The sequence below is a fragment of the Microbacterium aureliae genome, from assembly GCF_054780155.1.
This window is the reverse complement of sequence record NZ_BAAGWW010000002.1, coordinates 1,079,142-1,135,638: the sequence shown is the minus strand read 5'-3', so window position 1 is coordinate 1,135,638 and position 56,497 is coordinate 1,079,142. Positions and strand designations below refer to the sequence as shown.

50 protein-coding genes (2 of these 50 only partly in view) are annotated in these 56,497 nt (G+C 73.1%); 21 read left to right on the top strand and 29 right to left on the bottom strand.

The features are described 5' to 3' along the window. Window positions 1-1,164 carry the 3' portion of a homoserine O-acetyltransferase MetX gene (gene metX, locus ACYVF4_RS11305; protein ID WP_460722717.1) on the top strand. The gene continues 42 nt to the left of window position 1, outside the view, so 1,164 of the gene's 1,206 nt are visible here — the last part of the coding sequence; the start codon falls outside the window, past its left edge; the stop codon is at window positions 1,162-1,164. A gap of 1 nt (window position 1,165) precedes the next feature. On the opposite strand, the gene ACYVF4_RS11300 is transcribed toward metX, so the two are convergent. The 5 genes from ACYVF4_RS11300 to ACYVF4_RS11280 form a co-directional block, all read right to left on the bottom strand. Then, window positions 1,166-1,903, bottom strand: a complete 738-nt coding sequence (locus ACYVF4_RS11300; protein WP_460722715.1) for an NUDIX domain-containing protein — start codon at window positions 1,901-1,903, stop codon at window positions 1,166-1,168. 9 nt (window positions 1,904-1,912) lie between these two features. Further along, complete coding sequence (locus ACYVF4_RS11295; protein WP_460723134.1) at window positions 1,913-3,130, bottom strand: MFS transporter; 1,218 nt, start codon at window positions 3,128-3,130, stop codon at window positions 1,913-1,915. A gap of 111 nt (window positions 3,131-3,241) precedes the next feature. Further along, window positions 3,242-3,556: a thiamine-binding protein gene (locus tag ACYVF4_RS11290; RefSeq protein ID WP_460722713.1), complete on the bottom strand. Its 315-nt coding sequence runs from the start codon at window positions 3,554-3,556 to the stop codon at window positions 3,242-3,244. A 39-nt stretch (window positions 3,557-3,595) separates the two neighbouring features. Continuing rightward, complete coding sequence (locus tag ACYVF4_RS11285) at window positions 3,596-4,834, bottom strand: hypothetical protein (RefSeq protein ID WP_460722711.1); 1,239 nt, start codon at window positions 4,832-4,834, stop codon at window positions 3,596-3,598. 51 nt (window positions 4,835-4,885) lie between these two features. Next, on the bottom strand, window positions 4,886-5,731 hold the full coding sequence (locus tag ACYVF4_RS11280; RefSeq protein WP_460722709.1) for an ADP-dependent NAD(P)H-hydrate dehydratase: 846 nt from the start codon (window positions 5,729-5,731) through the stop codon (window positions 4,886-4,888). A gap of 33 nt (window positions 5,732-5,764) precedes the next feature. On the opposite strand from ACYVF4_RS11280, the gene ACYVF4_RS11275 reads away from it, so the two are divergent. Next, window positions 5,765-6,838: an NADH:flavin oxidoreductase/NADH oxidase gene (locus ACYVF4_RS11275; RefSeq protein WP_460722707.1), complete on the top strand. Its 1,074-nt coding sequence runs from the start codon at window positions 5,765-5,767 to the stop codon at window positions 6,836-6,838. 25 nt (window positions 6,839-6,863) lie between these two features. Here the strand turns inward: ACYVF4_RS11275 and ACYVF4_RS11270 are convergent, their stop codons facing one another. From ACYVF4_RS11270 to guaB1, 3 genes are all read right to left on the bottom strand, one after another. Then, the gene (locus ACYVF4_RS11270; protein ID WP_460722706.1) at window positions 6,864-7,955 is read right to left on the bottom strand and encodes a hemolysin family protein; all 1,092 of its coding nucleotides are present in this window, start codon (window positions 7,953-7,955) and stop codon (window positions 6,864-6,866) included. Then, window positions 7,952-9,286: a hemolysin family protein gene (locus ACYVF4_RS11265; protein ID WP_460722704.1), complete on the bottom strand. Its 1,335-nt coding sequence runs from the start codon at window positions 9,284-9,286 to the stop codon at window positions 7,952-7,954. Before ACYVF4_RS11265 ends, ACYVF4_RS11270 begins: the two co-directional genes overlap by 4 nt. A gap of 319 nt (window positions 9,287-9,605) precedes the next feature. Then, the gene (guaB1, locus tag ACYVF4_RS11260) at window positions 9,606-11,075 is read right to left on the bottom strand and encodes a GMP reductase (protein ID WP_460722702.1); all 1,470 of its coding nucleotides are present in this window, start codon (window positions 11,073-11,075) and stop codon (window positions 9,606-9,608) included. Window positions 11,076-11,247: 172 nt separating this feature from the next. Here guaB1 and ACYVF4_RS11255 point away from each other — a divergent pair, with 172 nt between their 5' ends. Together ACYVF4_RS11255 and ACYVF4_RS11250 are read left to right on the top strand one after the other, a co-directional pair. Next, window positions 11,248-15,042 carry a multifunctional oxoglutarate decarboxylase/oxoglutarate dehydrogenase thiamine pyrophosphate-binding subunit/dihydrolipoyllysine-residue succinyltransferase subunit gene (locus tag ACYVF4_RS11255; protein WP_460723132.1) on the top strand — a complete coding sequence of 1,265 codons (3,795 nt, stop codon included), beginning with the start codon at window positions 11,248-11,250 and terminating at the stop codon, window positions 15,040-15,042. Window positions 15,043-15,064: 22 nt separating this feature from the next. Then, window positions 15,065-15,967, top strand: a complete 903-nt coding sequence (locus ACYVF4_RS11250) for a diacylglycerol kinase family protein (protein ID WP_460722700.1) — start codon at window positions 15,065-15,067, stop codon at window positions 15,965-15,967. A 35-nt stretch (window positions 15,968-16,002) separates the two neighbouring features. On the opposite strand, the gene ACYVF4_RS11245 is transcribed toward ACYVF4_RS11250, so the two are convergent. Next, window positions 16,003-16,245, bottom strand: coding sequence for a zf-HC2 domain-containing protein (locus tag ACYVF4_RS11245; protein ID WP_460722698.1), 243 nt, complete (start codon window positions 16,243-16,245; stop codon window positions 16,003-16,005). Continuing rightward, window positions 16,242-16,850, bottom strand: a complete 609-nt coding sequence (locus tag ACYVF4_RS11240; protein WP_460723130.1) for a sigma-70 family RNA polymerase sigma factor — start codon at window positions 16,848-16,850, stop codon at window positions 16,242-16,244. The genes ACYVF4_RS11245 and ACYVF4_RS11240 overlap by 4 nt, the downstream gene beginning before the upstream one ends. A gap of 154 nt (window positions 16,851-17,004) precedes the next feature. Here ACYVF4_RS11240 and aroA point away from each other — a divergent pair, with 154 nt between their 5' ends. The 3 genes from aroA to bcp are packed head-to-tail and all read left to right on the top strand — an operon-like array spanning window position 17,005 to window position 19,970. Beyond that, window positions 17,005-18,387, top strand: coding sequence for a 3-phosphoshikimate 1-carboxyvinyltransferase (aroA, locus tag ACYVF4_RS11235; protein ID WP_460722696.1), 1,383 nt, complete (start codon window positions 17,005-17,007; stop codon window positions 18,385-18,387). A 24-nt stretch (window positions 18,388-18,411) separates the two neighbouring features. After that, window positions 18,412-19,455, top strand: a complete 1,044-nt coding sequence (rsgA, locus tag ACYVF4_RS11230; RefSeq protein WP_460722694.1) for a ribosome small subunit-dependent GTPase A — start codon at window positions 18,412-18,414, stop codon at window positions 19,453-19,455. Window positions 19,456-19,496: 41 nt separating this feature from the next. Beyond that, window positions 19,497-19,970, top strand: a complete 474-nt coding sequence (bcp, locus tag ACYVF4_RS11225; RefSeq protein WP_460722692.1) for a thioredoxin-dependent thiol peroxidase — start codon at window positions 19,497-19,499, stop codon at window positions 19,968-19,970. Here bcp and ACYVF4_RS11220 read toward each other — a convergent pair. Further along, window positions 19,967-20,347, bottom strand: a complete 381-nt coding sequence (locus tag ACYVF4_RS11220) for a histidine kinase (RefSeq protein WP_460722690.1) — start codon at window positions 20,345-20,347, stop codon at window positions 19,967-19,969. The genes bcp and ACYVF4_RS11220 overlap by 4 nt on opposite strands. Window positions 20,348-20,530: 183 nt before the next feature. Here ACYVF4_RS11220 and ACYVF4_RS11215 point away from each other — a divergent pair, with 183 nt between their 5' ends. Continuing rightward, window positions 20,531-20,779, top strand: coding sequence for a WhiB family transcriptional regulator (locus tag ACYVF4_RS11215; protein ID WP_184750492.1), 249 nt, complete (start codon window positions 20,531-20,533; stop codon window positions 20,777-20,779). A 10-nt stretch (window positions 20,780-20,789) separates the two neighbouring features. On the opposite strand, the gene ACYVF4_RS11210 is transcribed toward ACYVF4_RS11215, so the two are convergent. From ACYVF4_RS11210 to ACYVF4_RS11200, 3 genes are read right to left on the bottom strand one after another with little or no spacing between them, the layout of a single operon-like run. Then, on the bottom strand, window positions 20,790-22,277 hold the full coding sequence (locus ACYVF4_RS11210; RefSeq protein ID WP_460722688.1) for a sensor histidine kinase: 1,488 nt from the start codon (window positions 22,275-22,277) through the stop codon (window positions 20,790-20,792). 9 nt (window positions 22,278-22,286) lie between these two features. Then, window positions 22,287-23,498 (bottom strand): AAA family ATPase, encoded by a 1,212-nt coding sequence (locus tag ACYVF4_RS11205; RefSeq protein WP_460722686.1) that lies wholly within the window; start codon window positions 23,496-23,498, stop codon window positions 22,287-22,289. Further along, window positions 23,495-24,118, bottom strand: a complete 624-nt coding sequence (locus ACYVF4_RS11200) for an SAF domain-containing protein (protein WP_460722684.1) — start codon at window positions 24,116-24,118, stop codon at window positions 23,495-23,497. Before ACYVF4_RS11200 ends, ACYVF4_RS11205 begins: the two co-directional genes overlap by 4 nt. 100 nt (window positions 24,119-24,218) lie before the next feature. Between ACYVF4_RS11200 and ACYVF4_RS11195 the strand changes: the two genes are divergently transcribed. After that, window positions 24,219-24,500, top strand: coding sequence for a helix-turn-helix domain-containing protein (locus ACYVF4_RS11195; protein WP_460722682.1), 282 nt, complete (start codon window positions 24,219-24,221; stop codon window positions 24,498-24,500). A gap of 10 nt (window positions 24,501-24,510) precedes the next feature. Here the strand turns inward: ACYVF4_RS11195 and ACYVF4_RS11190 are convergent, their stop codons facing one another. Then, on the bottom strand, window positions 24,511-25,116 hold the full coding sequence (locus tag ACYVF4_RS11190) for a hypothetical protein (protein WP_460722680.1): 606 nt from the start codon (window positions 25,114-25,116) through the stop codon (window positions 24,511-24,513). A gap of 131 nt (window positions 25,117-25,247) precedes the next feature. Between ACYVF4_RS11190 and ACYVF4_RS11185 the strand changes: the two genes are divergently transcribed. Beyond that, window positions 25,248-25,691 (top strand): Rv3235 family protein, encoded by a 444-nt coding sequence (locus tag ACYVF4_RS11185; RefSeq protein WP_460722678.1) that lies wholly within the window; start codon window positions 25,248-25,250, stop codon window positions 25,689-25,691. A gap of 3 nt (window positions 25,692-25,694) precedes the next feature. On the opposite strand, the gene ACYVF4_RS11180 is transcribed toward ACYVF4_RS11185, so the two are convergent. After that, window positions 25,695-26,921 (bottom strand): pyridoxal phosphate-dependent aminotransferase, encoded by a 1,227-nt coding sequence (locus ACYVF4_RS11180; protein ID WP_460722676.1) that lies wholly within the window; start codon window positions 26,919-26,921, stop codon window positions 25,695-25,697. A gap of 88 nt (window positions 26,922-27,009) precedes the next feature. Further along, complete coding sequence (gene secA / locus ACYVF4_RS11175; protein ID WP_460722674.1) at window positions 27,010-29,811, bottom strand: preprotein translocase subunit SecA; 2,802 nt, start codon at window positions 29,809-29,811, stop codon at window positions 27,010-27,012. Window positions 29,812-29,989: 178 nt separating this feature from the next. On the opposite strand from secA, the gene ACYVF4_RS11170 reads away from it, so the two are divergent. Genes ACYVF4_RS11170 through ACYVF4_RS11160 form a run of 3 tightly spaced genes read left to right on the top strand, consistent with a single transcriptional unit; the run spans window position 29,990 to window position 33,797 of the window. After that, a complete protein-coding gene (locus ACYVF4_RS11170) occupies window positions 29,990-30,580 on the top strand; it encodes a PadR family transcriptional regulator (protein WP_460722672.1) in 591 nt (196 codons plus the stop codon). A gap of 43 nt (window positions 30,581-30,623) precedes the next feature. Then, window positions 30,624-32,423: a DEAD/DEAH box helicase gene (locus ACYVF4_RS11165; RefSeq protein ID WP_460722670.1), complete on the top strand. Its 1,800-nt coding sequence runs from the start codon at window positions 30,624-30,626 to the stop codon at window positions 32,421-32,423. Between the two features lie 9 nt (window positions 32,424-32,432). Further along, entirely contained in the window at window positions 32,433-33,797 is a 1,365-nt protein-coding gene (locus ACYVF4_RS11160) for a hypothetical protein (RefSeq protein ID WP_460722668.1), read from the top strand. Between the two features lie 79 nt (window positions 33,798-33,876). Here ACYVF4_RS11160 and hpf read toward each other — a convergent pair whose 3' ends face one another. From hpf to mtrA, 5 genes are all read right to left on the bottom strand, one after another. Next, the gene (gene hpf / locus ACYVF4_RS11155; protein WP_460722666.1) at window positions 33,877-34,536 is read right to left on the bottom strand and encodes a ribosome hibernation-promoting factor, HPF/YfiA family; all 660 of its coding nucleotides are present in this window, start codon (window positions 34,534-34,536) and stop codon (window positions 33,877-33,879) included. A 66-nt stretch (window positions 34,537-34,602) separates the two neighbouring features. Next, window positions 34,603-35,346: a ComF family protein gene (locus ACYVF4_RS11150; RefSeq protein ID WP_460722664.1), complete on the bottom strand. Its 744-nt coding sequence runs from the start codon at window positions 35,344-35,346 to the stop codon at window positions 34,603-34,605. A 96-nt stretch (window positions 35,347-35,442) separates the two neighbouring features. After that, complete coding sequence (locus ACYVF4_RS11145) at window positions 35,443-37,116, bottom strand: LpqB family beta-propeller domain-containing protein (RefSeq protein WP_460722662.1); 1,674 nt, start codon at window positions 37,114-37,116, stop codon at window positions 35,443-35,445. Continuing rightward, window positions 37,113-38,822: an MtrAB system histidine kinase MtrB gene (gene mtrB, locus ACYVF4_RS11140; RefSeq protein ID WP_460722660.1), complete on the bottom strand. Its 1,710-nt coding sequence runs from the start codon at window positions 38,820-38,822 to the stop codon at window positions 37,113-37,115. The genes ACYVF4_RS11145 and mtrB overlap by 4 nt, the downstream gene beginning before the upstream one ends. An 8-nt stretch (window positions 38,823-38,830) precedes the next feature. Next, window positions 38,831-39,511, bottom strand: a complete 681-nt coding sequence (gene mtrA / locus ACYVF4_RS11135; protein ID WP_460722658.1) for an MtrAB system response regulator MtrA — start codon at window positions 39,509-39,511, stop codon at window positions 38,831-38,833. 225 nt (window positions 39,512-39,736) lie between these two features. Here mtrA and ACYVF4_RS11130 point away from each other — a divergent pair, with 225 nt between their 5' ends. The 6 genes from ACYVF4_RS11130 to ACYVF4_RS11105 are packed head-to-tail and all read left to right on the top strand — an operon-like array spanning window position 39,737 to window position 46,119. Continuing rightward, entirely contained in the window at window positions 39,737-41,152 is a 1,416-nt protein-coding gene (locus ACYVF4_RS11130; protein WP_460722656.1) for a glycerophosphoryl diester phosphodiesterase membrane domain-containing protein, read from the top strand. Further along, on the top strand, window positions 41,149-41,808 hold the full coding sequence (locus ACYVF4_RS11125) for a DUF4129 domain-containing protein (protein WP_460722654.1): 660 nt from the start codon (window positions 41,149-41,151) through the stop codon (window positions 41,806-41,808). Before ACYVF4_RS11130 ends, ACYVF4_RS11125 begins: the two co-directional genes overlap by 4 nt. Continuing rightward, a complete protein-coding gene (locus tag ACYVF4_RS11120; RefSeq protein WP_460722652.1) occupies window positions 41,805-42,995 on the top strand; it encodes a DUF4350 domain-containing protein in 1,191 nt (396 codons plus the stop codon). Before ACYVF4_RS11125 ends, ACYVF4_RS11120 begins: the two co-directional genes overlap by 4 nt. Continuing rightward, complete coding sequence (locus ACYVF4_RS11115; RefSeq protein ID WP_460722650.1) at window positions 42,992-43,978, top strand: AAA family ATPase; 987 nt, start codon at window positions 42,992-42,994, stop codon at window positions 43,976-43,978. Before ACYVF4_RS11120 ends, ACYVF4_RS11115 begins: the two co-directional genes overlap by 4 nt. Before the next feature lie 10 nt (window positions 43,979-43,988). Next, complete coding sequence (locus ACYVF4_RS11110; RefSeq protein ID WP_460722648.1) at window positions 43,989-45,290, top strand: DUF58 domain-containing protein; 1,302 nt, start codon at window positions 43,989-43,991, stop codon at window positions 45,288-45,290. A gap of 43 nt (window positions 45,291-45,333) precedes the next feature. Further along, window positions 45,334-46,119, top strand: a complete 786-nt coding sequence (locus ACYVF4_RS11105) for an aquaporin (RefSeq protein ID WP_460722646.1) — start codon at window positions 45,334-45,336, stop codon at window positions 46,117-46,119. 53 nt (window positions 46,120-46,172) lie between these two features. On the opposite strand, the gene katG is transcribed toward ACYVF4_RS11105, so the two are convergent. From katG to ACYVF4_RS11090, 3 genes are read right to left on the bottom strand one after another with little or no spacing between them, the layout of a single operon-like run. Beyond that, complete coding sequence (katG, locus tag ACYVF4_RS11100) at window positions 46,173-48,521, bottom strand: catalase/peroxidase HPI (RefSeq protein WP_460722644.1); 2,349 nt, start codon at window positions 48,519-48,521, stop codon at window positions 46,173-46,175. A gap of 40 nt (window positions 48,522-48,561) precedes the next feature. Next, a complete protein-coding gene (locus tag ACYVF4_RS11095) occupies window positions 48,562-48,999 on the bottom strand; it encodes a Fur family transcriptional regulator (protein WP_460722642.1) in 438 nt (145 codons plus the stop codon). A 53-nt stretch (window positions 49,000-49,052) separates the two neighbouring features. Further along, complete coding sequence (locus ACYVF4_RS11090; RefSeq protein ID WP_460722640.1) at window positions 49,053-50,048, bottom strand: stage II sporulation protein M; 996 nt, start codon at window positions 50,046-50,048, stop codon at window positions 49,053-49,055. A gap of 16 nt (window positions 50,049-50,064) precedes the next feature. On the opposite strand from ACYVF4_RS11090, the gene ACYVF4_RS11085 reads away from it, so the two are divergent. Then, window positions 50,065-50,925, top strand: coding sequence for an RDD family protein (locus tag ACYVF4_RS11085; RefSeq protein WP_460722638.1), 861 nt, complete (start codon window positions 50,065-50,067; stop codon window positions 50,923-50,925). A 24-nt stretch (window positions 50,926-50,949) separates the two neighbouring features. On the opposite strand, the gene ahcY is transcribed toward ACYVF4_RS11085, so the two are convergent. Together ahcY and ACYVF4_RS11075 are read right to left on the bottom strand one after the other, a co-directional pair. Next, window positions 50,950-52,419: an adenosylhomocysteinase gene (gene ahcY / locus ACYVF4_RS11080; RefSeq protein ID WP_460722636.1), complete on the bottom strand. Its 1,470-nt coding sequence runs from the start codon at window positions 52,417-52,419 to the stop codon at window positions 50,950-50,952. A 45-nt stretch (window positions 52,420-52,464) separates the two neighbouring features. Further along, window positions 52,465-52,671, bottom strand: a complete 207-nt coding sequence (locus tag ACYVF4_RS11075; protein ID WP_460722634.1) for a DUF3499 family protein — start codon at window positions 52,669-52,671, stop codon at window positions 52,465-52,467. 200 nt (window positions 52,672-52,871) lie between these two features. Here ACYVF4_RS11075 and ACYVF4_RS11070 point away from each other — a divergent pair, with 200 nt between their 5' ends. Continuing rightward, on the top strand, window positions 52,872-53,189 hold the full coding sequence (locus ACYVF4_RS11070) for a metallopeptidase family protein (protein ID WP_460722632.1): 318 nt from the start codon (window positions 52,872-52,874) through the stop codon (window positions 53,187-53,189). 18 nt (window positions 53,190-53,207) lie between these two features. On the opposite strand, the gene ACYVF4_RS11065 is transcribed toward ACYVF4_RS11070, so the two are convergent. Together ACYVF4_RS11065 and ACYVF4_RS11060 are read right to left on the bottom strand one after the other, a co-directional pair. Next, window positions 53,208-54,620: a DUF5719 family protein gene (locus tag ACYVF4_RS11065; RefSeq protein ID WP_460722630.1), complete on the bottom strand. Its 1,413-nt coding sequence runs from the start codon at window positions 54,618-54,620 to the stop codon at window positions 53,208-53,210. Beyond that, window positions 54,617-56,497 carry the 3' portion of a glycosyltransferase gene (locus tag ACYVF4_RS11060; RefSeq protein ID WP_460722628.1) on the bottom strand. It continues 966 nt past the right edge of the window, so 1,881 of the gene's 2,847 nt are visible here — the last part of the coding sequence; the start codon falls outside the window, past its right edge — the gene reads right to left on this strand; the stop codon is at window positions 54,617-54,619. Before ACYVF4_RS11060 ends, ACYVF4_RS11065 begins: the two co-directional genes overlap by 4 nt.

Genomic DNA, 56,497 nt, shown 5'->3' with positions numbered 1-56,497 from the left:
GTGACGGAGGCGGACGCGCGCCTGCTGCTGGGTCGTCCCCCCGCCACGGGGGCGTGGCGCGACGGCGATCCGGTCGGCGAGCGCCACTTCGCCGCCTTCGGCGCCTTCCACACCGAGGGCGGGCGCGAGCTCCCCGGCTACCGGCTGGCGTACGAGACGTGGGGCGAGCTGAACGCCGCGCGTGACAACGCGGTGCTGGTCCTCCACGCGCTCACCGGCGACAGCCATGTGCGCGGCCCCGCCGGGCCGGGCCATCCCACGTCCGGCTGGTGGGACGACATCGTCGGTCCCGGCGGGCCGATCGACACCGACCGCTGGTTCGTCGTCGCGCCCAACATGCTCGGCGGATGCCAGGGGTCGACGGGTCCGGCCAGCATCGGCCCCGACGGCTACGAGTGGGCCTCCCGCTTCCCCTACCTCACCATCCGCGACCAGGTGGCCGCGCAGGTCCGCCTCGCCGACGCCCTCGGCATCGACGTGTGGGCGGCGGTCATCGGCGGCTCGATGGGCGGCATGCACGCCCTGGAATGGGCCGTGGGCCTGCCCGACCGCGTCCGGCGCCTCGGGGTGCTGTCCTCGCCGCCGGTGAACACCGCCGACCAGATCGCCCTCAACTCCGTCCAGATCGAGGCCATCCGCATCGATCCCCGCTTCTCGGGCGGCGAGTACTACGACGCCGGGGACGGCGACGGCCCCACGCGCGGCCTCGCCCTCGCCCGGCGCATGGCGCTGCTGAACTACCGCTCCCCCACCGAGCTGAACCAGCGCTTCCAGCGCTCGTGGCAGTCGGGCGTGAGCCCCCTCGGGCGCGGCGGACGGTTCGCCGTGGAGAGCTACCTCGACTTCCACGGCAACAAGTTCACGCGCCGCTTCGACGCCAACAGCTACATCGTGCTGGTCGAGGCGATGAACTCCCACGACGTCGGCCGCGATCGCGGCGGCGTCGAGGACGCGCTCGCCCGCGTGAGCGCCACGGCGCTCGTGCTCGGCATCGACAGCGACCGGCTGTTCCCCATCGACGGGCAGCACCGCATCGCCCGGGGCCTGCCGCACGCGCTCGACGGCGACCGCGCGGTGGTGCTCTCGAGCGACTTCGGCCACGACGGCTTCCTCATCGAGACCACGGCCGTCGGCGGCCACGTGCGGCGCCTGCTCGAGAGCTGACTCAGAAGTCGCGTTCGTAGACCCACGGCAGCGAGCCGATGCGCAGGCGGTGCCGCGGCCGGTGATCGCCGGATGCCGGTGGCGCGGCATCCGGGTCGTACTCGCCGTCCTCGCGCCACAGCATCATGGCGCCGTCCTCGGCCGGTCGCTGCCGGGTCTCGAAGCGGCGGACGCCCGCGCGCCGCGCCCGGGCGAGCAGCGCGTCGGCGCCCGCCGCGCCGCGCAGGTCGTAGAGGGTCACCCACGTCGGCGGGTAGAGGGTGAGCCGGCCCCGCGCATGCCGCGACAGCGCCTCGTCGGGTGTCAGCCACGCCGCGTCGACGGCCTCGTCCGGTGCCAGCGAGAGCTCGCCCGCCGGGGCGGGGCCGAGGAAGAACCACGTGCGGATGCGCAGGGGGATGCCGGTCGGCGGGTGCCACCGCGACAGCGTCACCAGCGCCGCGGGATCCAGGATCAGGCCCGCCTCTTCCCACGTCTCGCGAACCGCCGCGCGTCGCGCGGCCGCCTCGACGTCGGCGGGCGCCGCGGGGTCCTCGTCGGCGGCCTCGAGGCGCCCGCCCGGGAACACCCACCCGCCCGGAAACGACCCGCGATCGGGACGGCGCAGCAGCAGCACCTCGGCGCCGGCGCGCCCGTCGCGGGCGAGGACGAGCGTCGCCGCGACCGGCAGGGACTCGTCGTCCGGGAGGGCGTGGCCGGCGGCGTGGGCGGCGGCGTCATCGGCGGCGGGTGGGCTCACCCGCCCAGACTACGACCGGGCGAGGACCGGCTCCCGCTCCGCGGCGGGCGGCGCGGGGACGGCGCGGCGCTCGGCGGCGAGGCTGATGACGGCGATCGCCAGGCCCGCGACAGCCAGCACGACGCCCGCCCACGCGGGGGCGACGAAGCCCCAGCCGGCCGCGATCACGGCGCCGCCGAGGAGCGCGCCGAGGCTGTTGCCGATGTTGAGCGCGGAGTGGTTCAGCGCCGCCGCGATCGACTGGTTGTCGCCGGCGACGTCCATCAGCCGGGTCTGGATGGTGGGGCTCAGCACCGCCGAGACGAACCCGGTGGCGAAGACGAGCGGCACGAGCGCCCACAGCGACGAGGCCGTCACGGCGAGCAGCGCCAGGATCAGCGCGAGGGCGGCGAGCCCCCCGACGAGCGATCGCCGCAGGTCGCGGTCGGCGAGGAAGCCGCCGGCGATGTTGCCGATCGTCATCCCGACGCCCATGACGACGAGGACGAGGGGCACGACCCACGCCGAGGCCAGCGCCACGTCGGTGATCATCGGGGCGACGTAGCTGTAGACGGCGAAGAAGCCGCCGAACCCCACGGCGCCCACGCCGAGGGTCAGCCACACCTGACCGATGCGGAAGACGCGCAGTTCGGCGCGCAGGGTTCGACCCGGCTCCCCCGCGTGCGCCGGCACCGACAGCGCGATCGCCACGGCGGCCAGCGCGAAGAGGGCGGTCACCACGATGAAGGCGGCCCGCCAGCCGAACTGCTGGCCGAGGAAGGTGCCCGCCGGAACCCCCACGACGTTGGCGAGGGTGAGTCCGGTCAGGACGAACGCCACCCCCTTGGCGCGCATGCCGGGCCCCAGGACGTCCGCGGCGACGAGGGCGCCGATGCCGAAGTAGGCCCCGTGCGGGAGCCCCGCCAGCAGGCGGGATGCGGCGACGGTCTCGAACGTCGGCATCACGAGGGTGAGGGCGTTGAAGACGGTGAGCGCGACGGCGAGGGCGACCATCACGCGGTGCCGGGGGAACCGTGCCACGACGCCCGCGATGGTCGGCGCGCCGATGACCACGCCCAGCGCATAGAGGCTCACGAGGGTGCCGGCCTGGGCGATGGCGTCCTCGGGGCGCGTCGCCCAGGCGCCCGGCAGCAGATCCCGCGCGATGTCGGGCAGCAGGCCCATGACGACGAACTCGGTCATGCCGATGCCGAAGCTGCCGATGGCGAGCGAGAGGAGCGCCCTCATCGCCGCACCCCTCGACGGGGTCGAGGTGGTCACCGCTTCATGCTAGCCCGCGGGACGGCATCCGTCGAATCGATTCGGCTCAAGACGACGAGCGGATGCCGACGGCCCCGGCTACCGGTCGGCGTCGCCGTCGAGGGCGGTGCGCAGCCGCTGGATCTTGGCGTCGATCTCGCCGCTGTAGCCGGGGCGGATGTCGGCCTTCAGCACGAGGGACACACGGGAGCCGAAGGGCAGCACGGCCTCGGTGGCGCGCTTGACGACGTCGAAGACGTCGTCCCACTCCCCCTCGATCTCGGTGAACATCGAGGTGGTGCGGTGCGGCAGACCGCTGTCCTCGACGATGCGCACGGCCGCCGCGACGGCGTCGTGGACGGATCCGTCGGCACGGCCGGTGCCGCTGGGGGCGACCGAGAATGCGACCAGCATGGGTTCTCCTTCGGGGGGGGTGCTGCGCGGACGGGGCGTTCAGGCAGCGGGTTCGGACGGGGCCGGGACCACGGGTGCGGGCCTGGAGCGCCCGCGCGTCTCGCGCAGCACCCGGACCAGGTGGGCGATCACGAGAGCCAGCAGAGCGACCAGCGCGAGGTTGCGCGCGGTGAGCACGACGACCATGCCGGGAGAGACCTGCAGGAGCGCGTCGTACAGCCACGGGAAGATCAGCTGCGTCAGGGCGAGCACCCCGATCAGGAAGACGGCGGTGCGCCGCCAGCGGCGCCGGTCCAGGACGAGCCCGATGACGACGGGGGCGATGAGCCACGCCATGTACTGGGGCGAGCCGACCTTGTTGAAGACGATGAACGCCAGCACGAGCGCGAGGCCGAGCGGCGGGAACAGCCGCACGAAGGTCGCGCCGCGCCACGCCGCCGCCGCACCCAGGCCGGCGATGGCCGCCATCGCGAGCGCCATGAGCGGTGTCATGAGCGCGATGACGACGTCGACGTTCGGGCCGGTCACCTGGAAGGTCACCATCTGCGCGTCGTAGTAGACCCACGCGCCCGGATCCCCGGCGACCGCCCCCCAGAGGTACACGGTGCTCACCGGCGCCTCGAGCTGCAGGCCGCGCTCGGTCTGGTCGCCGACGAAGCTGAAGACGTGCGCGATGCCGCCGAGCGCCACGACCGCGATGACCACGGCGGCCGAGAAGATCGCGGCTCCGCCGAGAAGCGGCATCCGTCGTCGTGCGGCGATCACCGCCGCGCCGAGGACCGCCGCCGGCCACACCTTCAGCCACGTCGCCGCCGCCAGCAGCACCGACGCCGCCCAGGGCCGCCTGACCGCCCACAGACCGCCGGCGATCGCCAGCGGGACGGTGAGGGCGTCCAGGCGGAACATGCCGACGCCGCCCAGTGCCGTCGCCGCGAGCAGCCAGAACCACGCCGCCGCCCTCCGCCCGCGCGAGCGCGCGGAGCCGACGAGCATCGCGAAGACGGCCGCGTCGGCCGCCGTCACCACCAGGCCCCACGCGAGGGTGTAGTCCACGACGGCGAGGGCCTGGGCCAGCAGCATCGGCACCAGCGCGAACGCGGGGTACACCCAGTCCTCGGTGATGCCGGGGATGCCGGCACCGGCCACGACGGTGCCCGCCCACCACCGGTAGAGCTGGTCAACGTCCCACGACGCGGCCTTGCCGAAGGCGAACTCCACGCCGATGAGCACCGCGTGGACCACGCCGAAGGCCGTCCACAACGCCGCTCGCCTCGACACGCTCCCATGCTACGGAAGGCATGGGCGCCGGCAGCGGAAGTGACGCCGCGTTCAGCCCCGCGCGCCGGCGACCACCTCGGCCACCGCCGCCGGCAGGCGAGCGGCGACGTCGGTCGCCGTGATCGGGCCGCCTTCGGGACCCAGGGCCGCGGCGGCGAGCTCGGCGGCGCGGGCGTGCAGCCACGCGCCCGTGGCGACGGCGTCCCGCAGCGACACGCCGTGCTCGCTCGTCGCGGCCACGATCGAGCCCACGCACCCCGCGAGGACGTCGCCGGTGCCCGCCGTGGCCAGCCACGCCGTCCGCACCGGCACGAGGGCCGCGTCGCCGCGCTCGTCGACCACGATCGTGCGCGAGCCCTTCAGCAGCACCGTGCCGCCGAGCGCCCGCGCCGTCTCGCCCGCGTGCGCGGCCCGGCCGTCGTCGTCGGCCGCCTGCGCCTGCTCGCGGAGTCCGAGAAGGCGCCGCAGGCGCTCGTGCTCGCGGGCGTGCGGGGTCACCACCCGCGGCGCCGCCGCGCCGACGGCCAGGTCCAGCGCGCCGGCGTCGACCACCACGGGCACCGGCCCGTCGAGGATCTGCCGGAGCGCGCGGGTCTCGGCATCCGTTCGCTCCTCGGGGTCCGTGCCCGAGCCGATCACCCAGGCCTGCACGCGCCCCGGCGCGCACACCGTCTCGGGGCGCGCGGCCAGCACGAGCGAGGCCGGGCGGTCGCCGCCGAGATAGCGGACCATGCCGATCCCGGTCCGCCACGCCGCCTCGACGCCGAGCACCGCCGCACCCGGATACCGGTCGGACCCGGTTCGCAGTCCCACGACGCCGCGGGAATACTTGTCGTCGTCCGCCGTTGGCACCCGCAGGACCCGCGCGGCATCCGCCGCCGTCCATGTCACCGACATGGCGACACCCTACCCACCGGGAGCGACTCCACCATGAGCATGCTGTTCCAGCCGCTGACGATCCGGGGCGTCACCGCCCGCAACCGGCTGTGGGTCGCGCCCATGTGCCAGTACAGCGCGGTGGGCGGGATGCCGCAGGAGTGGCATCAGGTGCATCTGGCCCAGTTCGCCTCGGGCGGCGCCGGCCTCGTGGTCGCCGAGGCCACCGCCGTCGCCCCCGACGGGCGGATCTCGCCCGAGGACACCGGGCTGTGGTCGGACACGCAGGCGGACGTGTGGCGACCGATCGTCGCCGCCGTCCGCGCCCGCGGCGCGCTGGCCGGCGTGCAGCTCGCCCACGCGGGCCGCAAGGCCTCGACGTGGTCGCCGCTGACCGGCAAGAGGGGCACCGTGCCCGCGGCCGACGGCGGCTGGCAGACCGTGGCCCCGTCGGCGATCGCGTTCGAGGGGTTCGACGCGCCCGTCGCGCTAGACCACGCCGGCATCGACCGGGTCGTCGAGGCGTTCGGCGAGGCCGCCGCGCGCGCGACGGCCGCGGGCTTCGACGTCCTCGAGATCCACGCGGCGCACGGCTACCTGCTGCACGAGTTCCTCTCGCCGCTGTCGAACCGGCGGGACGACCGCTACGGCGGGTCGCTCGAGGATCGCGCACGGCTGCTGCTGCGCGTGGTCGACGCGATCCGGGATGCCGCGCCCGCCGCCCCGCTGCTCGTGCGCTTCTCGGCGACCGACTGGGCCGACGGCGGGCTCACCGTCGACGAGGTCGCCGTCGTCGCCGGGTGGGCCGCCGAGCGCGGTGCGGACCTGTTCGACATCTCCAGCGGCGGGCTCGTCGCCCACCAGCGGATCGAGGTGGGCCCCGGATACCAGGTGCCGCTGGCGAGGACCGTGCGGGAGCGCACCGGCCTGCCCGTCGCCGCCGTCGGGATGATCGACGACGCCGCACAGGCCGAGTCCGTGCTGGCCGACGGCGCCGCCGACGCGGTGATGTCCGGGCGCGAGTGGCTGCGCGACCCGCACTACGCCCTGCGCGCCGCCGTCGAGCTCGGCGTCGACGTGCCCTACTGGCCCGTCCAGTACGAGCGGGCCCGCCCGCGGCCGCGCTGACCCGCGGTCAGCGCGGGCCCCGGGGTCAGCGCAGGCCCCGGCGGGTGGCGTCCTGCACCTCGCCGACGAGCTCCTCGATGATGTCCTCGAGGAACAGCACCGCCGTGACCTCGCCCGTCTCGTTCCGCACCTGCGCCAGGTGACGACCGGCCCGGCGCATGAGCGCGAGGGCGTCCTCGAGGTCGGTGGTCTCCTGCAGCGGCACCATGTGATGGATCCGCTTGGGCGGGATCGGGCGGGCGACGTCGGCCGCCGCCCCGCCGGACGAGGAGCCGCCGGCGGCCGCGGCGTCCGGGTCCTCCGCCGCGCGCAGGACGTCCTTGAGGTGGACGTAGCCGACGGGAGCGCCCGCGTCGTCGACGATCACGTACCGCGAGAAGCCGTGCTTGGCCACGGCTCGCTCGATGCGGTGCGGCGTCGTCGTCGCCGGCAGGGTCACGAGGTCGGCGAGGGGCACCGCGATGTCCCCGGCCTTCTTGTCGGTGAACTCCACCACCGCCGCCACCGTCCCCGCGGTGTCGTCGAGGACGCCCTCGATGCGCGACTGGTTGACGATCGTCGCCACCTCTTCGAGCGTGAAGGTCGAGGCGGCCTCGTCCTTGGGCTCGACGCGGAACAGCCGGACGATGTGGTTCGCGATCCAGTTGAGGGTGACGATGACCGGGTGGAAGAGCTTGGACACCCACACCAGGGGCGTCGCGAGCATCAGCACGGCGCGGTCGGGCAGCGAGAAGGCCAGGTTCTTCGGCACCATCTCGCCGAACACCACATGCAGGTACGACACCAGCAGCAGCGCGATGACGAACGCGATCGTGTCCACGGCACCCTCGGCCAGCCCCGTGAGCTTCAGCGGCTCGGCGAGCAGGTGATGGATCGCCGGTTCCGAGACGTTCAGGATCAGCAGGGAGCAGATGGTGATGCCGAGCTGGCTGGTCGCGAGCATGAGCGTGGCGTGCTCCATCGCGTACAGCGCGGTCTTGGCCGAGCGCATGCCCTTCTCGGCGAGGGGCTCGATCTGCGACCGGCGCGCCGAGATGACGGCGAACTCGGCGCCGACGAAGAAGGCGTTCGCGATCAGCAGCACGAACAGCCAGGCAAGTCCTGCCCAGTCGCTCATCGGACGCCTCCCTTCTCGGTCGCCGAGACATCGGTCTGATGCACCGGGGCGGGCCGGAAGCGCACCCGGTCGACGCGGCGGCCGTCCATGCGCTGCACCTCGAGGGTGCCGTCCTCGATGTCGACCGTGTCGCCGACGACCGGGATGCGCTCGAGCACGCTCATGACGAAGCCGCCGACGGTGTCGTACACCTCGTCCTCGGGGATGCGGATGCCGGTGCGGTCGAGCACCTCGTCGGGCCGCAGCTCACCGGGGAACAGCACGCTGTCCTGCGCGCGGACGATGCCCGCGCGGCGGCGGTCGTGCTCGTCGAGCACCTCGCCGACGATCTCTTCGACGAGGTCCTCGAGGGTGACCACGCCCGCCGTCCCGCCGTACTCGTCGACGACGACGGCCATCTGGTAGCCGCGCGAGCGCAGCTCGGCCATGAGGGCGTCCAGGTGCACCGCCTCGGGGAAGCGCAGTGGCTCGGTCGCCAGCGCTCCGGCCGGGACGTCGGCGCGCCGGTTGCGCGGCACGCTGATGGCCGCCTTGAGGTGCACGATGCCGGTGATGTCGTCCATCGACTCGTCATAGACGGGGAAGCGGCTGTGGCCGGTGCGACGGGCGAGCTGGATGACGTCCTCGGCGCTGTCGGCGGCGGGCAGGGCGTGCACGCTCGGCCGCGGCGTCATCACGTCGGCGGCGGTCAGGCGAGAGAAGGTGAGGCTGCGGTCCAGTAGCGAGGCGGTGTCCTTCTCCAGGACGCCGGCGCTGGCCGAGCGCCGCACGAGGCTCGACAGCTCCTCGGCGGTGCGGGCGCCCGAGAGCTCCTCCTTCGGCTCGACGCCCATGGCGCGGAGCACGCCGTTGGCGCTGCCGTTGAGCATCGAGATCGCGGGGCGGAACACGGTGGTGAACGCCACCTGGAACGGCATGACGAGCTTCGCCGTCTGCCGCGGCACCGCCAGGGCGAAGTTCTTCGGCACGAGCTCGCCGAGGATCATCGAGAAGATCGTGGCGACGGTGATGCCGATGACCGCGGCGATGGGGGTCACCAGGCCCTCCGGCATCCCCCACGTGGTGAACACCGGACGCAGCAGGTTCGAGATCGCCGGCTCCATCGTGTAGCCGGTGAGCAGCGTCGTCAGCGTGATGCCCAGCTGCGCGCTGGACAGGTGCGTCGAGGTGATGCGCAGGGCGCTGATCGTCAGCGCGAGCCGGGACTCACCGGCGGCCATCCGCGATTCGAGGTCGGCGCGGTCGAGGTTCACCAGCGCGAACTCGCTGGCGACGAACAGGCCGGTGCCGATCGTGAGCAGGAGCCCCACGCCCAACATGACGTAATCCATCACACGTCACCCCCGATCCGACGGGAGAAGGGACAGTGGGGCGAGCGTCTGCAACTAGGAGGGTCGTCCATCGTCCGTCCAGTTTACGTCAGCCGCCCCCCGCCCCGTCCGCGTCCCCGCCCCGCCTCCCGCGCCTCCCGCGCCGCCCGCGCCCGGCGCCCCGCCCCGCCTACCTTCTGCGACCAGATCACGTGATGCGCACGACATCACCCGTTGCGGACCGTCCCTTGCGGGTGATCTCGTGCCGATCACGTGATCTGGTCGCGAGGAAGGAGGAGCGAGGAGTGACGTGAAGGTGGGGCGGGGGGCCGGGGGCGGGCTACCAGCTGACGGGGAGCGCCTTGCCCTCGTCGTACCCGGCGGCGGACTGCAGCCCGACGCGCGCACGCTCGTGGAACTCCGCCACCGTCGCCGCGCCGGCGTAGGTGAACGAGGACCGCACTCCCGAGGTGATCATGTCGACGAGGTCCTCCACGCCGGGTCGCAGCGGGTCGAGGTAGATGCGCGAGGACGAGATCCCCTCGGCGAACAGCTCCTTGCGCGCGAGCTCGTAGGGGTTCAGCCGCCCGAAGCGCTCGTGCACGGCCTTCGTCGACGCCATCCCCCACGATTCCTTGTACGCGCGCCCGTCGGCGTCGGTGCGCAGCTCGCCGGGCGCCTCGATGGTGCCGGCGAACCACGAGCCGATCATGACGGATGCCGCGCCCGCCGCGAGCGCCAGCGCGACGTCCCGGGGGTAGCGCACTCCCCCGTCGGCCCACACGTGCGCGCCGTGGCGGCGCGCCGCCTCGGCCGTCTCGAGGACCGCCGAGAACTGCGGCCGCCCGACGGCGGTCATCATGCGCGTCGTGCACATCGCCCCCGGGCCGACGCCGACCTTCAGGATCGTCGCGCCCGCCGCGACGAGGTCCTCGACGCCCTCGGCCGTGACGATGTTGCCCGCGGCGATCGGGATGCCGAGGTCCAGCGCCGCGACCTCGTGCAGCGCCCGGAGCATCTGCTCCTGGTGGCCGTGGGCGGTGTCGACGACCAGCACGTCCACGCCCGCGGCGGCCAGCGCCCGGGCCTTGGCGGCGACGTCGCCGTTGATCCCCAGCGCGGCCGCGACGATCAGCCGGCCGTCGGAGTCCAGCGCGGGCCGGTACAGGGTCGAGCGCAGCGCGCTGCGGCGGGACAGGGTGCCGGCCAGGCGGCCGTGCTGCAGGACGCAGACGGTGTCCGCGCCGGTCGCGGCGATCACGTCGAACGCCTGCCGCGCACCGCCGACCTCGTCCGCGTCGATGGCCGCCGACCGGCCGCGCGCGAGGTCCCCGAGCCGCGCGTCCGCGAGCGCGGTCCCGAGCCGCACGGCGGGGACGACGCCGAGGATGTCATCGGCGTGGATGCCGTCGGCCGGGCCGGTGGCGGCGGACTGGGCGACGACGATCCCGTGGCCCTCGGTCGCCGGCAGCAGACGGCGCGCGTCGGCGACCGTCGCATCGGGCGGCAGGACCAGCGCGGTGTCCCACGTGACCGGCTGCGCCTTCACCCACCGGATCGCCGCGTCCAGCTCCTGCAGCGGCATGTCCTGCGGGAGCACGCCGAGACCTCCGCGGCGCGCCAGCGTGGCGGCCAGACGGGCGCCGGTGACGGAGTTCATGTTCGCCGAGACCAGCGGTATCGTCGCGGCCGTGCCGTCGCGGGGAGCGAGATCCACGTCGAGCCTGCTGGCGATCCCCGACCTCCGCGGGACGAGGAAGACGTCGGAGTAGGTCAGGTCGATGTCGGGACGCGCGCCGATGAACTCCACGCGTCAAGGGTAGTGATTCCTCCCCCAGCGAGAGGAATGCCGTTTTCTGCCTGTCGCGGGAGGTCTCAGCGAAACCGCGGGGACGAGTCTGGGCTACGCTTAACGTTCGTGCGTGCCGGCGTCGTACGCCCCGCACGGTCAGGACTTCACCGATGAAAGCAGGCGATCGAGCGTGTCGAGCCAGGTGACGGGCGTCGGGGTTTCGAACGAAGGCGAGTTCGGAGCGAACGAGTGGCTCGTCGACGAGCTGTACGAGCAGTTCAAGAACGACAAGAACTCCGTGGACAAGGCCTGGTGGCCGATCCTGGAGGCCTACAAACCCGTCGATGCCGCGACCGCCCGCGTGCCCTCTGCTCCGACGCAGCCGGTCTCGGAGGCCGCCAAGCCGAGCGCACCCGCACCCGCACCCGCGGCCCCCGCTCCCGCACCCGCACCCGCACCCGCGGCCCCCGCTCCCGCACCCGCCGCGGCTCCCGCCGCCGCCCCCGCGCAGAAGGACGCCGACGCGGACAAGCCGGCCCCGAACGGCTCGCAGCCCGTCGCGCGCACCACCGCGCGCCCGGCCGCCCCGCAGCCGATCCCGGCGCAGGCGCCCAGCGTCGCCCCCTCCTCGTCCGAGGCGGTCGCCGAGGACAAGGTGACGACCCTCAAGGGGATGCCGAAGACCCTCGCGGCGAACATGGACGAGTCCCTGACCGTCCCCACCGCGACGAGCGTGCGCACGGTGCCGGCCAAGCTCATGATCGACAACCGGATCGTGATCAACAACCACATGTCCCGCACCCGCGGCGGCAAGGTCAGCTTCACGCACCTCATCGGCTGGGCGATCATCCAGACGCTCAAAGAGTTCCCGAGCCAGAACGTCTTCTATGCCGAGATCGAGGGCAAGCCGTCGGTCGTCGCCCCCGCGCACATCAACCTGGGCATCGCGATCGACCTGCCCAAGCCCGACGGCACGCGCGCGCTCATGGTGCCGAGCATCAAGCGCGCCGACCAGCTCACCTTCAACGAGTACCTCACCACCTACGAGGACCTCGTCACGCGGGCGCGCAACGGCAAGCTCACCGCCGCCGACTTCCAGGGCACGACCATCTCGCTGACCAACCCCGGCGGCATCGGCACGGTCCACTCCGTCCCGCGCCTGATGAAGGGCCAGGGCTGCATCGTCGGCGCCGGCGCGCTGGAGTACCCGGCGCAGTTCCAGGGCGCGAGCGAGAAGACCCTCAACGAGCTCGCCATCGGCAAGACGATCACGCTCACCAGCACCTACGACCACCGCGTCATCCAGGGCGCCGGGTCGGGCGAGTTCCTCAAGAAGGTGCACGAGCTGCTGATCGGCGCGCGCGGCTTCTACGACGACATCTTCGCCGCGCTGCGCATCCCCTACGCCCCCATCCACTGGGCCAGCGACATCAACGTCGACCTCGCCGAGCGCGTCGACAAGACCGCCCGCGTGCAGGAGCTCATCAACTCCTTCCGCGTGCGCGGCCACCTGATGGCCGACACCGACCCGCTGGAGTACGTCCAGCGCACCCACCCCGACCTCGAGATCGAGAACCACGGGCTGACCTTCTGGGACCTGGACCGCGAGTTCGTCACCGGCGGCTTCGGCGGCAAGCGGATCATGAAGCTGCGCGACATCCTCGGGGTCCTGCGCGATTCGTACTGCCGGACCATCGGCCTGGAGTACATGCACATCCAGGATCCCGAGCAGCGCGCGTGGTTCCAGCAGAACGTCGAGGTGAAGTACCAGAAGCCCAGCCACGACGAGCAGCTGCGCATCCTCGAGAAGCTCAACCAGGCGGAGGCCTTCGAGACGTTCCTGCAGACGAAGTACGTCGGGCAGAAGCGGTTCAGCCTCGAGGGCGGCGAGTCCCTCATCCCCCTCCTCGACGAGATCCTCCAGGGTGCGGCCGAGGCGGGCCTGGACGGCGCGGCGATCGGCATGGCCCACCGCGGCCGCCTGAACGTGCTCACCAACATCGCCGGCAAGACCTACGGCCAGGTGTTCCGCGAGTTCGAGGGCTCGGTGGCCGTCGGCTCCAAGAGCGGCTCGGGCGATGTGAAGTACCACCTCGGCACCGAGGGCACCTTCGTCGCCGACGGCGGCGAGGAGCTGCCGGTGTACCTGGCGGCCAACCCGTCGCATCTCGAGACCGTCGACGGCGTCCTCGAGGGGATCGTCCGCGCCAAGCAGGACCGGATGCCCATCGGCTCGTTCTCGTGGCTGCCGGTCCTCGTCCACGGCGACGCCGCGTTCGCCGGGCAGGGCGTGGTCGTCGAGACGCTGCAGATGTCGCAGCTGCGCGGCTACCGCACCGGCGGCACGGTCCACGTCGTGGTGAACAACCAGGTCGGCTTCACCACCACTCCGCAGGACGCGCGCACCTCGGTGTACGCCACGGATGTCGCCAAGACGATCCAGGCGCCGATCTTCCACGTCAACGGCGATGACCCCGAAGCGGTCACGCGGGTCGCGCAGCTGGCCTTCGCCTACCGCGAGAAGTTCCACCGCGACGTCGTGATCGACCTCATCTGCTACCGCCGCCGCGGGCACAACGAGGGCGACGACCCGTCGATGACGCAGCCCCTCATGACCAACCTCATCGAGGCCAAGCGCTCGGTGCGCCGCCTGTACACCGAGGCCCTCGTCGGCCGCGGCGACATCACCGAAGAGGAATACGAGCAGGCCAAGCGCGACTTCCAGGACCGCCTCGAGATCGCGTTCGCCGAGACGCATGCCGCAGAGACCGGCGCCTCGGCCGTCGTCGAGCCCGACGCCGAGCCGGAGCCCGCCGCCGGCGAGCCGGAGTCGACCGGGGTGTCCCGCGAGGTCGTCGAGGCCATCGGCGACGCGTTCGTCAACAAGCCCGAGGGCTTCACCGTCCACACCAAGCTCCAGCAGCTGCTGGACCGCCGTCTGGACATGAGCCGCAAGGGCGGCATCGACTGGGCCTTCGGCGAGCTTCTGGCCTTCGGGTCGCTGCTGATCGAGAAGCAGAACGTGCGCCTGGCCGGTCAGGACTCCCGTCGCGGCACGTTCGTCCAGCGCCACTCGGTCCTCCACGACCGCGCGAACGGGCAGGAGTGGATCCCGCTGACCAACCTCAGCGAAGACCAGGGTCGCTTCTGGGTGTACGACTCGCTGCTGAGCGAGTACGCCGCGATGGCGTTCGAGTACGGCTACTCCGTCGAGCGTCCCGACGCCCTCGTGCTGTGGGAGGCGCAGTTCGGCGACTTCGCCAACGGTGCGCAGTCCGTCGTGGACGAGTTCATCTCGTCGGCCGACCAGAAGTGGAGCCAGCAGTCCAGCGTCACGCTGCTGCTCCCCCACGGCTACGAGGGTCAGGGACCGGATCACTCCTCGGCCCGCATCGAGCGCTACCTGCAGATGTGCGCACAGGACAACATGACCGTCGCGCGCCCCTCGACGCCGGCCTCGTACTTCCACCTGCTGCGGCGCCAGGCCTACCAGCGCCCGCGACGGCCGCTCGTGGTCTTCACCCCCAAGGCCATGCTACGCCTGCGCGGCGCGACCAGCCCCGTCGAGGACTTCCTCAGCGGGCGGTTCGAGCCGGTGATCGACGACCAGCGTCCGCTGGACAAGAACGCCGTCAAGCGCGTCCTGCTGCACTCGGGCAAGATCCACTGGGATCTCAAGGCCGAGCTCGAGAAGAAGCCGAACCCCGAGATCGCGCTGGTGCGGGTCGAGCAGTTCTACCCGGCCCCGATCGACGAGCTCAACGCGATCATCGACGGCTACCCGAACGCCCACCTGGTGTGGGTGCAGGATGAGCCCGAGAACCAGGGAGCGTGGCCCTTCATCGCCCTCGAGATCGTCAAGCACCTGCACGGCCGCACCATCCGGCGCGTCTCGCGCCCGTCGGCGGCCTCGACGGCGACCGGGTCGCCGAAGGTGCACGCGCTGGAGCAGGCGACGATCATGCAGAAGGCCCTCACGCTGTAGCGGGACGCTGCAGCCTCGCCCGATGGACCTCGTGCTGCTGGCGAACCCGGCTGCGCGCGCGGGGACGGCCGGACGCACGGCCGACGAGGCCGCCGGGCTCCTGCGTGCACGCGGGATGCGTGTGACGCAGGTGTCGGGCGGCAGCGCCACCGAGTCCCGCGCGCTGGTGGCGGCCGCGGTCGACGCCGGCGTCGACGCCGTCGCGGTGTGCGGCGGCGACGGCACCGTCGCGCTGACCCTGCCCCTGCTGGCGGGCACCGGCATCCCGCTGGGGATCATTCCCGCCGGGACCGGCAACGACATCGCCGCGTCGGCCGGTGTCAGAGCCCGGGATGCCGCGTCCGCCGTGGCCGCCATCGCCGGCGGCCGGACCCGGCGCCTCGACCTCGCCGTGGTCACCACCGCCGACGGCGACGAGGTCCCGTTCGCCACCGTGCTGGCGTGCGGGTTCGACGCGCGCGTCAACGACCGCGCGAACGCGATGCGGTGGCCGCGGGGCAACTCCCGCTACACCCTCGCGATCCTGCGGGAGTTCCTCACCCTCGCCGCCACGGACTTCGACCTGGGCATCGAGCACCCCGACGGCACGCGCGAGCACCGCCGGGAGCGGCTCATCATGGCGACCGTGGCGAACGGGTCGACCTACGGCGGCGGCATCCCGATCTGCCCCGTCGCCGACGACGCCGACGGGATGCTGGACCTCGTGCTCGTCTCGGAGCTCGGGCGACTGCGGCTGCTGCGGCTGCTGCCGCGCCTCTATGCCGGAACCCACCTGAGCGTCCCCGAGGTGCGCACGCAGCGCGTGCGCTCGGTCACCATCACGACCACCGGCGCGCGGGGCTACGCGGACGGGGACCCCGTCGGCGTGCCGCCGTTCGAGGTCACGGTGCGACCGGGCGCGCTCGAGTTGTTCGTCGCGCCGTAGGCGACGGGCTCAGCCGGCCGGCCCGGCGGGCGGACTCAGTGGGCGGGGTGGGCCTCGCGCAAGCGGGCCAGCACCTGGGCGCGCAGCTCTTCGGGCGCGGTCTCTTTGCAGGCCCGCGCGATCACATCGGTCAGGGTCCGGGCGACCAGGGCCTCGTCACGGCATCCCGGGCAGTTGTCCAGGTGCTCGGTGATGTCGGAGTGCTTGGTCTTGCAGACCTCGTCGCGCAGGTACTCTTCGAGGTCGCGGCGCGCCTTCTCACAGCCGCAGTCGGTCATTTCGTGCTCCTCGTGGCGGCGGTGATGCCGCGCTCAGTGGCGTAATCGGCGAGCAGTTCGCGAAGCATCCGTCTGCCACGGTGCAGACGGCTCATCACGGTGCCGATGGGGGTCTTCATGATGTCGGCGATCTCCTGGTAGGCGAATCCCTCGACGTCGGCGAGGTACACCGCCAGGCGGAAGTCCTCGGGGATGGCCTGCAGGGCGTCCTTGACCGCCGACGCGGGCATGTGGTCGATCGCCTCGGCCTCGGCCGACCGGCTGCTGGTGGCGGTCGTCGACTCCGCGCCGCCGAGCTGCCAGTCCTCGAGCTCGTCGATCGTGCCCTGATACGGCTCCCGCTGCTTCTTGCGGTACGTGTTGATGTAGGTGTTCGTGAGGATCCGGTACAGCCACGCCTTCAGGTTCGTCCCCTGCGTGAACGACGACCACGACGCGAAAGCCTTCACGAAGGTCTCCTGGACCAGGTCCGCCGCGTCCGCGGGGTTGCGGGTCATCCGCATCGCGGCGGCGTACAGCTGGTCCATGAAGGGCAGCGCCTGCTGCTCGAACTGCGCGCTCGCGTCCTGGTCCTGATCGACGTCCTGCTCGGCCTGCTCGCTCATCACGCGCCAGTCTACGGCGGCGTCATCCGGATGCCGCCGGTCGGGCGCGACGCCGGGGGCGGCGTCGAGGCGATCGAGCGTGGCGATCATGGGGCTCCGTTCCCGGCGAGTGATGCGAGGGTCGACCTCGGGGCGTTCAGTAGGGTAGGAACCGATGACAGTCGACGGGTATTCCCCCGCGCCGCCGAGACAGGGGCGCAAGAGCACCGGAAGCGCTGGCGCGTGGGCCGCGCCGCAGGCGTCCGGACCCCTGCACGCCACCGTCACGGTCCCGGGATCGAAGTCCCTCACCAACCGCGAGCTGATCCTGGCCGCACTGGCCGACGGACCGAGCACCCTGCACTCCCCCCTGCACTCCGACGACTCCGCCCGCATGGTCGAGGCGCTCCGGGCCCTCGGCGTCGGCGTCGAGTTCCAGCCCGGCAGCGGGCCGTTCGGCGACGACATCGTGGTGACCCCGCACCTGCCGCTGCGCGGCGGGATCCAGGTCGACTGCGGCCAGGCCGGCACCGTCATGCGCTTCGTCGCCGCCCTGGGCGGCTTCGCATCCGGCGATGTGACGCTGACCGCGCACGAGAGCGCGCTGCACCGGCCCATGGGGGCGATGATCTCGGCGCTGCGCGAGGTCGGGGTGGACATCGACGACGGCGGCCACTGGTCGCTCCCCTTCACCATCCGCGGCCACGGCCACGTCCGCGGCGGCGAGGTCGCGATCGACGCGAGCGCGTCGAGCCAGTTCGTCTCGGGACTGCTGCTTGCGGCACCCCGGTTCGATGTCGGCCTGCACCTCGTGCACCGCGGCGAGCGGCTGCCGAGCATGCCGCACATCGACATGACCGTCGAGACGCTCGCGCACCGCGGCGTCCACGTCGAGCGGCCCTCGACGGGCGAGTGGATCGTCCCCGCCGGTCCCATCCGCGGCAAGGACGTCGCCCTCGAGCCCGACCTGTCCAACGCCGCGCCCTTCCTGGCGGCGGCGATGGTCACCGGCGGGACCGTCACCGTCACCGGCTGGCCGGCGCGCTCGACGCAGCCCGGGGCGATGCTCGGCGAGATCCTCGCGCTCATGGGCGCGAAGGTGCACCGCCGCGGCGGCGCCCTCACCGTCAGCGCCGGCACCGGCATCCACGGTGTCGATCTGGACCTGTCGGCGGCGGGCGAGCTCACCCCCACGATCTTCGCGCTGGCCGCCCTCGCCGACGCGCCGACGACCCTCTACGGCATCGGCCACATCCGCGGGCACGAGACCGACCGCATCGCGGCGCTCGCCGGCGAGCTGCGCCGGCTCGGCGGCGAGGCGCACGAGCTCGCCGACGGCATCCGCATCGAGCCACGCAGGCTGCAGGGCGGTCTCTGGCGCGCGCACCACGACCACCGCATGGCGACGACGGGGGCGCTGCTGGGCCTGGTCGTCCCGGGCGTCGAGGTCGACGACATCGGCACGACGGCGAAGACCATGCCCGAGTTCCCCGAGCTGTGGCACGGCATGCTCGCCGGCGACGGGCTCGCACCGGCAGAGCCGGCCCCCGACGCGTGAGACGACCGTGACCCGGACCCGACCGTGAGCTGGCTCGACGACCTCGACGACGACGAACCCGAGTTCGACGAGGCCCGCATCCGCGTGCGACCCAACCCGAAGGCCAACCGCCCGCGGACCAAGCGTCGTCCCGCCCACGCCGACGCCCGGATCGCCCGGGTCCTGGGCGTCGACCGCGGCCGGTACACCGTGCTCGTGGACGAGGACGGCGCCGAGGAGCGCCAGGTGCTCGCCGTCCGCGCCCGCGAGCTGCGCAAGACCCCCATCGTCACCGGGGACCGCGCCCGCGTCGTCGGCGACTCCTCGGGCGAGGAGGGCACGCTCGCCCGCATCATCGGGATCGAGGAGCGCACCTCGCTCCTGCGCCGCAGCGCCGACGACACCGACCAGGTCGAGCGCGTCATCGTCGCCAACGCCGACCAGATGCTCGTGGTGGTGGCCGCCGCCGACCCCGAGCCGCGCGCGAGGCTCGTCGACCGCTACCTGATCGCGGCGCTGGATGCCGGCATCCGTCCCCTTCTGGTGGTGACGAAGACCGATCTGGCCGACCCGACGGCGTTCCTGTCCCACTTCGAGGGCCTGGACCTGGTGGTGTTCACCAGCGCGCGCGACGAGATGCCCGTGGAGCGGATCGGCGAGGCGCTCGTAGGCCACTCCACGGTGTTCGTCGGGCACTCCGGCGTGGGCAAGTCCACCCTCGTCAACGCGCTCGTCCCGGGCGCGGGGCGGGCCACCGGGCACGTCAACGAGGTCACCGGCCGTGGCCGGCACACCTCCAGCTCCACCGTGTCGCTGCGCTATCACGGCGCCGCCGGCGGCGGCTGGGTGATCGACACCCCGGGGGTTCGCTCGTTCGGGCTCGGGCACGTGGACCCGTCGAACATCCTGCGCGCCTTCACCGACCTCGCCGAGCTCGCCCTGGAGTGCCCGCGCGGGTGCACCCACCGCGCCGACGCGCCCGACTGCGCCCTCCCGGCGGCGGTCCGCGAGGGACGCGCGGGCGCCCGTGGTGCGGAGCGGCTGGACTCGCTGCAGCGGCTGCTCGAGACCTTCGCCGAACGCGCCTGAGGCCGGCGGCCGGTGCCCCCGTACGCCGATAGGCTGGCGGAATGACCGACGCGCGACTGGAACCCGGCGACATCGCCCCCGATTTCTCCCTCGTCAACCAGGACGACGAGGTGGTGACGCTGGCGTCGCTGCGCGGCCGCAGCGTGATCGCCTTCTTCTACCCGGCGGCCATGACGCCCGGGTGCACCACCGAGGCGTGCGACTTCCGCGACTCGCTCGCCCCGTTGCAGGCGGCGGGCTACGAGGTCCTCGGCATCTCGCGGGACGACACCGCCAAGCTGCGCGAGTTCCGCGAGCACGACGGTCTGACCTACGACCTGCTGAGCGATCCCGACCACGCGGTGCACGACGCGTACGGCGCGTGGGGCGAGAAGTCCACCTACGGCAAGATCGTGCAGGGCGTGCTGCGGTCGACGTTCGTCATCGACCCGGACGGCCGGATCGCCCACGCGCTCTACAACGTCAAGGCGACCGGGCACGTCGCCCGCATCCGCTCCCTGGTAGGGCTCGGCTAGGAGCGGGCGGGCGCGGTCCGCCGCATGACCATCACGAGCAGGACGAGCAGGATCACCGCCGGCGCCGCGAGCGCGAGCGCCACCTGCGGCGCGGCGTAGGCGCCGGTCGCGGCGCCCAGCGCGACGGCGAGGATCAGCAGCTGCGTCACGACACCACCCGAGCGACCCCACGACTGCCCTCGCCACACGGCGACGCCGAAGGCGAAGACCGCGGCGGCGCCGACGAGGGTGAGCACGAGCAGCGCGATCGAGCTCGTGACCGATCCGGTGTCGCCCCCGATCAGCGCGGCGGCCTCCCAGCCGGCGACCAGCAGGATGCCGAGGCCCTCGGCCGCCAGCAGGACCGCCGTCGTCCTGGCCAGAGCGTCCGTTCGCATGCGCGGCGATCCCTCCTGGGCGCGAATTCGCCCTTGATCCAGGTAAACGGCTGTGGGACCATTGGTGAAGCCGTGTGCTCCCACAGTGCCGTGGGGCGAGCAGTAGCTCGCACGTCCCACCAGGGTATCGGACCCGACCCGGGCCCTCGACACTCGATCATCACCATCACAAGGAGCATCACCATGGATTGGCGCGACAAGGCCGCCTGCCTGACCGTCGACCCCGAACTCTTCTTCCCCGTGGGGAACACGGGGCCCGCGGTCGACCAGATCGAGAAGGCGAAGGCCGTGTGCGCCACTTGCACCGTCACCGAGGTGTGCCTGCAGTACGCCCTCGAGACCGGTCAGGACTCCGGCGTGTGGGGTGGGCTGTCCGAGGACGAGCGTCGCGCCCTGAAGCGCCGCGCGGCCCGCGCCCGCCGCGCGTCCTGACCCCGGCGGGTCAGGGCTCCCCCCGCTCGATGTAGCGCAGCGGGATCTCGATCGTCACCTCGGTGCCGCTGCCCATGATCGTGTGCCAGTCGATGGTGCCACCGAGCTCGCCCTGGATGAGCGTGCGGACGATCTGCGTCCCGAGGCCGCGTCCGACCTGACCTTCGGGGAGTCCCGACCCGGTGTCGCGCACGCGCACCTCGAGCCGGTCGTCGGTGCGGTCGGCGACGATCTCGACGTCGCCCTCCTGCCCGGCCAGGCCGTGCTCGACGGCGTTGGTGACGAGCTCGGTGAGTGCGAGGGCGAGGGGCGTGGCGTATTCGCTGGGCAGCGTCCCGAAGCGGCCCGTCGTCCGGGTGCGCGCCCGGGTGTTCGGCGCGGCGGCAACTTCGGCCACGAGCTTGAGGACGCGGGCGAAGACGTCGTCGAAGTCGACGTTCTGCGCGAGCCCCTCCGACAGGGTGTCGTGGACGACGGCGATCGCCGACACCCGGCGCATCGCCTGCGTCAGAGCCTCCCGCGCCTCGTCGGAATGCGAGCGGCGGGCCTGGATGCGCAGGAGCGAGGCGACCGTCTGCAGGTTGTTCTTCACACGATGGTGGATCTCGCGGATCGTGGCGTCCTTGGTGATGAGCTCCTGCTCCTGGTGCCGGATCTCGGTGACGTCGCGGCACAGCACCAGCGCGCCGATGCGGCGGCCGTGATCGCGCAGCGGGATCGTCCGCAGCGACACCGTCACGCCGCGCGCCTCGAGATCGGCGCGCCACGGGGCGCGGCCGGTGACGACGACCGGCAGCGACTCGTCGAACTGGCGCTTGCTGGGCAGGATCTTCGTGACGACCTCGACGAGGGACTCGCCCTCGAGCTCGTCCTCGAAGCCCAGCCGGTTGAAGGCCGAGAGCGCATTGGGGCTGGCGAAGGTGGCCATGCCGTCCACGTCCAGGCGCACCAGCCCGTCCGAGGCGCGGGGAGCACCGCGGCGGGGCGAGGTGGGCGCCGTCATGTCGGGGAACTCCCCCGAGGACATCATCCCGAACAGGTCGTCCGCGCACTCGTTGAACGTGGTCTGCTGCCGGGAGGGGATGCGCGCCTCGCCGAGGTTGGTGTGCCGGGTCAGGACGCCGATGGTCAGGGGCTGCTCCGTGCCGCGGGCGCGGACGATCGGCACCGCCCGGACGCGGGTCGGCGTCTCTTCGAACCAGTCCGGCGACGCGGAGTCGACGATGCGGGCGGTCTGGAACGCCTCGCGCACCTGGGTTCGCCACTGCGGCCGCACCCGGTCGCCGACGATGTCGCGGTAGAACAGCGTCGCCGCACCGCTCGGGCGCGTGTGGGCGATGGCGACGAAGGAGTCGTCCTCGGTCGGCACCCAGATGACGATGTCCGCGAAGGCCAGATCGGCCAGCAGCTGGCCGTCGCCGGCGAGCCGGTGGAGCCACTCCACATCCGCCGCGCTGGAGCGGCCCTGAGCGTAGACGAGATCGCTGAGCGTGGACATCGCTCCAGGCTAGCGGCGCACCGGCACCGGGACGACCGCGTCGCCCACGAAGCGCCGCAGCGTCGTCGTCATCGCCGAGCGCGGGGCGGCCTCGGCGACGGGCCGCGCAGCCAGGAGCGCCGCGTCGGCGGCGCGCGGATCGTGCGGGACGAACCAGACGTCCCGGATGCCGCCGAAGCGGTCCAGCGCACGGCGGACCTGTCCGCGCGCATCGATGCCGAGGGCGCCGGGTCGAAGGCGGTTGGCGAGGACGTGCACGTCGGTGTCGCCGATGGTCGCCCGCAGCTCGGCATAGCCGCGCAGGAAGCGCGAGACGCCGACGGGATCGGCGGCGACGACGGCGACGACGGCGTCGGCGCTGCGGAGGGCGGCGATCGTCGCGGCGTTGCGCCGCAGCCCCGTCAGGTCGCTGACGATCTCCTCGTCCCGCTCCAGCGATGCCGCGACGTCCACGACGGTGTAATCGGCCCACGCGCGGCAGGTCTGCAGCGCCTGGGTCACCCGGGTCTCGGTCAGCTCGGGCCACCGCGAGGGGCGGTTGATGCCCGTCAGCACATCCACGCCGGTGCGGCCGAGCGGCAGGCTGATGCGCGCGAGCTCCCGCGCGTCCAGGCCGCCGAGCTCCGCCTGCCGGCACGCTGCGGCGAACCCGGGACCCTCGTCGGCGAGCCCGAGCGCCAGGGCGAGGGAGGGCGCGTGGGTGTCGGCATCCACAAGCGCGGCGTGACGACCGCCGCGGGCCAGCTCGACGGCGAGCTCGATCGCCACCGTCGATCTTCCCGGTGCCCCGTGGGCTCCCCACACGACGATCGTGCGGGGACCGCCCGCAGGCTCCGGGGGATCCGCCGCGCGGGGCGGCTCGGCCAGTCGCTCGACGATCCGCCACGGCTCGGCGTCCGCCGGCAGGGGGGTCTCCAGCCTGAACGCGGCCGCAAGGCGCCGCTGCTCCGGATCGTCGCCCCACGCCAGGATCCGCACTCCCGCGCGGTCGCACAGCGCCACCGCCGCGGCGGTGAGGGTCGTCCTCGAGAGCTCGAGCACGACGGCGTCGCAGCCGGCGAGCGCCCGCACGGCGGCCTCGACCTCGTCGCCGGGCAGCGCGTCCTCTGCGGCCGCGGCGAGCGTCTCGGGCGCCATGATCTCGACGGCCACCCCCTCCCGCTCGATCCCGGCGATCACGGAGCCGGCGAGCGCGGGCGACAGCGCGACGGCGATCCTCATCCCCGGCCTCCCGCGGCGGGAACCACCGAGAGTGCGGACCCGTCGGCCATCGCCTGGAGCGCGGCGGCGACGTCCGCGCGCGGGATCACCACTTCGAGCGCGGTCGCGCCGCCGCCGATCATGGTGTCGTCCCGGTCGACGGCGACGACGGTCGCGTCGGCGACGAGGATGCGCGGGGTGGCGTACTCCCCCGCCTCGACGAGCGGCGCGGACCACACCTCGACGGGGGTTCCGGCCACGACCGAGGCGGGGACGTCGATCGAGCTGCGCAGCACGACCGTCGTGGTGCGCACCGCCTCGTCATCGACGAGCGCTGCGCGGGTGACGAGCTCGCCCTCGCCGATCGTCCGGGAGGCGACGGCTCCGTCGGCGAGCTCCTCGGCGAAGACGTACTGGTCGGCGACCGGTCCGAGACCGACCTCGACGACGCGCAGGTCGCCGGGTTCCACCGGCTCGCCGACGACGATCGTGCGCGCCGCGGCGTAGACCGGATCGGTCTCGCGCGCGGCGGCGACCACCAGCCACACACCGCCGACCGACACGGCGATGAGGACGATGCCGAGGATGAAGCGCACATCGGCCCAGAACGGGCGACGTGCGCTGCGGGCGGAAGCGTTCATGGCACCCATGGTGGCGCACCGCCGCGCGGGCGCCGGCTCGTTATCCACAGCGCGCGGCGAGGTCCCTTCCGTTCCCCGGCCCCGGGTCGATAATGGGCACATGCCCGAGCTGCCGACGTCGGACCTGCGCCTTCTGGCTCCCGCCCAGGTGGGCGAGATCCTCGGCGTGTCCGTGTCGGAGGTCATGGAGCTGGTGCACGAGGGGCGGCTGCGCGGCCTTCGCGTCGGGTCTCCCGCGCGGTGGCGGGTAGAGGAGAACAGCGTCGCCGACTACCTCGACGACCAGGCGGAGGAGGCGCGGCGCATGGCGCTGTGGCGGCAGTCCAACGCCGCCAGCTTCCCCGAGCTGTGGGGCACCGGCTCGGTGCGGCGCCCGGACTGACCGCCCGCGCTCACAGCAGCGAGGTCCCGGCCTCCACGCGCACTCGCGCCACCGCGGCGAAGGGGATGAGCCGGAAGCCGGTGACGGACTCGACGCGGCGCGGGGTGCCGGCGTCGTGGATCGCGAGGTCGAAGTGGTCGGCCCCGGCGCGGTCGATGGTGCCGGTCAGCGTGCGGCCGGTGGCCAGCCACACCGTCACCGCCGAGCGCTTGCGCACGAGGTCGCGAAGGGCGAAGCCGAAGGTCAGTCGCTCGGTGAGCGCCGATCGCGGCGGAGCCGGCCGGGCGCTGCGCAGCGCATCGGCGTGAGGGAGCCCCACGCCCAGGATCGCCCCGAGTGGCGCGAGCAGCGAGACGCCCGCGGCGGTGACCGGCGTGAGCGCGACCCAGTCGGCGCCCACCCCCGCGACCTCGACGGCCAGGCTCTGGCCGTCGAGGAACTCCAGGGTGGGCGACGGCGCCGATCGGTCGCGGTCGATGAGGGCGCTCAGCCGCTCGCGCAGCTCGACGCGCGACAGCCGCAGCCGCTCGGCCTCGGTGTCGAGGGCCGCGCGCTCGGCCTCCCACTCCGAGGCGAGCTGATCCTCGAGATCGTCGAAGAACCGTTCCCAGCGCACTCCGCGAGCGTAGAGCACCCGTCCGCGGCGGGCGATGCAGTTATCCACAGAACCGATCCCGGCTGGGTCTGGGAGTTGGCTGTGTGTTGTACTGGGGCGAAGGAAGGCACCGCCCACACGGAAGGCTCCTCATGGCAGCGAAGGCCACGAGCACCACCCGCACGTACTCCACGACGCTCGACGCGGAAGAGGAGCTGACCGCGCTCTTCGCTCCGCAGCGCACCTCGGCGACCGACCTGCCGGACCCCGAGCCGCTGCTTCGCAACCTCACCGTCGGCGTGCTCGAGGTCTTCGCGGGGGTTCGCGAGGTCGACCAGCTCGCGCGCTGGCTGACCGAGGACCCCTACCGCAAGCTCGTCGCCCGCTCGAACCTGGCCGCGCGCGCCCGGAGCGCGCGGGGGCTCCCCGCCAAACGCCCCGTGCACGCGATCCTGTCACTGCGGCACTCCTCGCCGGCGGACGGCGTGGTGGAGGGTGTGGTCATCGTGCAGGGCCCCGCCCGCACCCGCGCGATTGCACTGCGGCTGGAGGGCATGGACGGCCGCTGGCGCGCGACGTCGCTCGCGCTCCTGTGAGCCTCACTGCCGATACGACGATAGGAAGTTGCCGAGCCGCTCGATCGCCTCGGCGAGCACGCGGGACTCGGGAAGAGTCACGATGCGCACGTGATCGGGCGTCGGCCAGTTGAACCCGGTTCCCTGAACGAGCAGCACGTGCTCGGCGACCAGGAAGTCGTAGACGAGCTTTGCGTCGTCGCGGATCTCGTGGACCTCGGGATCGAAGCGCGGGAAGGCGTACAGCGCCCCGGCGGGCTTGACGCACGAGACCCCGGGGATCGCCTCCAGCCCCTCCCACGCGGTGTCCCGCTGCTCGTGGAGCCGGCCGGTGGGGGCGATGAGCGCGTCGATGGACTGCACGCCCGACAGCGCCGCCTGCACGGCGTGCTGGGCGGGGACGTTGGGGCACAGCCGCGTCGATGCGAGCAGAGTGATCCCCTCGAGGAACCCGGACGCGTGCTTCTTGGGCCCTGTGATCACCAGCCACCCCGACCGGTAGCCGGCCACCCGGTAGGTCTTGGACAGCCCGTTGAAGGTCAGGCACAGCAGGTCGGGCGCGATGGTGGCCATCGGGATGTGCCGCGCGTCGTCGAAGAGGATGCGGTCGTAGATCTCGTCCGACAGCAGCAGCAGCGAGTGCTCGCGCGCGATCTCGGCGATCCCCTCCAGCACCTGACGCGAGTAAACCGCACCGGTGGGGTTGTTGGGGTTGATGACCACGATCGCCTTCGTGCGCGGGGTCACCTTCGCGCGGATGTCCTCGAGGTCCGGCTGCCAGCCGTTCGCCTCGTCGCACACGTAATGCACCGGCGTCCCGCCGCCGAGCGAGGTCATCGCCGTCCACAGCGGGTAGTCGGGTGCGGGGATCAGCACCTCGTCGCCGTCGTCGAGCAGGGCCTGCATCACCATCGTGATGAGCTCGGACACCCCGTTGCCGAGGTACACGTCGTCGGGCTCGAACGACGGGAACCCCGGCTCCTGCTCGTAGCGGTACACCACCGCGCGGCGGGCCGAGATGATCCCGCGGCTGTCGCTGTAGCCGTGCGCGTGCGGGACGGCCTCGATCATGTCGCGGACGATCTGATACGGCGCCTCGAAGCCGAATGCGGCGGGGTTGCCGGTGTTCAGCTTGAGGATCGTGTGCCCCTCCGACTCCAGCCGGTCGGCCTCGACGAGGGCTCGCCCGCGGATCTCGTACAGGACGTCCTTGAGCTTGGTGGACTGATCGAGGGGGCGCAGCGGGCTCATCCGATCAGGATATCCGGGCACCGGCAGGGCCAATGGCCCTCGCGTGGACCGGCGGCGGGGTCCGGATGCCGGCACCCCGCCCGCCGGGTCACTTGCGCTTGTCGGCGGCCCGGCGCTGCGCCCGGTTGGCCGCGGGCGTCGCCGCCGGCGCCTCCTGACGCTGGCCGAACGCCCCGCGCGGCGCCTCGGCCGGAGCCTCGGGCGTCGTGCCGGCCGCCGCGGCGGCAGCCTGGCGGAGCTTGGAGGTCGCGGCCTGCTGGACCTGGCCGCGCTCGTTGCGCACCTCGACCTCGCCGGCGTCGTTGGGCGCGGTGTACTGAAGCCGCTGCCCCTCTACGGCCGGCGTCTGCAGTCCCTTCGCCTCGACCTCGGCGCGGTCGCCCTCGGCGCGACGCACCTCGACCTCGAGGTTGTACAGGTACCCGACGGTCTCTTCCTTGATCTGGCCCATCATGGACTGGAACATCTGGTAGCCCTCGCGCTGGTACTCGATCAGCGGGTCGCGCTGGGCCATGGCGCGCAGGCCGATGCCGTCCTTGAGGTAGTCCATCTCGTAGAGGTGGTCGCGCCAGCGGCGGTCGAGCACCTGCAGCACGACGCGGCGCTCGAGCTCCCGCATCGCCGGCTCGCCCAGCGTGTCCTGGCGCTTTTCGTAGGCGATGCGCGCGTCCGAGAGGATCTCGCGCTTGAGGCCTTCGGGGGTGATGCGGCCCCGGGCCCCGGCATCCGCCACCACTTCATCGATCGTGACGCCCACCGGGTACAGGGTCTTCAGCTCGGTCCACAGCGCATCGAAGTCCCAGCTCTCATTGTGACCCGAGCCGGTGTGGTCGTCGATGACGGCCTCGATCGCGTCCTCGACGAAGTGCTGCACGCGGTCGGCGATGTCGTCGCCCTGCAGGATGTGGCGCCGGTCGGAGTAGATCGCCTCGCGCTGGCGGTTGAGGACGTCGTCGTACTTCAGGACGTTCTTGCGGATCTCGGCGTTGCGGGCCTCGACCTGGCTCTGCGCGCTCTTGATCGCCCGAGAGACCATGCCCGACTCGATCGCGACGTCGTCGGGGAAGTTCGTGCGGGCGAGGATGGCCTCGGCGGCACCGGACTGGAACAGGCGCATCAGGTCGTCGGTCAGCGACAGGTAGAAGCGGCTCTCGCCGGGGTCGCCCTGGCGGCCCGAGCGACCGCGCAGCTGGTTGTCGATGCGGCGCGACTCGTGCCGCTCGGTGCCCAGGACGTAGAGCCCGCCGGCGGCGATGACCTTCTCGGCCTCGGCGGCCACGGTGTCGCGCGTCGACTGGTAGACGTCATCCCACCCGTCCTCGTATTCTTCGGGCGTCTCGACGGGGTCGAGGCCCTTGGCGCGCATCTCCTGCACCGCCAGGAACTCGGCGTTGCCGCCGAGCATGATGTCGGTGCCGCGCCCGGCCATGTTCGTGGCGACGGTGACGGCGCCCAGGCGACCGGCACGCGCGACGATCTCGGCCTCACGGGCGTGGTTCTTGGCGTTGAGGACCTCGTGCTTGATGCCCTTCTTGGCCAGCAGCCGGGACAGGTACTCGCTCTTCTCGACGCTGACCGTGCCCACGAGCACCGGCTGGCCCTCGGCGTGGCGGCCGGCGATGTCCTCGACGACCTGGGCGAACTTGGCCTGCTCGTTCTTGTAGACGAGGTCGGACTGGTCCTTGCGGATCATCGGCCGATTGGTCGGGATCGGGACGACGCCGAGCTGGTAGGTCGACATGAACTCGGCCGCCTCGGTCTCGGCGGTTCCGGTCATGCCCGAGAGCTTGTCGTACAGGCGGAAGTAGTTCTGCAGCGTGACGGTGGCCAGCGTCTGGTTCTCGGCCTTGACCGGCACGGCCTCTTTGGCCTCGATCGCCTGGTGGATGCCCTCGTTGTAGCGACGGCCGACGAGGATGCGGCCGGTGTGCTCGTCGACGATCATGACCTCGTCGTTCATCACGACGTAGTCGGTGTCGCGCTTGAACAGCGCGAGGGCCTTGATGGAGTTGTTGAGGAACGAGATGAGCGGGGTGTTGGCCGACTCGTACAGGTTGTCGATGCCGAGGTAGTCCTCGACCTTCTCGATGCCGGGCTCGAGCACGCCGATGGTGCGCTTCTTCTCGTCGACCTCGTAGTCCACGCCCGCCTCGAGGGTGCGGGCGATCTTGGCGAACTCGACGAACCAGCGATTGGCCTCGCCCGACGAGGGCCCCGAGATGATCAGTGGGGTGCGGGCCTCGTCGATGAGGATCGAGTCGACCTCGTCCACGATGGCGAAGAAGTGTCCTCGCTGGACGAGGTCCTCCTTGCGCCAGGCCATGTTGTCGCGCAGGTAGTCGAAGCCGAACTCGTTGTTCGTGCCGTAGGTGATGTCGCATTCGTACTGCGCGCGGCGCACCTCGGGGGTCTGCCCCGAGACGATCGTGCCGGTGGTCATGCCCAGGGCGCGGTAGATGCGGCCCATGAGCTCGGACTGGTACGACGCGAGGAAGTCGTTGACGGTGACCACGTGCACGCCCTGCCCCGCGATGGCGTTGAGGTAGGCGGGGAAGGCGGCGGTGAGGGTCTTGCCCTCACCGGTCTTCATCTCGGCGATGTTGCCCATGTGCAGCGCCGCGCCGCCCATGATCTGCACGTCGTACGGCCGCTGGCCGAGGGTGCGCTTGGCGGCCTCGCGGACGGCGGCGAACGCCTCGGGCATCAGCCGGTCCAGCGTCTCGCCGGCCTCGTGGCGGGCCCGCAGCTCCGCGGTCTCGCTGCGCAGCTCCTCGTCGGTGAGCTGGGCGTAGTCCTCCTCGAGGGTGTTTACCGCCTTCACCACCTGCTGCAGGCGCCGGAGGATGCGTCCCTCGCCGGCGCGAAGCAGTTTCTCGAGAGGGTTGGCCACGAAGTGTCTCCATCTGTCGGGTGAGGCGTCCAGGCGCCGCTGCCGCCAGGGCGGGGAGCGCCCGGGCATACCTGCCCATGTTATCCACCTGTGACCTTGATGTGCGCTGGGCGCGGCCGCCGGCGTTGCCGGGTATGCATATACTCGGCATCCGGATCACCGGGAGCGAGGAGTTCGGATGTCGGTACGGCGGAGCCTGCTGGCGATCCTCGACCAGGGTCCCTGCTACGGCTATCAGCTGCGGGCCGAGTTCGAGCGCCGCACCGGGGCGACGTGGCCGCTGAACGTCGGCCAGATCTACAACACCCTCGACCGCCTCGAGCGCGACGGCCTGGTCGCGAAGGACGCCGTCGACGCGCACGGGCACGTCTATTGGCGCATCACGGATGCCGGCGTCGCCGACGTCCGCCGGTGGCTCACCCACCCCGTCGAGCAGGGGGTGCCGCGGGACGAGCTGGCCATCAAGGCGGCCCTCGCCTCGACCCTTCCCGGCGCCGACGTCGAGACGATGCTCGCCGACCAGCTGCGGACCTCGGCCTCGCGCCTCGAGCGGGTCAGCTCCGAGGAGCCGCCGCACGGTGCCGGCGACAGCCCCGAGGCCCTGGCATGGGGGATCATCCACGACGCGCGCATCAGCGCCGCCGAAGCCGAGGTCCGGTGGCTGGAGCGGGCGCTGGACCGGCTGTCGCGGCATCCGGATCATGCCCTGCAGCTCGCCCTGTCGACCGAGCGCCCCCGCCGGGGCCGCCCCGTGGGCTCGGGCGCGTGAGGGCGTCCTGTCGTCTCACAGCCGCCGCGCACTACCCTGAAGCGTGACCGAAACCGACTCCCCCATCGACGCAGAGGCCCCCGCAGCGCCCGCCGAGACGACCTTCTCAGACCTCGGGCTGGGCGCCGCCGTGCTGAAGGCACTGCGAGACGTCGGCTACGAGACCCCCAGCGCCATCCAGGCCGCGACCATCCCCACGCTGCTGCAGGGCCGCGACGTCGTCGGCCTCGCCCAGACCGGCACCGGCAAGACCGCCGCCTTCGCGCTGCCCATCATCGACCGCCTCGACCTGGATCAGAAGACGCCGCAGGCGCTCGTCCTCGCCCCCACGCGCGAGCTGGCGCTGCAGGTGTGCGAGGCGTTCGAGAAGTACGCCGCGCACCTGAAGGGCGTCCACATCCTGCCGGTCTACGGCGGACAGGGCTACGGCGTGCAGCTGTCGGCGCTGCGCCGCGGCGTGCACATCATCGTCGGGACGCCGGGCCGCATCATGGACCACCTCGACAAGGGCACGCTGGATCTGTCGGAGCTGCGCTTCCTGGTGCTGGACGAGGCCGACGAGATGCTCAAGATGGGCTTCGCCGAGGACGTCGAGACCATCCTCGCCGAGACCCCCGAGACCAAGCAGGTCGCCCTGTTCTCGGCGACGATGCCCGCGGCGATCCGGCGGATGTCGGGGCAGTACCTGCACGACCCCGAAGAGATCACCGTCAAGGCCAAGACCACCACCTCGGCCAGCATCGCCCAGCGCTACCTGATCGTGTCGTATGCGCAGAAGATGGACGCTCTCACGCGCATCCTCGAGGTCGAGAACTTCGACGGGATGATCGTGTTCGGCCGAACCAAGAGCGTCACCGAGGAGATCGCCGAGAAGTTGCGGGCGCGCGGCTACGCCGCCGCCGCCATCAACGGCGACGTCGCCCAGCCGGTCCGTGAGAAGACCGTCAACCAGCTGAAGTCGGGCAAGCTCGACATCCTCGTCGCCACCGACGTCGCCGCCCGCGGTCTGGACGTCGAGCGCATCTCGCACGTGGTCAACTTCGACATCCCCACCGACACCGAGTCCTACGTGCACCGCATCGGCCGCACCGGCCGCGCCGGCCGTTCCGGAGACGCCATCAGCTTCGTGACCCCGCGCGAGCGGGGACTCGTGCGCGCGATCGAGCGCGCCACGCGGCAGGAGCTCACCGAGATGCAGTTGCCCAGCGTCGACGAGGTCAACGAGACCCGGCTGTCGCGCTTCGACGACCGGATCACGGCGGCCCTCGCCGAGACCGAGCGCATCGACGGGTTCCGCGACATCGTCGCCCACTACGTGCGGCACCACGACGTGCCCGAGGTGGACGTGGCCGCGGCGCTCGCCGTGGTCGCCCAGGGCGAGTCGCCGCTGCTGCTCACGCCCGATCCGGAGCCGGCGGCCCGGCCGTTCCGCGATCGCGACGACCGGCCGCAGCGCGCCGATCGCGACGACCGTCCCGCCCGCCGGGACCGCGCGCCCCGCGAGGGCATGGCGACCTACCGCATCGCGGTCGGCAAGCGGCACCGCGTGGAGCCCCGGCAGATCGTCGGCGCCCTGGCCAACGAGGGCGGCCTGCGCCGAGACGACTTCGGCGCGATCCAGATCCGGCCGGACTTCTCGCTCGTCGAGCTTCCCGCGGACTTGCCCGCGCAGACCTTCGACCGCCTGGCCGAGACGCGCATCTCGGGGCGGCTCATCGAGCTGCGGCTGGACACCGGCGGCCCGTCCCGCCGCACCGGCCGCGACGAGCGTCCCGGACGCTCCTGGTCGGACGAACGCCCGCGGCGCGGCGATGACCGCGACCGCGGCCGGCGTCGCTCGTAGGATCGAGGCATGGCCGGATTCTGGGGCAGACGCAGACGCGACGACGAAGAGCTGCAGGCGCAGGACGAGGACCTCGCGCGCCGGGCGCGGTCGGCGCTCGTGGCCGCGGACGAGCGGATCCGGCTCACCGGTGACGAGCTCGTCTTCGCCGAGGCCGAGCTCGGCACCGGCGCGACGTCCGAGCTGCGGGAGGCCCTGCAGGCGGTGCGCACGCACCTCGGCGAGGCGTTCCACCTGCACCAGCTGAACCACGACGAGATCCCGGACACCGCCGAGGAGCTGCGCACGCGCAACGCCCGCATCGTCCAGCTGTGCGAGTGGGCCGAGGATCTGCTCGACGACCGCACCGAGACGCTGGCCGCGGCCATCGAGCGCGCACGGCGCGCACCCCAGATCATCGAGGGGGTGCGCACCGACGTGGCGCGACTGCGGTCGGCCATTCCGCACGCGCGCGACGCGGTGTCCCGGCTGGCCGCGCGCTACTCCGCCGCCGCGCTCGCCCAGATCGACGCCAACCCCGCCGAAGCCGATCAGCTGCTGGGCTTCGCCGAGCACAGCGCCGGCATCGCCGAGCGCCGTCGCGACGCCGGCCAGCGCGAGCAGGCCAATCTCGCCCTGGAGGCGGCGACCGAGTCCGTCCGGCGCGCCGAGACCCTGATCGAAGCGGTGGAGACCTTCGAGATCGAGGCGCTGCGTGCCGAATCCACCCTCGCGGCGGTGGTCGAGGACTCGCGGGAGGACCTCGTGGTGGCACTCCGCGAGCCGCACACGCCCGCCGTGCAGGCCGCGATCGCGGACCTGCAGGCGGCCCTGGCGGCCCTGCCCGCGGCGGGCGTGAACACCGACCCGTTCGCGCAGCTGACGCGACTGCGCGAGGCGAACTCGGCACTGGATGCCGCCATCGCGGCCGCCCGCGAGCGCGCCGCCCGCCCGATCCCCGACCTCGCCCATGTGCGCCACGCCGTCGACGACGCCGACCGCCAGCTCGCCGTCGCGCGCGACGTCATCGCCGGCCACCGCGGCTGGATCGGCGCCGACGCGCGGACCCGACTGGCCGAGGCCGAGCGGGTGCGGCTCGACCTGGACCGGTATGTCGGCACCCCCGTGGCGGCGGCGTCGCACATCGACGAGGACCACCGCGAGCAGGCCCTGGACATGGCGCGGCGCACCGCCTTCCTCGCCAGCGAAGCGCTGCAGCTGGCCCAGCGCGACATCGACCGCTCCCGCCCCCAAGGGGGCCCCGATCAGTGGGGCGGCCCCGGGGGCTGGGGCGGCGGCTGGGGCGGCGGACGCCGCAGCGGCAGCGGCGACGTCATGGGCGGCATCCTCGGCGGACTCGTGATCGGGAGCCTGCTGGACGGCATGTTCGATTGACCCGCCGACCGCGCCGGGGGTGAGGGCGCGCACGAGAGAACGCCCCGGTCCTCGGACCGGGGCGTTCTCGTTCGTCAGATCAGGATGCCAGCTCGACCGGCGCGGCCTGGGTCGTGAGCGAGATCACGCCGTAGTCCCAGCCCTTGCGCCGGTAGACGACGCTCGGGTGATCGGTGCGCGCATCGACGAAGAGGAAGAAGTCGTGGCCGACCAGCTCCATGCGGTCCACCGCCTCTTCCACCGTCATCCACTCCGGGTCGAACTCCTTCGTACGGATGACGACGGGGGTGTACTCGGCCTCCTCTTCGGAGCCGCCCACGACCGGCACCTCGCCGGTGGCGACGGCACGGAGCACATCGACGGATGCCGGTTCGACGTCGATCCCCTCGAGCGTGCCCTTCTCCTTCTCGTACTTCGCGCCACGGGGGTGGTTGCGGGCGTCGACGCGCTTGTCCTTCGCCCTGCGCAGCTGCTCGCACAGCTTGTCGACCGCCAGATCGAGGGCGGTGAACTTGTCGCCGTCCGTCGCCTCGGCCCGAACGATCGGGCCCTTGCCGTTGACAGTGAGTTCGACCGTCTCGTCCTCCATCCGGCCGTTGTGATACGCGCGGTGCGTGACCTTGACGTCGACACGCTGAGCGCGCGGAGCGAGGTGTGCGATGCGGGTGGCCTTCTCTTCGACGACCGAGCGGAAGCGATCTGTGATCCCCACTCCCACGCCGACGATGCTGGTTTCCATCCCTGACCTCCTTGTTCCGGTCCTCCCGGTCAAGGGCGGACCTTCAGTCGCCTTGTACCCCCCACGCTAGTCGCGTGACGCACCGGTGTCACGTAGGGAAATGGGATGTGTCGAAACGGGTGCCGGGGCGCGGCGAGGGGTGGCGGCGACCGTGGCGGCACCGGCCACGACCGCCCCGGCGGCGGTGAGGGCTCGGGCGGCCTCGGCGAGCGTCGCCCCGGTGGTGACCACGTCGTCGATGATCACCACGCGGATGCCGGCCGCGCCGCGCGCGCGCATGCTGCCGTCGACGTTCGCCCGGCGCGCCTCGCGATCCAGGCCCCGCTGGTCGAGCGTGGGGCGCGTGGACACGAGCAGCCGGCGCACCTGAAGTCCCGCGCGCCGGCCGATGAGGTCGGGCACGCGGTAGCCGCGGCGGCGGAACGAGGCCGCCGACGTGGGGACCGGCACCGCCACGAGTGGGACGCCCGCCTCGGCGGCGGCCGAGCTCACCGCAGCCGCCAGCGCGGGGGCGAGGGATCGGCACAGGGATGTCCGCCCGTCCTCCTTCACCGCGCGGATGATGCGGGCCGGCACGCCCTCGAACGGCAGCGCGGACCACACCCGCAGCCCGTCGACGACGGCGGAGCGCGGGAGTGGATCCAATCGCGTGCGACACGAGTCGCACAGCGACACGTCCGGCTCGTCGCACCCCGCGCACTCCACGGGGAGCAGCAGCGCCGCGGCGTCGGCGAGCGCCGCGGCCACCCGCGCGGCGAAGGATCCCTCGCGCCGGGCGGCGGGCGGGGTCTGGTCCGGCGGGTGCGTCACACTTCGACCCTGTCCCGCGCAGCCGGCGGCGCGGGGTCCCGCGGCGAGGATGTGCACAGTCCCCCGCGGCGGACCGCCTGGGGAGGAGCGGGCGGGTCAGCGGGGCGTGCCCTGCTGGGTCGCCAGCACGAGGATGCCTGAGGCGGATTCCTGCCAGTTGGCGCCGCGGCGCACCAGGAGCGTGCCGTCCTCGGCGCGCAGCCGCACGTTCCCCGCCGCGGCGCCCCCCGCGATCGAGGTGACCGCGACCGGTGCCGCGGTCGACGTCGACGGCCCCCCGACGATCTGCTCGTGGACCGTCGCGGCCTCGCCGTCGACGACGAGCACGCCCACCGTGACCTCGTCCAGCCAGGCAAGGCTCCGGCCGGTGCCGGTGACGGTGCCGAGCAGGCGCGGGTCGCCGAGCCCGATGGGGACGTCGTCGGCGTCGCGGACGACGCCGGACACCCAGATCTCCAGACGGGAGCCGACCTCGACCACCGCCGCCAGCCGGGTCCCGTCGCGCGACATGGCCATCGCCGGCACCGACGCCGCGCCGGCGAAGGCGCCGGGCATCGGGACGGCGACGCCGTCGAGGGTGACGGCGATGAGTCCGGACGGTGCGCCCCGCGGGATGGACCACACCGTCCCGAAGCCGTCGATGGTGGGGTCCGCGAGCCCGGTGCGCTCGTCGACCACCGCGATCGACTCATCGTCGGCGACGCGGTACACCACGCCGTTGCGGCCCCGAAGCGTCGCGAGGTCGCGGTCGGGACCGAGCTGGATGGCCGTCGGGGCGAGCGTGGGCACGACCGCCGACAGCCCTTCGACGGGGGTGAGCTCGTCTCCGCTGAAGTACCCGAAGCCCTCCTCGATGAGCACGAGCGGCGGGGAGGACACGCGGGTGGACCGCGTCGCCAGGACGCCGGCATCCAGCGGCGCCTGGGCCACGGACATCTGCACGCGGGAGACCCCGGCGGAGGCCAGGCTCGCCTGCAGCTGGGTCAGCATGCGGTCGAGGGTGTCGGCGTCGAGACGGAGCGCGGCGTCGTTGAGCTCCACCTGCGCCACCCCCGACTCGACGGGCACGGCGGCGCGCACCGTGACCTCTTCGGGGAAGGCCGACACCACCGACTCCGCCAGCCACTCGCCGACCGGCCGGTTGACCAGGGCGTCGGCGATGCGGGTGGCCGCGTTCGTGGTGGGGAACCACCGCACGTCCGGCACGAGGTACTGCCATGTCGGGTCGAAGTAGGTCACCGCGTAGCGCTGGTAGACGCTGGGGAAGACGTCCCGGTCCAGCACGATGCCGTCGGGCGCCTCGGTGATGCGCCACTCGCCGTCGTCCTGCTGCGCGAGCCGGTACGACAGCGTCGTCGTGCCGGCATCCACGGGTTCGTACGCGCCCCGCTCGTCGACGGTGGCGATCGCGACCACCGAGACCGTCACGACGCCCTCCTCGGTCGCCTCGAACACCCGGTCGCCGGGGCGGACCACCGTGACCCCGGCCTCGGGGCGCCATGCGGTGAAACCGGCGTCGAGGAACTCCCGGGCACGCCCCCAGCTGTCGGTGGGTCCGGAGCCGGCGCGGATGAACCCCTCGACGATCTGCTCGGGGGTCGCCCCCGGCTGCGGCCGGTCGGGCAGGAAGATGGTGTCCTGCGGCGCATCGGTGGCATCGGCCTCCTGCCCCGGGTACACCGGCCCGCTGGTCGGCAGCCCCGCGCACGCCGAGAGCAGCAGGGCGAGGCACGCCACCACCGCGGCTCCGATCCGGCGCCGCGCGGTCACGTCGCCGCTCCCGCGGCGGGGGCGGTCCCGGCGGCCGCATCGGACTCCGGCACCTGGATCGGCTGGGTCAGCCCCAGCCCCTCCACGCCGGCACCGGTGTCGTCGGTGGGGTGCGCCTCGATCGGCGACGGCACCGGCTCGGTCCCCGCCCGACGGGGCAGGGTGAGGACGAAGTGGGACCCGCGGCCCGGCTCGCTCCACACCGTCACCTCGCCGCCGTGCAGGCGCGCGTCGCCCAGCGCGATCGACAGCCCGAGGCCCGTGCCGCCGATCGTGCGCGTGCGCGAGGGGTCGGCGCGCCAGAACCGGTCGAACACGCGCTCGGCCTCTTCGGGGCGCATGCCCAGACCGTAGTCCCGCACGCCCAGGGCGACGGCCTGCTGGTTGCTGTCGACGGTGACCACGATGGGCCGCCCCTCGCCGTGCTCGATGGCGTTGCCGAGCAGGTTGCGCACGACGCGCCGCACGCGGCGGGGGTCCATGTCGACGGGCGAGTAGCCGCCGGGGGCGACGAGGCGCACGTCGGTGCCGTGCTGCTCGGCCAGCTGGTGCATCGACGAGATGACGTCCTCGGCCAGGTGCGCCAGGCTCGTGGCTTCGAGCTCCAGCTGCACGGAGCCGGCGTCGTAGCGGCTGATCTCGAGCAGGTCGGTCAGCAGCGTCTCGAACCGCTGCACCTGGGCGTTGAGCAGTTCGCTGGCGCGCGCGGTGGTGGGGTCGAAGTCCTCGCGCTGGTCGTAGATCATGTCCGCCGCGAGCCGGATGGTCGTCAGCGGCGTCCGCAGCTCGTGCGAGACGTCCGAGACGAAGCGCTGCTGCACGAGCGACAGGTCCGCGAGCTCCTTGATCTGCGACTCGATGCTGTCGGCCATGGCGTTGAAGGAGCGCCCGAGCGTGGCCAGCTCGTCCTCGCCGCGCACCGGCAGGCGCACGCCGAGGCGGCCCGCCGCGAGCTGGGCGCTGGTCTCGGCGGCCTCGGCGATGGGGATCGTCACCGAGCGCAGGACGAACCACGAGATGCCGCCGATGAGCAGCACCAGGGCGATGCCCGAGAACCACAGGGTGCCGTGCACGAAGCCGAGCGTCTGGGCGGCGCCGGCCAGGTCGTACGCGAGGTAGAGCTCGTAGGGCCCGACGTCGGGCACCTCGAGCTGCTGGCCGATCATGATACCCGGGACGCTGCCGCCCTCGACGGGGAGCGCGACGGACTGCCACCACTGCTGACCCGCCCCGAGCTGGACCCGGTCGCGCAGCCCGGCGGTGATGATGTCCTCCGCCCACGGCGCCGTGGCGAAGTCCTGGGGCGCGTTGTCGGTCGGTGGACCGACGCGGAAGACCGCGATCATGTCGGCGGCCGCCTGCTGGCGCAGCTCGGTGTTGACCGCCGTCATGACGTTCTGCAGGCGCACCTGGTCGCCCTGCGTGGCGGCGCTGTCGAGCGTCGTCTGGGCCGCGGCGTTGGCCCGCTGGGCGTCGGTGAGCACCTGTCGCAGGCGCGAATCGAACAGGTCGTTCTGGATGGCCAGCGCCATCCACACGCACGCGATCGCCACCGCCAGGGACGTCAGTCCCAGGGTCACCACCAGGGTGCGGAAGCGCAGCGAGCGCCGCCACAGCCACGCGACGCGGCGCGGCCAGCTGCGCCACTCGCGCCACGAGTCCAGCGACGCCGTCGTCGCCGTCACCCCCGTGCCGGTCGAGAGCACGCCCGACCTCACACGACGGCGCCGGCGCGGTATCCGACCCCGCGCACGGTGGTGACGATCTTGGGGTTGTCGGGGTCGTTCTCGACCTTGGCGCGCAGACGCTGGACGTGGACGTTCACCAGTCGCGTGTCCGCCTTGTAGTGGTAGCCCCAGACCTGCTCGAGCAGCATCTCGCGCGAGAAGACCTGCTGCGGCTTGGACGCCAGCGCCACCAGCAGCTCGAACTCCAGCGGGGTCAGGCCGATGGGGGTGTCCCCGCGGCGGACCTCGTGCGCCGAGACGTCGACGACGAGATCGCCGATGCGCAGCACATCGCCGCTGGGGTTGCCGGCGGGGCGCAGCCGCGTCTTGATGCGGGCGACCAGCTCCTTGGGGTTGAACGGTTTGACGATGTAGTCGTCGGCTCCCGATTCCAGCCCCTTCACCACGTCGGCGGTGTCGGTGCGCGCGGTCAGCATGATGATCGGGATGCCGGATTCCGCCCGCACGCGCGTGCAGATCTCGATCCCGTCCATCCCCGGCAGCATGAGGTCGAGCAGGATGAGATCGGGACGCTCGGTGCGCCACGTCTCGACGGCCTGCGCCCCGTCGGCGCAGAAGACGGTGTCGAATCCCTCGGTGCGCAGCACGATGCCGATCATCTCGGCCAGAGCGGTGTCGTCGTCGACCACCAGGATTCGTGATGTCATGCTGCCGCGTCGTCCTTTGCGTCGGGAGGAGGACACGGCGATGACGGCACCGGTCCCCGTGCGCTTCCCACAGAGTAGTCGACGGGGCGGAGGGGTCCGCCCACCGCACGCCGTGCGTTCACCGAAGATCCCCCGCTGCTGTGACACGATAGGGGTCTTCCCGGCGGTCCGCGCTGGCCGCGCGCGCCACCCGGGTCGACGGACACGACCGCGAGGGGGATTCTCGTGACCGCCTATCCCGCCTGGACTCCGGCGTCGCGCCCGGGCATCATCCCGCTGCATCCGCTGCCCTTCGGCACGATCCTCGGGCGCTCGTTCACCGCGCTGCGTCAGAACCCGCGCGTCCTGCTGGGGTTCGCCCTGATCGTCCAGACCGCCGCCTATCTGCTGGTGATCGTCGCCGTGGGGGCGGTGGGAGTCGCGTCGTTCGCGCGGCTGGAGACCGTGCCGCCCGGCACGGACGAGTTCGACCAGATCGCGGCGGGGTCGCTGGCGCTCACGGCCGTCACCGGCTTCGTGCTGGGCCTCGGCGCCGGCGCGCTGGGCGTCATCGTCCAGGGGATCGTCGTCACCGAGGTCGCCCACGCCGCCGTCGCCGAGAAGCTGACCCTGCGGGCGCTGTGGCGGCGCGTGAAGCCTGTCGCATGGCGGCTCGTGGGCTACGCCATGCTGCTGGCGGGCGCAGTGATCGCGGTGATCGCCGCGGTCGGCGCCCTCGTCTTCGCGATCGGGGTGACGGCGCCCCCGGCCGCGGTGGCGCTGACGGTCCTCCTCGTCCTCGCCGCGATCCCCGTCGCCCTGTGGCTCACGACGAAGCTGCTGCTGGCGCCGGCCGCCATCATCCTCGAGCGCGCGACGATCCGGGCAGCGGTCGTGCGGGCATGGACCCTGGTGCGCGGCCGCTTCTGGTCCACGCTCGGCATCATCGTGATCATCTCGATGGCCTTCGGCGCGATCGCCCAGGTGGTGAGCCTGCCGTTCTCGTTCCTGGCGACCGGGGTCACGACGATCATCGCGCCGACCGGAGCGCCCGACATCGCAGCGGTCATCGGGACGGTCGTCACCCTCGTGCTCGTCCAGGCCGTCACCCTGCTCATCCAGTCCGTCGCCGTCGTCGTGCAGTCCACCGCGACCGCGATCGTCTACATCGACTGCCGGATGCGCCGCGAGGGGCTGGACCTGGATCTGCTGGCCTACGTCGAGCGTCGCGATGCCGGGGCGCCCGACCTCGCCGACCCCTACCTCGTGGGGATCGGCCGCGCGCTCGCCCGGCCTCCGGCCGCTCCGGCGGGGTATCCCGCCTCGCCGGCCTACGGACCCCCCGCGTACGCGCCTACCGCGTACGGCGCACCCCCCGCCTACGGCGCTCCAACGGCGTACGCTCCCCCGACCTACGGCGCCCCGCCCGCGTACGCTCCCCCGACCTACGGCACCCCGCCCGCGTACGCTCCCCCGGCCTACGGCACCCCGCCCGCGTACGCTCCCCCGGCCTACGGCACCCCGCCCGCGTACGCGCCTCCGGCCCCCGCGCCGTCGGCGGAGCAGGCGGCGCAGGCCGCGCCGCCTGCGGCCGACAGCGACCACGCACCGTGGGCGGCGCCGGGCGCGCCGTCGTCCGACGCGCCGGCACCGCCGCGGTGAGCGCGCTGAGGGTGCCCGGCGCGTCCGGGCCGCCCCTCGTCCCGGACCCGGACGAGGCGCGCCGGTGGGCCGAGCAGGAGCTCGCCGATCCCGCCTACGCGGCGGCCGAGCCGACAGCCTGGGACCGGATCGCGCGCGCTGTGGGCGACTTCTTCGCGAGCCTGTTCTCGCCCGAGGTGCCGTCGGGATTCGAGCCGGCCTTCGCCCTCGTGGCGGCGATCGTGGTCGCCGGCATCATCGTGGCGGCCTTCGTCGTCTGGGGCGTGCCCCGAGCCGGCCACCGGGCGCGATCCCAGCCTGCGCTGCTCTTCGCCGAGGACGACGCCCGCACCGCCGCCGAGCTCCGGCAGGACGCCGCCGCCCGCGCCGCCCGAGGGGAGTGGGACGCCGCCGTCGTCCTGCGGTTCCGGGCCCTCGCTCGCAGCACCGTCGAGCGGGGCGTGGTCGACACCCCGCCCGGGACGACGGTGCACGGCTTCGCCCGCGCGGCGGCCCGCGCCTTCCCCGCCCAGGCGGCGGGGCTCGAGCGCGCCGCGACCGCATTCGACGACGTGCGCTACCTGCGCCGCCCCGGCACCGAGGCGCTCTACCGCACCGTGGCCGAGGCCGACGACGCGCTGGCCGGCGCCCGACCCGTCCTGACCGTGCCGGCATGACCGGCGTCGACGTGTCCTCGACGGCGCGGGCGACCCTCGCCGGGCCTCGTCCCCGCCGCATCGGCGCATGGGTCGCGATCGGCGTGGCGCTCCTACTCGTCGGCGGCGCGGGCGCCGCCCTCTCGGACCTCGGCCAGCGGGTCGAGCGCGGCACCCTGGACCCGGAGTCCGCCGGTCCCGGCGGCACGCGCGCGATCGTGCGCATCCTGGAGCGCAACGGCGTCGAGGTGATCCTCACGCGCAGCCGGGCCGAGGCCGCCGCGCTCCTGTCGGAGGAGCCCCGCACCCTGGTGCTGCCCGACGCGCCGGCGCTGTCGGACCAGGGGCTCGCCGCCCTCGCCGCGGACGCCGCCGACCTCGTCGTGCTCGACCCCCGATCCCGGACGCTGGACCTCTTCCTCTCGGGCTCGGCCCCGGCCGGCCGCGCCGGCGACGAGACGGCGGCAGCCGAGTGCGCCGTCGCGGCGGCCGACCGCGCGGCGCGGATCGAACCCGGCGCGGTGTATTCGGCCGGGCCCGGCGTCGCGGCGTGCTTCCCGGCGGCCGGCGGGGCCGGGCTCCTCGTACACGAGTCGGGTACGAGGCGTGCGTGGGCCTTCGACGCGCGCGCGGTGATCGCCAACGACTCCCTCGCACGATCGGGTCACGCCGCCCTTGGCCTCGGTATCCTGGGCGGCCACCCCACGGTGGTCTGGTACCTCCCCACCCTGGGCGACTCCGACCTCGAGGACACCGATCCCTCCCTCGGAGAGCTGACCCCGCCGTGGGTGAGCCCCGTCATCGTCGTGCTGCTGGCCGCCGGGCTCGCTGCGGCGATCTGGCGCGGGCGCCGGTTCGGGCCGCTCGTGGCCGAGAGACTGCCGGTCACCGTCCGCGCCGGCGAGACCGCCGAGGGTCGCGCGCGTCTGTATGCCCGAGCCCGCGACACCGCACACGCGGCCCGCCTGCTGCGCCGGGGCTCGCAGGAGCGCATCGCCCGGATGCTCGGGCTCGGCGCCACCGCGAGCGCACCCGCCGTCGCCGATGCGGCGGCTGCGGCATCCGGCGCCGACCCGCGCGCCGTGCGCGGCGTCCTCGTGGACGACACCCCCGCCGGCGACGCCGACCTCGTGAGATTGAGCACGGCGCTTCGAGACCTGGAGCGCGCGGTGCATGCCGCGACCCGATACGAAAGGAACCCGCGATGACCGAGCCCCGGCCCGACGACAGCGCGCCCGACCACCGAGCACTGCGAGAGGCGATGAACCGCGTCCGCACCGAGGTGGGCAAGGCGGTGGTGGGGCAGGACGGCACCGTGACGGGCCTGCTCATCGCGCTGCTGGCCCGCGGCCACGTCCTGCTGGAGGGGGTGCCCGGCGTGGCGAAGACACTGCTCGTGCGCTCGCTCAGCGCCGCCCTCGGGCTCGAGACGCGCCGGGTGCAGTTCACTCCCGACCTGATGCCCGGCGACGTCTCGGGCTCGCTCGTGTACGACGCCCGGACGGGTGAGTTCGAGTTCCGCCCGGGGCCGGTGTTCACCCACGTCCTGCTGGCGGACGAGATCAACCGCACGCCCCCGAAGACGCAGGCCGCCCTGCTCGAGGCGATGGAGGAGCGCCAGGTCTCGGCGGACGGCGTCACACGGCCGCTGCCGGACCCGTTCCTCGTGGCGGCGACCCAGAATCCCATCGAGCACGAGGGCACCTACACCCTGCCCGAGGCGCAGCTGGACCGGTTCCTGCTGAAGCTCGTCGTCGACCTGCCCCCGCGAGAGGCGGAGTTCGCGGTGCTGCGCCGGCACGCGAGCGGGTTCGATCCGCGCGACCTGCCGGCGGCGGGCCTGTCGCCGGTGGTGACGGCCGATGAGATCCGCGCGGCGCAGCGGGCCGCGGCATCCGTCACCGTGTCCGATGACCTGCTGGGGTACGTCGTCGACCTCGCCCAGGCGACGCGGCGGAGCCCCTCCGTCCAGCTGGGTGTGAGCCCGCGAGGGTCCACGGCGCTGCTGGCCGCGGCGAAGGCGTGGGCGTGGCTCGGCGGCTACCCCGCCATCACCCCCGACCACGTCCAGACCATGGTCGTCCCCACGTGGCGTCACCGCATCCGGCTGCGGCCCGACGCCGAGCTGGAGGGCGTGTCGGTCGACGCGGTCCTGGGCTCGGTGCTGCAGCAGACGCGCGTGCCCATCTGATCGGCCGCACGTGTTCGTCACCGGTCGTCTTCCCCTCCTCGTCGCCGCGGGCGCGCTGCCCGTGATCCTGGTCTCGCTCGCCGGAGCGGACGCGTGGCTCGCCGCGGCGGGCTGGCTCGCGGTGTGCGGGCTGCTCGCCGCCGCCGACGTCGCCGCCGCGCCGGAGCCCCGGCGGCTCGTCGTCCGGAGGGATCTTCCTCAGCGCGTGCGCCGGGATGAGGCGGCGATGTCCACGCTGATCCTGCGCAACACCGGCGACCGGCGCCTGCGAGGACGGATCAGGGACGCGTGGCAGCCGACGGCGGGAGCCCCGCCGGAGCGTCCGCGCATCGACATCCCGCCCGGCGAGGCGCGGCGGGTGACCATCCCGCTGCTCCCCCGCCGGCGGGGCGAGCTGCGCAGCGAGTTCGTCGTCGTCCGCGCCACCGGGCCGCTGGGGATCGCCGGCCGTCAGCGACGTCTGGACGCCCCGGGCGCCGTGCGGGTGCTGCCGCCGTTCACGTCCCGGCGCCACCTGCCCTCGCGCCTGGCCCGGCTGCGCGAGCTCGACGGCAACACCAGCGTGCAGGTGCGCGGCCAGGGGACCGAGTTCGACAGCCTGCGCGAATACGTCCGCGGCGACGACGTGCGCTCGATCGACTGGCGGGCGACGGCCCGCGCGGGCACGACGATGCTGCGCACCTGGCGGCCGGAGCGCGATCGCCACGTCGTGATCCTCATCGACACCGGGCGCACCGCCGCGGCCCGCGTGGGCGACGGGGTGCGCCTGGACGCCGCCATGGAGTCCGCCCTGCTGCTGGCGGCGCTCGCCACACGCGCCGGCGATCATGTCCACCTGCTGATGTTCGACCGCGTCACGCGCGCCCGCGTCACGCGCGCCGACGGCCCGTCGCTGCTGCCGGCGCTCGTGGACGCGATGGCCCCGGTGCACGCGCAGCTGATCGACACCGACTGGGATGCTGCGACCGCCGCGCTGCGCGGGTTCACGACCCGCCCGTCGCTCGTGGTGCTGCTGACGGCGCAGGACGCTCCGGACGCCGCTCGCGGCTTCCTCGGGTCGCTCCCCGCGCTCACCGCGCGTTCGGTCGTGCTGGTGGGCACCGTCACCGGGGACCGCGAGCCCCTTCCCGAGCGCCCGGACGCCGAGGACGTCTACCGCGAGGCGGCACGCGAGCGCACCGCACGCGAGGCGGCGAGCGTCGCCTCGGCGATCGTGCGGGCCGGGGGCGAGGCGATCGCGGCGTCACCCGATGAGCTGCCGCCCCGCATCGCCGACCGGTACCTGGCGCTCAAGGCGGCAGGACGGCTGTGACGGCGCCGCGCGCGCTATCCTCGCGACGAGAGAAGGAGCCGCCATGCCGGATGCCGTCACCGCCCACACCATGACGCAGAGGCTCGTCGCCGAGGCCCTCGGGACGTTCCTCCTGGTGTTCGGATCGATCAGCACCGCGCTGTTCGCCTCGGATGCCGGCACGGGCGCCAACGGCACGTCCGTCGGCGTGGGATTCGTGGGGGTCGCGCTGGCGTTCGGGCTCACCCTGATGGCGGCGATCTACACGTGGGGACCGGTCTCGGGAGGACACTTCAATCCCGCGGTCACTGTGGGGCTCGCCGCGGCCGGGCGCTTCTCGTGGCGCGAGGCCCCGGGCTACGTCGTCGCGCAGGTCGTCGGCGGCGTCGTCGCGACCACCTTCATCGTCCTCATCGGCGTCTTCGGGCCGGGCTCCTGGCTCGGCGACGCGCAGAACGCCGGGTTCGCCAGCAACGGCTGGGACGAGCTCTCCCCCGGCGGCTTCGGCTTCGGCGCGGCGGTCACCGCCGAGATCCTCTTCACCGCCGTCTTCCTGCTGGTGATCCTGGGAGTCACCCACCCGCAGCGCGGGACCGCGGGCTTCGCCGGGATCGCGATCGGCCTGACCCTCACCGTCATCCACCTCGCCTCGATCCCCATCGACAACACCTCGGTCAACCCCGCCCGGTCCCTCGCGACCGCCCTCTACGGCGGCGGCATGGCGCTCGCGCAGCTGTGGGCGTTCATCGTGTTCCCCCTCGTGGGCGGCCTCATCGGCGGCCTGGTGCACCGCGCGCTCCTCGAGCGCGGCGGCGTCCCGCCCGCAGCCGGCGAGGCTCGCGTCCGCTGACGCGGAAAGGCCCGCCCCCTTGTCGGGGACGGGCCTTCGCGATCGGCGGGCGATCAGCGCAGGTCGAAGCGGTCCAGCTCGGTGACCTTGCCCCACGCCGCGGCGAAGTCGCGGACGAACTTCTCGCCGGCGTCGTCCGAGGCGTAGACCTCGGCCAGCGCACGCAGCTCGGAGTTCGAGCCGAACAGCAGGTCGACGCGGGTGCCCACGCCCACCGGCGCACCGGAGCCGTCCTTGGTGCCCGCGAAGGCCTGGGCGCCCTTGTCCAGCGGCTTCCACGTCGTCCCCAGGTCCAGCAGGTTGACGAAGACGTCGTTGCTGAGGACGCCGGGGCGATCGGTGAAGACACCGTAGGACGAGCCGTCCCAGTTGGCGCCGAGGGCGCGGAGCCCCCCGACCAGCACGGTCATCTCGGGGGCGCTCAGGGTCAGCAGGTTGGCCCGGTCGATGAGGTGGTGCTCCTGCGGCAGCGTGGCGGCGGGTCCGTAGTAGTTGCGGAATCCGTCGGCCACCGGCTCGAGGAACGAGAAGGACAGCTCGTCGGTCTGCTCCTGCGAGGCGTCGGTGCGGCCGGGGTGGAAGGGCACCTCGACGTCGACGCCGGCATCCTTGGCCGCCTTCTCGACCGCGGCGTTGCCGGCGAGTGCGATCAGGTCGGCGAGCGAGACCTTCGTGCCGTCGGTGCGTGCGGCGTCGAAATCGGCCTTGACCGACTCCAGCACCGCGACGACCTTCGACACCAGCTGCGGGTCGTTGACCTGCCAGTCCTTCTGCGGGGCGAGGCGGATGCGGGCGCCGTTGATGCCGCCGCGCTTGTCGCTGCCGCGGAACGAGGACGCCGCCGCCCACGTGAACCGCACGAGCTCTGAGACGCTCAGGCCCGAGGCCAGGACCGCGTCCTTCAGCTCGCGCGCGGCCGCGGCGTCGATCAGCGGGTGGTCGACCGCGGGAACCGGGTCCTGCCAGATGAGCTCCTCGGCGGGGACCTCGGGTCCGAGGTAGCGCGCGATCGGGCCCATGTCGCGGTGGGTCAGCTTGAACCACGCACGGGCGAACGCGTCGCCGAAGGCCACCGGGTCGTCGCGGAAGCGCTGCGAGATCCGGTCGTACTCCGGGTCCACGCGCAGTGCGAGGTCGCTGGTCAGCATGCGGGGCTCGCGGCGACCGTCCGAGTGCGCCAGCGGCACCATGTCGGCGCCGCCGCCGTTGACGGGTCGCCACTGGTGGCCGCCGCCGGGGCTGCGCATGAGCTCCCACTCGTAGGCGTAGAGGATGTGGAAGTACTCGTTGTCCCAGCGGGTGGGGTGGTACGTCCACGTCACCTCGAGGCCCGACGTGATGGTGTCATCGCCCTTGCCGGTGCCGAAGTTGTTCTTCCAGCCCAGACCCTGCATCTCGAGGCCGGCCGCCTCGGGGTTGCTCTCGAGGTAGGTGTCGGGCGCGGCGCCGTGGGTCTTGCCGAAGGTGTGGCCGCCGGCGATGAGCGCCACGGTCTCTTCGTCGTTCATGCCCATGCGACCGAAGGTCTCGCGGATGTCGCGGGCCGACGCCAGCGGGTCGGGGTTGCCGTTCGGGCCCTCGGGGTTGACGTAGATGAGGCCCATCTGGACCGCGGCCAGGGGCCGCTCCAGCTCCCGGTCGCCGCTGTAGCGCTCGTCGGCGAGCCACGTGGTCTCGGGACCCCAGTACACGTCGTCGTCCGGCTCCCACACGTCGGGGCGCCCGCCGCCGAAGCCGAAGGTGTTGAAGCCCATGGACTCCAGCGCGACGTTGCCGGCGAGGATCATCAGGTCGGCCCAGGACAGATTCTGGCCGTACTTCTTCTTCACGGGCCACAGCAGACGGCGCGCCTTGTCGAGGCTGACGTTGTCGGGCCAGCTGTTCAGCGGGGCGAAGCGCTGCATGCCCGCGCCACCGCCGCCGCGCCCGTCGGTCACCCGGTAGGTGCCGGCGCTGTGCCAGGCCATGCGGATCATGAACGGCCCGTAGTGGCCGAAGTCCGCGGGCCACCAGTCCTGCGAGTCGGTGAGCAGCTGCTCGATGTCCTTCTTCACCGCGGCGAGGTCGAGCTGTGCGAAGGCGGCCTTGTAGTCGAAGTCCTCGGCGAGGGGGTTGGCGACGGCGGGGTTCTTTGCCAGCACCTTGAGGTTCAGCTGGTTGGGCCACCACACGCGGTTGGCCGAGCCCACCGTCGGGTGCGGCTGCGCGCCCGACCACGCCGGCGTCGCGACGCCGGCGGCATCGCCGTGGATGACCGGGCACCCGCCGAGGTCCTCGTTGGAGCGGGGGCGGTCCTCGCCGTCCTCGCGCTCGTCGACCGGGGTGTCGATGTCGGTGACGGCGTGGTCGATGTCGGTCGGGTTCTCGCCGATCTCGGGCACGACGTTCTCTTTGTCGGTCATGGGTGTCCTTCCATTCGCGGGCGGGTTCGGGCAGGTGGGATCAGGCGGCGGCGCACGCGGCGCAGCGGCCCCAGAAGGTGACCTCGGCGGCCTGGACGGTGAAGCCGCGGTCGTCCGAGGGCACCAGGCACGGTGCGGCGCCGACGGCGCAGTCGACGTCCTCGACGCGGCCGCAGCCCGTGCACACCAGATGGTGGTGGTTGTCGGCGACGCGCAGCTCGAACAGGCCGGGGCGGCCTGCCGGCTCGATGCGGCGGGCGAGCCCGGCGTCGACGAAGTCGGCGAGGGCGTTGTACACCGACTGCAGGCTCGTCGCCGGCAGGCTCCGGACGACCGAGCGGTACAGGTCGTCGGCGCTCGAGTGGGGGTGCGCCGCGAGGGCGTCGAGCACCGCGCGCCGGGGGTCGGTCACGCGCAGGCCCGCCTCGCGCAGCCGTGCGGCAGGATCTGCCGGGGCATGCGCGCGCGGGGACGTCATGCGGACCAGTCTAGTCCTTGTTTTGAACAATTCAAAAGAAATCCCGGATGCCGTCACCCGGCGACGAGCGTGGGCGTCCCCGCCTCGTACTCGGTGAGATCGCCGCTCTCGCCGAGCCGCCATGCGCGTCGCCCCACGACGAGCATGTAGACGAGGAAGAGCGCCAGCGCGGCCGCCCCGATGCCGATCTTCACCAGCCAGGGCCAGGGCTGACCGGTGACGAACCCCTCGATCAGCCCGGCGACCGCCAGAGCGAGCACGAGGCCCAGGGCCACCGCCGCCAGCGACCTGCCCGCCTCTGCGAGCGCCTCGGCGCGCCGCCGCCGTCCGGGCGCCACCCACGCCCAGAAGACGTGCAGCCCTGCCGCCCCCGCGACGAAGATGCAGGTGAGCTCGAGCAGGCCGTGCGGAAGGATGTACAGCACGAACACGTCGCCGCGGCCGAAGGCGAGCATGACCGCAGCGGCGGTCCCCACCCCCACGGCGTTCTGCACCAGGACCATCAGGGGCCAGATCCCGGTGACGCCGAACAGGACGCACTGCGCCGCGATCCAGGCGTTGTTCGTCCACACCGTCCCGGCGAACACCGCGGCGGGATTCTCGCTGTAGTACTGCGTGAAGTCGTTCTCGGCGTACTGCTCGAGCTGCGCCTGCGGACCCAGGCTGGCGATGAGAGCGGCATCCCCCGAGATCCACAGCGCGACCACGAGAGCCACCAGCACGAAGGCGACGGCCACCGCGCCGGTGGTCCACCGCACGCGGTAGAGGGCCGCCGGCAGCTGCAGGGCGAAGAAGCGCGGGATCTGGCGCAGGACGTTCTCGGGGGCGCCGGTCAGGCGCAGCCGCGCCCGCCCGAGCATCGTCGAGACGTGGTCGCCGTGCGGCGTGCGGCCGGCGGACGTCTTGATGTCGGCCAGATCCGCCGACGCCGCCTGGTACCGGGTGACGAGCTCGTCGACCTCTTCACCGGTCAGCCGGCGTGCCCGGCTGAGGGCGTCCAGTCGCTCCCACTCCGCCCGGCGGGCTGCGGTGAGGGCGTCGAGGTCCATTTGGTTTACTGTACCCATGCCCGCCGTCGACGGCCCCGCCCCCGCACGCCCCGCGCGGGCCCTCGTCGAGATCCACCAGGACGAGGTGCTCACCGGCGAAGCCGTGGCCCTCGACGTCCAGCCGCTCGGGTTCTTCCTGCGGGGGCTCGGCGCCCTGATCGACATCGTCATCGGCGTCGCGGCGCTCATCGTCTTCGCGATCGTCGCGGTGCGCCTGGTCGAGGGCGGTCTGCTCGCCGAGAGCACCGTCCCGATCCTCACGATCGTCGTCCTCGTGCTCGTCACCGTCGTCCTGCCGACGGCGGTCGAGACCAGCACCGGCGGCCGCAGCCTCGGCCGCCTGGCCGTGGGCGGGCGGATCGTGCGCACCGACGGCGGCGGAGCGGGGTTCCGGCACGCCCTGATCCGTGCACTCGTCGGGGTGTTCGAGCTGTGGTTCACCTTCGGCGCCGTCGCCGCGCTCGTGGGCGCCTTCACCCCCCGCTCGCAGCGGCTCGGCGATCTGGTCGCCGGCACGTACTCCGAACGCACCCGCACACCGAATCTCCCCCCGGCGTCGCCCGGCGTCCCGCCTCAGCTCGCCGGCTGGGCGCAGACCGCGGACGTTGCGCGCCTGCCGGACGCGCTCGCGCGGCGCCTGTCGCAGTTCGCCGCGAACGCAGCCCACATGGAGCCGGGCGCCCGTGCGCGCCTGGCGGCAGCCCTCGGCCGCGAGGCGGCGGCGTTCGTCTCGCCGATTCCGGCCGCGGACCCCGAGACGCTCGTCCGCGCGGTCGTCGCCGTCCGTCGCGACCGCGAGCTGCGCGCCCTTCAGCTGCAGCAGGCGCGCGTCGGCGCACTGCTGGGCAGGGCGGGCCCGGGCGCCTCGGCGGGTTGAGGTCCCGGCATCCCGCCGGATGGCTCAGTACCGGTAGTGGTCCAGCTTGTAGGGACCGTCGACCGGGACGCCCAGGTACGCCGCCTGCTCGTCGCTGAGGGTCGTCAGCTCGACCCCGAGGGCGGGAAGGTGCAGACGGGCGACCTTCTCGTCGAGGGTCTTCGGCAGCGTGTAGACGCCGGTCGGGTACTCCTCGGGCCGCGTGAACAGCTCAAGCTGGGCGAGCACCTGGTTCGAGAACGACGCGCTCATGACGAACGAGGGGTGGCCGGTGGCGTTGCCGAGATTCATCAGGCGGCCCTCGCTGAGCACCAGCACGCTGCGGCCGGTGGGCAGGCGCCACTCGTGGACCTGCGGCTTGATCTCGATGCGCTCGGCGCCGGGGATGGCCGCCAGGCCCGCCATGTCGATCTCGTCGTCGAAGTGGCCGACATTGCCGACGATCGCGAGGTGCTTGAGCCCGAGCAGGTGCTCCGCCGTGACGACCCGCGTGTTGCCGGTGCCGGTGATGACGATGTCGACGTCGCCCACGACGGACTCGAGAGCGGCGACCTGGAAGCCGTCCATGGCGGCCTGGAGGGCGCAGATCGGGTCGATCTCTCCCACGATCACGCGGGCGCCCTGACCGCGCAGCGCCTCGGCGGCGCCCTTGCCGACGTCGCCGTACCCGGCGACGAACGCGACCTTCCCGCCCATCAGGACGTCGGTGGCGCGGTTGATGCCGTCGGGCAGCGAGTGACGGATGCCGTAGATGTTGTCGAACTTCGACTTCGTGACCGAGTCGTTGACGTTGATGGCCGGGAAGAGCAGACGACCGGATGCCGCGAGCTCGTACAGCCGGTGGACGCCGGTGGTGGTCTCCTCGGTGACGCCGATCAGCCCGGCGGCCATGCGGGTGAACCGCTGCGGGTCGGCGGCGAGGCTGGCCCGGAGCGTCTCGAGGACGATGCGGTACTCCGCCGAGTCCTCGGAACGGGGCTCGGGGACGGCGCCGTCACGCTCGAACTCCACGCCCTTGTGCACCAGGAGCGTGGCGTCGCCGCCGTCGTCGAGGATGAGGTTCGGACCGTCGAAGCCCTCGGCGGACCAGTCGAAGATGCGGTCGGCCAGGCGCCAGTACTCCTCGAGGGTCTCGCCCTTCCAGGCGAAGACGGGCACGCCTGCCGGCTGGTCGGCGGTGCCGTGGGGTCCGACGACGACAGCGGCGGCGGCCTCGTCCTGGGTCGAGAAGATGTTGCAGCTGGCCCAGCGGACCTGGGCTCCGAGCGCGGTGAGCGTCTCGATGAGGACGGCGGTCTGCACCGTCATGTGCAGCGACCCGGCGATGCGGGCGCCCTTCAGCGGCTGGGACGGCCCGAACTCCTCGCGCAGCGCCATGAGGCCCGGCATCTCGTTCTCGGCGAGGCGGATCTGGTGGCGGCCGACGGCGGCGAGGCCGAGGTCGGCGACCTCGAACTCGAGCGTGCGCGGACGGGCGGGCGTGTCGATGGTCATCCCGCCATTGTCCCATCCCCCGGGATGGGGGCGCTCACCGCGCTCTCAGGCGCGGAGCGTCTCGTGACGCACGACGACCCACCCGCGGGGAACCGACAGGCGGTCGGTGTGGATCGCGCACAGGTCGTGCGCGTGCGGGTCGGCGGCCTGGCCGAGGGGGCCGAGGGCGGCCATCTGGTCGCCGTAGTCGTAGGTCAGGGTCGACACCGCCTCGCGGGCGCACCCGACCTTGGAGCAGAGTCTTTCGCGCATCGCCGCTCACGCTACCCGCGCGGTGCGGCACCGGGCGGAAGCCGCGCCGGTCGGCCGCATAGGATGGCGGCATGGCGTGGCGACGGACGAGAAGCTCCTCGGCGGAGCGGACGCCCGCCCGGCCGTCCCGCCACGGCCGTCACGGCCGGCAGGGGCGCAGCCCTGTGGTCCGGCCCCCGCTGCCGCCGCTGGAGACGCGCGTGGACCGGTTCGACCTGGCCGTGGGCACGGCCGCGGAGTTCCTGCGCTCGGCATGGCCGGAACTGCGCGACGTGAGCTTCGAGATCGCCGACATGCCGTCGCGGGCCGACGAGGACGGCATCCCCCGATGGTCGGTCCAGTCCGAGGCGAAGCGCATCATCCTCTACCGGCTGCCGATCGAGCGCCTGGGCCATCCGCATCGCGACGACGAGCTGCACCGCCGCATGATGGTGGAGAGCAGCGTCTTCCGCGCGGCGGCGGAATACCTCGACCGCGACCCGTGGGACCTCGGCCCCGAACGGTTCCGCTTCTTCTGAGGCCGGTGGGCGCCCCGGTCAGGGATAGACGACGATCGGGCGGGCCGCGGCATCCGCAGACCAGAGGGGGTATCCGGCGAGCGCGCCGTCCCCCGCCATCGAGATCCCGGCGCGCACCGACCCCTCCCCCGGGTCCAGCCGGTAGACGGTCTGCGCCCGCAGCGGCACGGCGGCCGACGTCCCCGGGGCGACGGTGATCCGCTGCGGGTCGTCGCCGCCTGCGACGGTGAGCTCGGCCACGACGGGCTCCGCCCCGGCGTTGCCCACGACGAGGGTGGCCGCCGCGCCGGCCGGCACGGCGAACAGGCTCGGGGCCTCCACCGCCGGCGCGGGCGCGTACCAGGCGAAGTCGTCGCCGGCGTCGAAGCCCGTAGCCTGCCGGGCCCCGGCGACGACCGGGGCATCGGCATCCACACGCACCGTGTAGAGCCCCTCGGCGAGCCCCTCGAGGCTCACCTCGGTGGGGACGCCCGCCGTCAGCGGCACGTTCCCGATCGTGAGGGCCGACGCGGAGCCGCCCACCTTGGTCGCGGTCACTGTCGCGGTGGCGTCCCGTGACGGCGAAAGGATGCGCACGAGGCTCGTGGCGTCCTGACCCCGCACCGGGGAGGCGGTCACGCGTACCCCCTCCATGATCTGGACGGCCTCGGGCTCGACGACGGGGCCGACCTGATCGGCTCCGCCCGGTTCGAGCACCCGGGTGATCGAGGCCTGCAGCGAGGCCTGCACCGGCGCGCCCGTGGCCGTGACGCGGACGACCGGGCTCTCGGCACCCAGGGCGAGGCCCGACAGCGGAAGCACCCGCTGGGTGCCCGGGGGGAGCACGAGGCCTGCCCCGCCCGCGGGGACGGCCGGCCCCTCGGCGCCGAAGACGGTGAGGTCCACCGTCGCCGGCACGGTGCCGGGATTGCCGAGGATCACCAGGTCGGCGGCGCCCGTGGTGGCGGCGCCGCCGACGAGCCAGGATTCCAGCAGCGGGGGGCGGCACGCCGACGCCGCGAAGCCCGCGATGTCCTCGTCGCGGATCGTGGCCGAGCCCGCCGCGGCGATGTCGGTGCGCGAGCGGCCGTCGGGGGCCGCGACGAACACCTGCGCCCCCTCGTCGACACCGGGCGCGGGCGGCGCCAGTCGCGACCATTCGGCTTCGGGAGCGCCCGGCTCGCCGCCGAAGGTGACGCTCTGCGACGTGGCGCCGGCGATGCTCGCGGCGTCCTCCACGTCCCGGCCGAGGACGAGCAGCCCGCCCGCGCACGAGAGCACGGATGCCGAGGGGGCGGGCACCGCGGCGATCCGCACCGGCTCGCGGGTCAGGGTCGGCCAGGGCACCGACACCGCCGTCACGGCGGCGACGACGGCCGCGGTCGACACCAGCGTGCCCGCGACCATGCGCGTGCTCGTGGGGGCCCAGCGGAACCGGCGTGCGTCGCTCATCGGACCTCCCTCCAGTGCGGACCCACGATGCGGGGCTTGCGCCGGGCCGCCCGCCGCGAGGCGGCGGTCGGCAGCGCGAGCAGCAGCGCGATGGCGATGACCGCCACCTGCGAGGCGGCGATCAGCGTCGCGAGATCCGCCGTCCCCGCACCGGCGTCCGCCCGCGGCGAGAGGTCGCCGTCCACGCGCCACAGCGTGCCCTTGTCGGTCTCGCCGACGGCGTCCAGCCGGTCCCGCTGGTCGAGCGCGTTGACCGCGGTGATCCGCATCGTCCGCGCGGCGTCGGACTCGGGCGCCGCCGCGGGTGCCAGCAGGACGAAGCCGACGCCGGCGTCGGCCAGTCCCGCCACGACGTCCTCGGCGGCGGGCGTCAGCAGGTCGGCGGCGAGCTCGGCGAGCCGGACGTCGGCGGGGCCGACCTCGGTGCGCGTGGCGACGATCGTGGACTGCGCGCCGAGCGTCTCGCCGGCGCCCCACACCACCTGGGCGGCGACGCCGCCGGAGTTCTGGGGAGTGAGGACGATCGTCCCGAGGTCGGGGTCGTCACGCCCCTCGGCAGCCACGTAGGCGGGCAGGGTGCTGGCAGGCCCGTTGGTGAGGACCGCGGTGCCGCGGATCATCGACGTGAGCGAGGGGACGGCCAGGGCGGCCACACCCAGGCACACCACGACCGCGACCAGCGCGCGAACGGGCTCGAGCCTCGGGGCGAGGCCGGCATCCAGTGCGACGAGGGCGCCGCCGAGGGCTCCGAGCCACGCCAGGCTGAGGCCGGCGCCGGGCCAGAGCGCGACGGCCTGCGACTGCGCGGCGGCCACGCTGACCCCCACCGCGAGGGTGGCGGTGGCGATGCCCGCGGCAGCCACCACGAGCAGCACGATGCCGGCGGCCCATCGCTGGGTCACGGGGGCGATGACCGCCAGCACGGCCAGCGGCGCGGCCAGCAGCGGCACCCACCACAGCGGGACGCCGGGCAGCAGCGTCTGCCACCCCGCGAGGTCGGGCGTCGGGATGCCGGAGGTCAGCAGCGCGCGCCCGGCGGCGTCGGCGGCCACCTGCGGACCGGCCCAGGGCAGGCCGGGGTCGGCCAGCAGGCTCCAGGGCGCGCCGCGGGCCACCGCGTTCCACACCAGCGGCACCGCGATGACGGCGGCGGGCACCAGCAGCCACACCAGCCGGCTCACCCCTCGGCCGCCGCGCGTGATGATCGCGATGACGACCGCGGTGAACCACAGCACGATGAGCGCGGGGGTGAGGGACGGCGCGCACGCGAGCACGGCCACGAGCAGGAGCGAGGCGGTCCCCGCGCCCGACCACGACCGGTGGGCCACGGACCCCGAGTACAGCAGCCACGGCAGCAGCAGGTGGACCAGCACGCCCGCCGGGCGCCCGTCCACCAGCGCGACGAGGAAGGTGGGGGCAAGGGCCCACACCACCCCGCCGGCGGAGCGCAGCAGGGACCGATCGGTCACGCGCGTCGCGGCGAACCAGCCGCCCAGGGCGGCCAGCGGCAGGGCGAGCACCCACAGCACCACCAGCGACAGCGACGGCCGCCAGGCCGTCAGGCTGCCGAGGACGGCGATCACCGCGGCGAAGGGGTCGGCGGGACCTGCGCTGTCCAGTCCCAGCGCACGCTGGCCGTAGGCCGCGTCGGCCCACAGCTGGCCGACCGTGGCGCGCAGCGGCAGCAGCGCACCCCCGCCGATCACCGGCCACGCCAGGAGCGCCGTGAAGAAGGATGCCGAGGCGACGAGCGCCGCCAGCACCAGCCACGCACCCCCTCCCGAGAAGAAGCGGAGCTCCCCGCGGTGATGCCGGCCGGCGGAGTCGTCCGCCTCGTCCTCGGCGTGCTCGCGCTCCTCGGCGCGCGAGACGCGGAG

Bases quoted from the DNA above. Each gene is read 5' to 3' on its own strand.
- ACYVF4_RS11115 (WP_460722650.1), top strand. From the start codon at position 42,992: ATGACCGAGCCCCGGCCCGACGACAGCGCGCCCGACCACCGAGCACTG.
- aroA (WP_460722696.1), top strand. From the start codon at position 17,005: ATGACAGTCGACGGGTATTCCCCCGCGCCGCCGAGACAGGGGCGCAAG.
- ACYVF4_RS11220 (WP_460722690.1), bottom strand. From the start codon at position 20,347: ATGCGAACGGACGCTCTGGCCAGGACGACGGCGGTCCTGCTGGCGGCC.
- ACYVF4_RS11270 (WP_460722706.1), bottom strand. From the start codon at position 7,955: ATGAGCGACTGGGCAGGACTTGCCTGGCTGTTCGTGCTGCTGATCGCG.
- ACYVF4_RS11065 (WP_460722630.1), bottom strand. From the start codon at position 54,620: ATGAGCGACGCACGCCGGTTCCGCTGGGCCCCCACGAGCACGCGCATG.
- ACYVF4_RS11200 (WP_460722684.1), bottom strand. From the start codon at position 24,118: ATGAACGCTTCCGCCCGCAGCGCACGTCGCCCGTTCTGGGCCGATGTG.
- ACYVF4_RS11085 (WP_460722638.1), top strand. From the start codon at position 50,065: ATGCCCGCCGTCGACGGCCCCGCCCCCGCACGCCCCGCGCGGGCCCTC.
- ACYVF4_RS11170 (WP_460722672.1), top strand. From the start codon at position 29,990: ATGTCGGTACGGCGGAGCCTGCTGGCGATCCTCGACCAGGGTCCCTGC.
- ACYVF4_RS11280 (WP_460722709.1), bottom strand. From the start codon at position 5,731: ATGTCGGTGACATGGACGGCGGCGGATGCCGCGCGGGTCCTGCGGGTG.
- ACYVF4_RS11210 (WP_460722688.1), bottom strand. From the start codon at position 22,277: ATGTCCACGCTCAGCGATCTCGTCTACGCTCAGGGCCGCTCCAGCGCG.
- ACYVF4_RS11075 (WP_460722634.1), bottom strand. From the start codon at position 52,671: ATGCGCGAAAGACTCTGCTCCAAGGTCGGGTGCGCCCGCGAGGCGGTG.
- mtrA (WP_460722658.1), bottom strand. From the start codon at position 39,511: ATGACATCACGAATCCTGGTGGTCGACGACGACACCGCTCTGGCCGAG.
- ACYVF4_RS11090 (WP_460722640.1), bottom strand. From the start codon at position 50,048: ATGGACCTCGACGCCCTCACCGCAGCCCGCCGGGCGGAGTGGGAGCGA.
- ACYVF4_RS11295 (WP_460723134.1), bottom strand. From the start codon at position 3,130: ATGAGGGCGCTCCTCTCGCTCGCCATCGGCAGCTTCGGCATCGGCATG.
- ACYVF4_RS11195 (WP_460722682.1), top strand. From the start codon at position 24,219: ATGCCCGAGCTGCCGACGTCGGACCTGCGCCTTCTGGCTCCCGCCCAG.
- katG (WP_460722644.1), bottom strand. From the start codon at position 48,521: ATGACCGACAAAGAGAACGTCGTGCCCGAGATCGGCGAGAACCCGACC.
- ACYVF4_RS11095 (WP_460722642.1), bottom strand. From the start codon at position 48,999: ATGACGTCCCCGCGCGCGCATGCCCCGGCAGATCCTGCCGCACGGCTG.
- ACYVF4_RS11275 (WP_460722707.1), top strand. From the start codon at position 5,765: ATGAGCATGCTGTTCCAGCCGCTGACGATCCGGGGCGTCACCGCCCGC.
- ACYVF4_RS11120 (WP_460722652.1), top strand. From the start codon at position 41,805: ATGACCGGCGTCGACGTGTCCTCGACGGCGCGGGCGACCCTCGCCGGG.
- ACYVF4_RS11215 (WP_184750492.1), top strand. From the start codon at position 20,531: ATGGATTGGCGCGACAAGGCCGCCTGCCTGACCGTCGACCCCGAACTC.
- ACYVF4_RS11245 (WP_460722698.1), bottom strand. From the start codon at position 16,245: ATGACCGACTGCGGCTGTGAGAAGGCGCGCCGCGACCTCGAAGAGTAC.
- ACYVF4_RS11180 (WP_460722676.1), bottom strand. From the start codon at position 26,921: ATGAGCCCGCTGCGCCCCCTCGATCAGTCCACCAAGCTCAAGGACGTC.
- ahcY (WP_460722636.1), bottom strand. From the start codon at position 52,419: ATGACCATCGACACGCCCGCCCGTCCGCGCACGCTCGAGTTCGAGGTC.
- bcp (WP_460722692.1), top strand. From the start codon at position 19,497: ATGACCGACGCGCGACTGGAACCCGGCGACATCGCCCCCGATTTCTCC.
- ACYVF4_RS11105 (WP_460722646.1), top strand. From the start codon at position 45,334: ATGCCGGATGCCGTCACCGCCCACACCATGACGCAGAGGCTCGTCGCC.
- ACYVF4_RS11250 (WP_460722700.1), top strand. From the start codon at position 15,065: ATGGACCTCGTGCTGCTGGCGAACCCGGCTGCGCGCGCGGGGACGGCC.
- ACYVF4_RS11265 (WP_460722704.1), bottom strand. From the start codon at position 9,286: ATGGATTACGTCATGTTGGGCGTGGGGCTCCTGCTCACGATCGGCACC.
- ACYVF4_RS11240 (WP_460723130.1), bottom strand. From the start codon at position 16,850: ATGAGCGAGCAGGCCGAGCAGGACGTCGATCAGGACCAGGACGCGAGC.
- ACYVF4_RS11160 (WP_460722668.1), top strand. From the start codon at position 32,433: ATGGCCGGATTCTGGGGCAGACGCAGACGCGACGACGAAGAGCTGCAG.
- hpf (WP_460722666.1), bottom strand. From the start codon at position 34,536: ATGGAAACCAGCATCGTCGGCGTGGGAGTGGGGATCACAGATCGCTTC.
- ACYVF4_RS11205 (WP_460722686.1), bottom strand. From the start codon at position 23,498: ATGAGGATCGCCGTCGCGCTGTCGCCCGCGCTCGCCGGCTCCGTGATC.
- ACYVF4_RS11290 (WP_460722713.1), bottom strand. From the start codon at position 3,556: ATGCTGGTCGCATTCTCGGTCGCCCCCAGCGGCACCGGCCGTGCCGAC.
- ACYVF4_RS11185 (WP_460722678.1), top strand. From the start codon at position 25,248: ATGGCAGCGAAGGCCACGAGCACCACCCGCACGTACTCCACGACGCTC.